The 57,671-nt window shown below is 46.0% G+C and carries 43 protein-coding genes, 3 tRNA genes and 1 rRNA gene (1 of these 47 running past the window's edge); 17 read left to right on the top strand and 30 right to left on the bottom strand.

All coding sequences use genetic code 11. The features are described 5' to 3' along the window. A protein-coding gene (locus tag HQN88_RS34885; RefSeq protein WP_173120943.1) for a helix-turn-helix domain-containing protein crosses the window boundary here: on the bottom strand, window positions 1-2,063 show its 5' portion. 157 nt of this gene lie to the left of the window's left edge; 2,063 of the gene's 2,220 nt are visible here — the first part of the coding sequence; its start codon is at window positions 2,061-2,063; its stop codon lies off the left edge, out of view. A 278-nt stretch (window positions 2,064-2,341) separates the two neighbouring features. Between HQN88_RS34885 and HQN88_RS34880 the strand changes: the two genes are divergently transcribed. The 3 genes from HQN88_RS34880 (at window position 2,342) to HQN88_RS34870 (ending at window position 5,846) form a co-directional block, all read left to right on the top strand. Continuing rightward, the gene (locus HQN88_RS34880) at window positions 2,342-3,178 is read left to right on the top strand and encodes an AraC family transcriptional regulator (RefSeq protein ID WP_173120942.1); all 837 of its coding nucleotides are present in this window, start codon (window positions 2,342-2,344) and stop codon (window positions 3,176-3,178) included. A 91-nt stretch (window positions 3,179-3,269) separates the two neighbouring features. After that, a complete protein-coding gene (locus HQN88_RS34875; protein ID WP_173120940.1) occupies window positions 3,270-4,664 on the top strand; it encodes an ADP-ribosylglycohydrolase family protein in 1,395 nt (464 codons plus the stop codon). 192 nt (window positions 4,665-4,856) lie between these two features. Further along, the gene (locus tag HQN88_RS34870; protein ID WP_173120938.1) at window positions 4,857-5,846 is read left to right on the top strand and encodes a ketoacyl-ACP synthase III; all 990 of its coding nucleotides are present in this window, start codon (window positions 4,857-4,859) and stop codon (window positions 5,844-5,846) included. A 34-nt stretch (window positions 5,847-5,880) separates the two neighbouring features. On the opposite strand, the gene HQN88_RS34865 is transcribed toward HQN88_RS34870, so the two are convergent. The 13 genes from HQN88_RS34865 to HQN88_RS34805 all read right to left on the bottom strand — a co-directional run bounded on the left by HQN88_RS34865 (window position 5,881) and on the right by HQN88_RS34805 (window position 18,274). Beyond that, window positions 5,881-6,144: a hypothetical protein gene (locus tag HQN88_RS34865; RefSeq protein WP_173120936.1), complete on the bottom strand. Its 264-nt coding sequence runs from the start codon at window positions 6,142-6,144 to the stop codon at window positions 5,881-5,883. Further along, window positions 6,141-6,497, bottom strand: a complete 357-nt coding sequence (locus HQN88_RS34860; RefSeq protein ID WP_173120933.1) for an alpha-helical endospore appendage domain-containing protein — start codon at window positions 6,495-6,497, stop codon at window positions 6,141-6,143. Before HQN88_RS34860 ends, HQN88_RS34865 begins: the two co-directional genes overlap by 4 nt. An 11-nt stretch (window positions 6,498-6,508) precedes the next feature. Next, complete coding sequence (locus HQN88_RS34855; protein WP_173120931.1) at window positions 6,509-6,796, bottom strand: nucleoside-diphosphate sugar epimerase; 288 nt, start codon at window positions 6,794-6,796, stop codon at window positions 6,509-6,511. 59 nt (window positions 6,797-6,855) lie between these two features. Continuing rightward, complete coding sequence (locus tag HQN88_RS34850; protein ID WP_337995173.1) at window positions 6,856-7,590, bottom strand: glycosyltransferase family 2 protein; 735 nt, start codon at window positions 7,588-7,590, stop codon at window positions 6,856-6,858. Continuing rightward, window positions 7,550-8,071 (bottom strand): glycosyltransferase, encoded by a 522-nt coding sequence (locus tag HQN88_RS34845; protein ID WP_173120927.1) that lies wholly within the window; start codon window positions 8,069-8,071, stop codon window positions 7,550-7,552. The genes HQN88_RS34850 and HQN88_RS34845 overlap by 41 nt, the downstream gene beginning before the upstream one ends. Window positions 8,072-8,094: 23 nt before the next feature. Continuing rightward, complete coding sequence (locus HQN88_RS34840; RefSeq protein WP_173120925.1) at window positions 8,095-8,475, bottom strand: hypothetical protein; 381 nt, start codon at window positions 8,473-8,475, stop codon at window positions 8,095-8,097. 82 nt (window positions 8,476-8,557) lie between these two features. Next, window positions 8,558-9,703 (bottom strand): CgeB family protein, encoded by a 1,146-nt coding sequence (locus HQN88_RS34835; RefSeq protein WP_274318835.1) that lies wholly within the window; start codon window positions 9,701-9,703, stop codon window positions 8,558-8,560. 15 nt (window positions 9,704-9,718) lie between these two features. Then, window positions 9,719-10,810, bottom strand: a complete 1,092-nt coding sequence (locus tag HQN88_RS34830) for a CgeB family protein (RefSeq protein ID WP_173120924.1) — start codon at window positions 10,808-10,810, stop codon at window positions 9,719-9,721. Beyond that, window positions 10,804-11,691 (bottom strand): dTDP-4-dehydrorhamnose reductase, encoded by an 888-nt coding sequence (gene rfbD / locus HQN88_RS34825; protein WP_173120922.1) that lies wholly within the window; start codon window positions 11,689-11,691, stop codon window positions 10,804-10,806. The genes HQN88_RS34830 and rfbD overlap by 7 nt, the downstream gene beginning before the upstream one ends. Beyond that, window positions 11,688-12,689 carry a dTDP-glucose 4,6-dehydratase gene (gene rfbB / locus HQN88_RS34820; RefSeq protein WP_173120920.1) on the bottom strand — a complete coding sequence of 334 codons (1,002 nt, stop codon included), beginning with the start codon at window positions 12,687-12,689 and terminating at the stop codon, window positions 11,688-11,690. Before rfbB ends, rfbD begins: the two co-directional genes overlap by 4 nt. Further along, on the bottom strand, window positions 12,689-13,408 hold the full coding sequence (locus HQN88_RS34815; protein ID WP_173120918.1) for a sugar phosphate nucleotidyltransferase: 720 nt from the start codon (window positions 13,406-13,408) through the stop codon (window positions 12,689-12,691). Before HQN88_RS34815 ends, rfbB begins: the two co-directional genes overlap by 1 nt. Window positions 13,409-13,632: 224 nt before the next feature. Beyond that, the gene (locus HQN88_RS34810) at window positions 13,633-16,992 is read right to left on the bottom strand and encodes a WIAG-tail domain (protein WP_173120916.1); all 3,360 of its coding nucleotides are present in this window, start codon (window positions 16,990-16,992) and stop codon (window positions 13,633-13,635) included. Between the two features lie 91 nt (window positions 16,993-17,083). Further along, complete coding sequence (locus tag HQN88_RS34805) at window positions 17,084-18,274, bottom strand: glycosyltransferase family 4 protein (protein ID WP_173120914.1); 1,191 nt, start codon at window positions 18,272-18,274, stop codon at window positions 17,084-17,086. Between the two features lie 215 nt (window positions 18,275-18,489). On the opposite strand from HQN88_RS34805, the gene HQN88_RS34800 reads away from it, so the two are divergent. Then, entirely contained in the window at window positions 18,490-19,590 is a 1,101-nt protein-coding gene (locus HQN88_RS34800; protein ID WP_173120912.1) for a YheC/YheD family endospore coat-associated protein, read from the top strand. A gap of 1,110 nt (window positions 19,591-20,700) precedes the next feature. Here the strand turns inward: HQN88_RS34800 and nagZ are convergent. Together nagZ and HQN88_RS34790 are read right to left on the bottom strand one after the other, a co-directional pair. Further along, entirely contained in the window at window positions 20,701-22,002 is a 1,302-nt protein-coding gene (gene nagZ / locus HQN88_RS34795; protein WP_173120910.1) for a beta-N-acetylhexosaminidase, read from the bottom strand. Between the two features lie 76 nt (window positions 22,003-22,078). Next, the gene (locus HQN88_RS34790) at window positions 22,079-22,375 is read right to left on the bottom strand and encodes a transposase (protein ID WP_173120908.1); all 297 of its coding nucleotides are present in this window, start codon (window positions 22,373-22,375) and stop codon (window positions 22,079-22,081) included. A gap of 203 nt (window positions 22,376-22,578) precedes the next feature. Here HQN88_RS34790 and asd point away from each other — a divergent pair, with 203 nt between their 5' ends. Beyond that, entirely contained in the window at window positions 22,579-23,367 is a 789-nt protein-coding gene (gene asd, locus HQN88_RS34785) for an archaetidylserine decarboxylase (RefSeq protein WP_173120906.1), read from the top strand. 74 nt (window positions 23,368-23,441) lie between these two features. Continuing rightward, the gene (locus tag HQN88_RS34780) at window positions 23,442-24,656 is read left to right on the top strand and encodes an MFS transporter (protein ID WP_246320628.1); all 1,215 of its coding nucleotides are present in this window, start codon (window positions 23,442-23,444) and stop codon (window positions 24,654-24,656) included. A gap of 57 nt (window positions 24,657-24,713) precedes the next feature. Here HQN88_RS34780 and HQN88_RS34775 read toward each other — a convergent pair whose 3' ends face one another. Together HQN88_RS34775 and pdxR are read right to left on the bottom strand one after the other, a co-directional pair. After that, complete coding sequence (locus HQN88_RS34775) at window positions 24,714-26,153, bottom strand: NAD-dependent malic enzyme (protein ID WP_173120902.1); 1,440 nt, start codon at window positions 26,151-26,153, stop codon at window positions 24,714-24,716. 306 nt (window positions 26,154-26,459) lie between these two features. Continuing rightward, window positions 26,460-28,112, bottom strand: coding sequence for a MocR-like pyridoxine biosynthesis transcription factor PdxR (gene pdxR, locus HQN88_RS34770; RefSeq protein ID WP_274318834.1), 1,653 nt, complete (start codon window positions 28,110-28,112; stop codon window positions 26,460-26,462). A gap of 20 nt (window positions 28,113-28,132) precedes the next feature. Between pdxR and HQN88_RS34765 the strand changes: the two genes are divergently transcribed. Together HQN88_RS34765 and HQN88_RS34760 are read left to right on the top strand one after the other, a co-directional pair. After that, window positions 28,133-28,714, top strand: coding sequence for a GNAT family N-acetyltransferase (locus tag HQN88_RS34765; RefSeq protein ID WP_173120900.1), 582 nt, complete (start codon window positions 28,133-28,135; stop codon window positions 28,712-28,714). Between the two features lie 158 nt (window positions 28,715-28,872). Next, window positions 28,873-30,183 (top strand): aminotransferase class I/II-fold pyridoxal phosphate-dependent enzyme, encoded by a 1,311-nt coding sequence (locus tag HQN88_RS34760; protein ID WP_173120898.1) that lies wholly within the window; start codon window positions 28,873-28,875, stop codon window positions 30,181-30,183. A 426-nt stretch (window positions 30,184-30,609) separates the two neighbouring features. Here HQN88_RS34760 and HQN88_RS34755 read toward each other — a convergent pair whose 3' ends face one another. Next, window positions 30,610-30,819 (bottom strand): hypothetical protein, encoded by a 210-nt coding sequence (locus HQN88_RS34755; RefSeq protein ID WP_173120896.1) that lies wholly within the window; start codon window positions 30,817-30,819, stop codon window positions 30,610-30,612. A 154-nt stretch (window positions 30,820-30,973) separates the two neighbouring features. Here HQN88_RS34755 and HQN88_RS34750 point away from each other — a divergent pair, with 154 nt between their 5' ends. The 3 genes from HQN88_RS34750 to HQN88_RS34740 are packed head-to-tail and all read left to right on the top strand — an operon-like array spanning window position 30,974 to window position 34,772. After that, a complete protein-coding gene (locus HQN88_RS34750; RefSeq protein ID WP_173120894.1) occupies window positions 30,974-32,125 on the top strand; it encodes a GerAB/ArcD/ProY family transporter in 1,152 nt (383 codons plus the stop codon). Next, a complete protein-coding gene (locus tag HQN88_RS34745) occupies window positions 32,079-33,590 on the top strand; it encodes a spore germination protein (RefSeq protein ID WP_173120892.1) in 1,512 nt (503 codons plus the stop codon). The genes HQN88_RS34750 and HQN88_RS34745 overlap by 47 nt, the downstream gene beginning before the upstream one ends. A gap of 3 nt (window positions 33,591-33,593) precedes the next feature. Then, window positions 33,594-34,772, top strand: coding sequence for a Ger(x)C family spore germination protein (locus HQN88_RS34740; RefSeq protein WP_173120890.1), 1,179 nt, complete (start codon window positions 33,594-33,596; stop codon window positions 34,770-34,772). Between the two features lie 239 nt (window positions 34,773-35,011). Here HQN88_RS34740 and HQN88_RS34735 read toward each other — a convergent pair whose 3' ends face one another. The 7 genes from HQN88_RS34735 to HQN88_RS34705 form a co-directional block, all read right to left on the bottom strand. Next, on the bottom strand, window positions 35,012-36,271 hold the full coding sequence (locus tag HQN88_RS34735) for an MFS transporter (RefSeq protein WP_173120888.1): 1,260 nt from the start codon (window positions 36,269-36,271) through the stop codon (window positions 35,012-35,014). 30 nt (window positions 36,272-36,301) lie between these two features. Continuing rightward, on the bottom strand, window positions 36,302-37,612 hold the full coding sequence (locus tag HQN88_RS34730; protein WP_246320626.1) for a D-arabinono-1,4-lactone oxidase: 1,311 nt from the start codon (window positions 37,610-37,612) through the stop codon (window positions 36,302-36,304). Further along, a complete protein-coding gene (locus HQN88_RS34725) occupies window positions 37,609-38,799 on the bottom strand; it encodes an amino acid deaminase/aldolase (RefSeq protein ID WP_216855923.1) in 1,191 nt (396 codons plus the stop codon). The genes HQN88_RS34730 and HQN88_RS34725 overlap by 4 nt, the downstream gene beginning before the upstream one ends. 29 nt (window positions 38,800-38,828) lie before the next feature. Further along, the gene (locus HQN88_RS34720; RefSeq protein ID WP_173120886.1) at window positions 38,829-40,220 is read right to left on the bottom strand and encodes an aldehyde dehydrogenase; all 1,392 of its coding nucleotides are present in this window, start codon (window positions 40,218-40,220) and stop codon (window positions 38,829-38,831) included. A 209-nt stretch (window positions 40,221-40,429) separates the two neighbouring features. Further along, the gene (locus tag HQN88_RS34715; protein ID WP_173120884.1) at window positions 40,430-43,312 is read right to left on the bottom strand and encodes a golvesin C-terminal-like domain-containing protein; all 2,883 of its coding nucleotides are present in this window, start codon (window positions 43,310-43,312) and stop codon (window positions 40,430-40,432) included. A gap of 25 nt (window positions 43,313-43,337) precedes the next feature. After that, window positions 43,338-46,238 carry a sugar-binding protein gene (locus tag HQN88_RS34710; RefSeq protein WP_173120882.1) on the bottom strand — a complete coding sequence of 967 codons (2,901 nt, stop codon included), beginning with the start codon at window positions 46,236-46,238 and terminating at the stop codon, window positions 43,338-43,340. 26 nt (window positions 46,239-46,264) lie between these two features. Beyond that, the gene (locus HQN88_RS34705; RefSeq protein WP_173120880.1) at window positions 46,265-47,119 is read right to left on the bottom strand and encodes a hypothetical protein; all 855 of its coding nucleotides are present in this window, start codon (window positions 47,117-47,119) and stop codon (window positions 46,265-46,267) included. Window positions 47,120-47,394: 275 nt separating this feature from the next. On the opposite strand from HQN88_RS34705, the gene HQN88_RS34700 reads away from it, so the two are divergent. The 6 genes from HQN88_RS34700 to HQN88_RS34675 all read left to right on the top strand — a co-directional run bounded on the left by HQN88_RS34700 (window position 47,395) and on the right by HQN88_RS34675 (window position 57,121). Beyond that, window positions 47,395-48,192, top strand: coding sequence for an AraC family transcriptional regulator (locus HQN88_RS34700; protein WP_173120878.1), 798 nt, complete (start codon window positions 47,395-47,397; stop codon window positions 48,190-48,192). A gap of 139 nt (window positions 48,193-48,331) precedes the next feature. Next, window positions 48,332-50,275: an alpha-glucuronidase gene (locus HQN88_RS34695; RefSeq protein WP_173120876.1), complete on the top strand. Its 1,944-nt coding sequence runs from the start codon at window positions 48,332-48,334 to the stop codon at window positions 50,273-50,275. Between the two features lie 12 nt (window positions 50,276-50,287). Next, a complete protein-coding gene (locus tag HQN88_RS34690) occupies window positions 50,288-51,217 on the top strand; it encodes an ABC transporter permease (RefSeq protein WP_173120874.1) in 930 nt (309 codons plus the stop codon). 11 nt (window positions 51,218-51,228) lie between these two features. Further along, window positions 51,229-52,098, top strand: a complete 870-nt coding sequence (locus HQN88_RS34685) for a carbohydrate ABC transporter permease (RefSeq protein ID WP_173120872.1) — start codon at window positions 51,229-51,231, stop codon at window positions 52,096-52,098. 73 nt (window positions 52,099-52,171) lie between these two features. Next, window positions 52,172-53,893 (top strand): type 2 periplasmic-binding domain-containing protein, encoded by a 1,722-nt coding sequence (locus tag HQN88_RS34680; RefSeq protein ID WP_216855922.1) that lies wholly within the window; start codon window positions 52,172-52,174, stop codon window positions 53,891-53,893. Window positions 53,894-53,968: 75 nt separating this feature from the next. Beyond that, window positions 53,969-57,121 carry a glycoside hydrolase family 2 TIM barrel-domain containing protein gene (locus HQN88_RS34675; RefSeq protein ID WP_173120870.1) on the top strand — a complete coding sequence of 1,051 codons (3,153 nt, stop codon included), beginning with the start codon at window positions 53,969-53,971 and terminating at the stop codon, window positions 57,119-57,121. Between the two features lie 133 nt (window positions 57,122-57,254). Here the strand turns inward: HQN88_RS34675 and HQN88_RS34670 are convergent. From HQN88_RS34670 to HQN88_RS34655, 4 genes are all read right to left on the bottom strand, one after another. After that, a tRNA-Leu gene (locus tag HQN88_RS34670) sits at window positions 57,255-57,336 on the bottom strand. 13 nt (window positions 57,337-57,349) lie between these two features. Further along, window positions 57,350-57,421, bottom strand: a tRNA-Gln gene (locus HQN88_RS34665). Window positions 57,422-57,436: 15 nt separating this feature from the next. After that, window positions 57,437-57,509: transfer RNA gene (locus HQN88_RS34660), tRNA-His, on the bottom strand. Between the two features lie 68 nt (window positions 57,510-57,577). Further along, window positions 57,578-57,671: ribosomal RNA gene (locus HQN88_RS34655) — 23S ribosomal RNA — on the bottom strand; the annotation flags it as partial.

Here is a 57,671-nt window from a genome sequence, read left to right as displayed (position 1 = left end):
ATAATCCTAATTTCATTGATATAGTCCACGATATTCATACCGGTTTTTTCTTTAAAGTACGAGGATAAGTAACCGCCGCTTAAATTCAACTTTTGAGCCAAAATATCCAAATACAAGTCTTCCGCATAATGCTCGTTGACATAATTCATCACGAAGCTGGTAATCGGATCTTTCTGCTCAGCCCTAAGCTTCCTCTCTCGAACCGCTTTGGCAGCAAGCGCCACCCCTTTTTGCAACAACATCTCCACCTCATGGACAGTAATGCTCTGTTGAATCTTTTCGCTAATCTGTTGCAACGAAGCGTGTATTGCGTCGTCCTCTCCCCCGTCCAATATGAAAGAGATTTCATTTTTGACTTTACTCAATAGTATTTCGCCAAAGCTAGTTAGCGACTCCGCACTAAGCTCATTTCCATCCCATTTTGCATATAACCGTGCCATGAACGCTTCCAATTGCTCGACATTGCCTTCTCGCAGATTCACACTGAATTCTTTTTCCTGATTCGTCGTAAATGCAGAAAGTTGCCGTGACACATGCTCAGGCGTAACAATTTGCACGGCATCAATCAACTTTCGCTTGCCAAGCACAGCTTGAGCCTCTTGATAGGCATCTGCAATATACTTCGAATGACTGTATACGGAGGTGACTGCTATGGTTATGTTTCCGTATTCACGATCTTGTCCAAACGTGTCTTTCATCCGTCCAAGTAAATCTTCCAAATCACCTATATTCTCAACGAATACAAGACTCAGAATCTGATTATGTTCAATTTGGAACGTTAATGAATTGGGAAATACCTGGTTTATCTCGTTTTCAATAAACGCTTTGATATAATATAGCCATTTCTGAAAGGACACATGCTCCCAAGCATAATTCTCCTTACTTACCACATGCGAAAGAACAAACACGAAATTTTTATCGGTAAAATCAAGTAGGGTTGAAGTCTTATCCGTTTGTCGAATCGCTTTTAGCTGGTTGAAAAGAGCAAGCTGCTGATCCGTCTTTTGTTTATCATAAAGTTGATGGCTAATGATATCGAACTCTCTTATATTCGATCGGAAAGGTCTGCCTTCTTGCATGGATCTGATCACCTTTTGCAAGGGACTGTTAATGCGTGCAGCGATAAGAAGTGCTGCAATCACACTAAGGGCGATCGAGAGTACTAAGATGGCGATCAGTGACAGATTCAGACGAGTTTGAGAAGTAATATTCTCTACCGGAACACGGTGAATGTAGGTAAATCCACTCACTTTTCCCCTTGCATGAAAATAATATTTGCCATTTACGACCAATTCTTTACTGTCGTTCTTCTGCAAGTCACTTAAACTAATAAATGAATCCTGGTCCCCTCGATTAAATATGGTTTGCCCTTGATCATTATAGATCATAAAGTCATCACTCGGAGCTACGCGAAATGCATTAAACATTTTATCCGCATCGAGAAAAACAATAATCATGAAGCCGCTGTTCCCCTTGGCTTTATATATGATCGGGATCAACTGGCCATTGTCTTCCCTGTGTCCAAAATTTTCATTATAGAAGCTGGCAGAAGGTAAGATCCGACTGCTGTAGCTTTCCTCAAATTGCTGACGCCAGAAATCCAGCGGGTATTCCTTGCTCATTTGGAATACATTGAACATCGTTTGTGCATCCGTACTTGTGCCTTTCTCCAGAATAAATTCATCACGCTTTGTATACAAAACGATATTATCGATGAACAGATAGGAATTGGACACCCAGGAATTGATTTCTTTTTGCAGAATCGGATAATTAATATATTGGGGTGTATATTGAAAACGTTGAACTTCATCGGTATAAAGATATAAGTGCATTTGTTTATTAATCATTTCGATATGCTTCTCGTAACTCTCCATCGTACTATTGAGCATAAGGGTGTTGTATTGAACAATTTCCTTCCGAACGTTTAGCTTTGACACCGATATGGAATAAAGCGTGAGGGAGACTAGCAACAGAATGATACACAAAAACCCTGCAACAAGCCGCAGGAATAAAGAGTTGGATCTGTTTCGGAAATAAACAAATATAGGTAGACGTTTACTCATACGATGCCCCTTTGATTATCGATCCTATTGTTTAATCTGCACGCTATATCCTAATAGTTCCAATTAAATCAAACGACGTTACTTTTGTAAAGCATCAAGCAACCATTCTCTGGAATCAAACATTTTAGAAATATCCAGTACCCTGTTAAAAGGTTTCTTGCTAATCAATGTGGTAAAATGAAATATCAATATTTATGCTGAAAGAGCATGAACCTTAGAAAACCATTTGGCAAACATATATGTTTTGCGCAGCGAATTCAGAAAGGAGAGGACCCATTGTGGACCGTACGAATTTGCCAATTGAGATGATGATGCACGTACCCGATTATCGACTCGAGCCATTCCACCGGCATAGTATGCTGGAAATTGGCTGCTGCTTGAAGGGGGAAGGCATTTTTCATTTTGGTCATAAGAGCTATCCTATCAAGCCAGGCGATTTATTCGTCGTGAATCCGGTCGAACCGCACCGCGCCCAATCCGATCCGGACCAACCGGCGCAATTTCTGTTCGCATTCTTCGAACCTTCGATCTGGCTGCACACCGATAATGAACTGCTGTTGCCATTTCTATATCGCCCAGAAGGTTTCGAGAATCGTATTCCAGCTTCAGCGGAGTCCACATCTGGCATGAAAGAAGCGTTGCTGACGATGTGGAACGAATACTCCCGCAGAGAACCCGGGTTCTCCTATATGCTCAAGGGCCACCTGATGAACATTTGCGCCTCACTCCTTCGGTACTACAATCCGTCCCCAGACCGGCTAGAAGCGAGCAATGTTCTTAGCGCATACCGTACACTCAGGCCAGTTATTCAGTTCTTAGAGCAACAATACCATGACGCACTCACAGTAAACGATGTGTCTTCTTTGCTGCATCTGAGTCCCTCTCGCACGCAAGCCCTCTTTCGGGAAGCGGTTGGCATGGGCTTCTCCCAATATCTACGTTCTGTCCGTGTACATGCCGCGAAGAATCTCCTCATTCGCACGTCACTGCCCGTGACGGAAATTTGCCAGCAAAGCGGCTTCCAGAGTCAGGCCGCCTTCTATCGTGCCTTTGAAGATCAAGTCGGTATGAAGCCTTCGGACTACCGCAACCAATTAAGTGGTATTTTCAGTTGAAATCGAGAAGGTTTCAGTGTGTTCTGAGAAGCGGTCCTCTCTTGCTATTCGTTATAATGAGAGCAAAACAACAATGGAGGCCGATTCCACCATGCTACTATCCCTTCCTTTCCTGAAAGACCAGCTCTCCGTCATTCTACGCAATAAATTTGCCCAAGGCCATGACACGTCCGGTTATCTGCATCGTCTTGAAAGTTTACCTACGAGCTATGACGCTTATTTCACATTTGCACAATCACTCGCAGCAATGCCGCTGCGGCACGATTGGCCCTACTATGAACCCGATACAATTGAAGAGATTTGGAAAGAATGCGATCCGGCGAGACCTCTAGGCATGCTGAGTGCGGTGAATTTGGAGGAGAGCTCACGCCGCGTGGAGACGGCATTTCTTTCCTCCGTGTGCGGCTCCATGCTCGGAAAGCCGCTGGAAGTAAATCCGAATTTGTACGAGATGCGCGAAGCCTTCTCAAAAGTCGGAGAATGGCCACTTCGCGCTTACATATCTGACGAGATGCTTCGTGCTCTCGGCAGACGCCACTGGTCCTGGTTCGAAACAGCACGTGATCGCATACAATTCGTGGCGGCAGACGATGACATCAACTACACGCTGATGGGCATGCTCGCACTCGAGCAATTCGGGACCGCTTTCACGCAGCTAGACGTGCGCAATCTATGGCTTAATCACCTCCCTATCAGCACGACATGGGGACCAGAGCGCGTCATGCTGCTCCGATCTGGGCTTAGTTACTTGGAGCTTGACAAATCACCAATCCCGCTCGAAGAGATTCAGCGTTGGGGTGACGTGCTGACGCCAGACAGCGAGCTATGCGGCGCCGCTATCCGCGCGGACGCCTACGGCTATGCCTGTCCGGGCAATCCAGCGCTCGCGGCTGAACTTGCTTGGCGCGACGCGAGCTTCACGCACCGCCGCACGGGCGTTTACGCAACTATGTTCTTGGCCGCTGCCATCGCTGCAGCTCAGGTCTTGGATGACCGGATCGCGGTCATTGACACCGCTCTGCAGTTCATCCCGCAGCGAAGTCGCTTCTACGAATCAGCTTCGACATGTCGAGACATCGTCATAAAAGCTGGCGATTGGCTTGAAGCGTATGACGCCATTCACACGCGATACGGTGAGTTCCAGCATTGCGGCATCCATCAGGAAATCGGCACACTCATCAACACATTCCTGTTCGCCGAGAATGTTGGTGATGGGATCTGCAAGCAAGTCGCGCAAGGCAACGATACAGACAGCTTCGGCGCAAGCGTCGGCTCCTTGCTCGGTGCCTGGTTCGGCCCCGACGGCTTTGACCGCGACCGTTGGACCTCGCCGTTCCAGGATACAATCCGCACAGGTCTCGCTTACTTCTACGAGCAGTCGCTGTCCCAGTTGGCGGCTCGCCTCGGACGTTTGCCGCGGATCGTTAGCGAAAAATCACATAAAATCGTGCCGAGCGAGCTTTACAATCAGGAGAACAAAGCGTAATCCTTCCATAAACACAATAAAGGCGCTGTGAACTATTTTGCAAAATTGCACAGTAGTTCACAGCGCTTTTATCTATCTAAACAACATCATCCCATTGACAAGTCCTCAGCTATAACTTAAACTAAAATTAGTACCAAGTACTAATATCTAGTACTAATTTAAACAAAACCACATCCTAAAGGAGTGTCTCTCATGCCATCCTCAATTTCTTTGCAAGCGCGGATTTCAGCCATCGGCACGTATGTGCCTGATCGCATATTAACCAACGAAGAGCTTTCCCATATGGTGGATACGAATGATGAATGGATCGTGCAGCGCACAGGAATTCGAGAACGCCGGATTGCCGGAGCGCATGAGTTCACCAGCCATTTATGTATAGCAGCCGTGCAAAATTTGCTCGATCGATACCCCAGTTCCCTTGACGAGGTAGACCTCGTCATCGTATCCACACATACACCAGATTTATCGTCAACGCCTGTTGCCTGCCAAGTTCAGGCCCACTTCGGCATCCAGGCCGCGGGAGCCTATGATCTCAATGCGACATGCGCGGGCTTCGCCTATGCGCTTCATACCGCTAGTGCCCTTGTGTCTGCTGGTGTCCATCACAAAATTCTTGTGATCGGCAGTGACGCCTTATCCAAGATCACAGATTATACGGACCGATCCACCTGTATCCTATTTGGGGATGGCGCTGGCGCCGTAGTCGTTGAGCGCGAAGAAGCCGCCCCCGCTTTCCTCGCTCATCATATGGGATCAGATGGTACAGGTGCTAAGCATGTGTACCGGACGGGACTGGCTGCAGAGCTGAATGGCGATGCGCTGCTAGGGGATGGAAAGCTCGTCCAGAACGGACGTGAAGTTTACCGATTCGCGGTTTCGACCGTGCCGCAGGGCATCGAGATGTTGCTCCATAAGAGCGGATTGCCACTCGCGGCGATCGATTGGTTCATCCCTCATAGCGCGAACCTGCGTATGATTGACTCCATCTGTGAGAAGAGCGGGATCCCGCTCGAAAAGGCGCTGTACAGCCTTGAATACTTCGGCAACACTTCCGCCGCTTCCATCCCGCTTGCTCTGGATTTGGGGATAAAAGATGGCAAAGTTAAGGCCGGCGACAACTTGCTGCTCTATGGATTTGGCGGAGGTTTGACGCACGCTGGTTTAATCGTACGTTGGGGTTAAGTATGTTTGCTTTCGATTGTTCGTACGTGTGAGACTACACATTTCTATTCAACCAAGGCTTAGCCGGTTTGCCACTGACACGCTTTCGTGTAGGCTGCTTCTGGTTCGATAATTTCAACATCAACGCATGCTGATAGTCGCTTATCGACTTTAGATTTTCCGTAACATGACCAGCAAGCTGTTCAGAACCCTCTATGTGATCTGCTACAGATTCAATGATTCTGCATAACGCTCGCTGGCTTCTGGCCAGCGAGATCAACATATGCAGCTCCACGCGTTCCCGATTCCATTCCTTCACAGTTTCCCATCCTCGCCAAACGGATGTAGGCCGCCAAATTCCATAGCATCATCGGACCCTAAGCCTAACGCGGAACCTGAAGAATGTTTTCCAATCAACGCCTTCATCTGGCGATTTAGCGCATTCTCCATTTTTGTTAAACCATCTATAAGTTCAATGACACTTTCATGAATTTGGCCAGTTACTTTCATTTTATGGTCATGTCCCTCCAGATTTGCCCCATTGATATGCTGACAAATCCAGTTTTGCGACTTTGACGCTTCAACGACTCTTGCTTCCAGCATCAGACTTATTTCGTGTTGCAGCTTGGCTGTCGCATCTAACATTTGCATATAAAGATCCGTTCTATCCAAGGTCATTCCCTCTATTCTTCATCAGGTACATGGATTTCTTTCATCAACATTTCTGTTTGCATCGCCATAGCTTCTTCCAAATCAGCAAGGCTGTTTAAATAGGCCGTTACATTTTGGGTTAGTTGTAAAGCCCGCTTCTGCAGCATACCCAATCCACCAAACTCAGGATGAGAATCCGGCAGATCTCCTGCAATAGCCGCCATTTGTGCAGACACATGCCGATGCGTTTCCAATATTCGTCCCATTTGGCTATGTGAAGCTGCAATTTGAGAAATAATTTGCGTCACTCGCTCCTCCACACTTACTCCTCCTACAACCTTTTTCACTCTACGTTATGCTGTTGATCGTAAAACGGTGCCTAAATAAACTGAAGGGGATCGACGCCCCATTTATGAATAAATTTCCTGCGATTGCGTCGCAGCAGCAAGAGCTTAGATCGACGGGTATTTTTTCGAAAACTAACACTTCCACGATGATAAACGAAGCAATCGCCTGCTATGAGCAGCTGATAGCCCGCTAATCGTACTCGGTAGGAATAGTCATCATCTTCATAATATCCAGGTGCAAATCGTTCATCTAGATCACCGATCTGCTCAATCAGCTTCCGTTTAAATAACAAACAGAAGCCAACCAAGCGCTTGGTTTCACGCCATTTCCCAGGATTTACATGATGATAGATGCGTGCCATGTTCGCAATACCAGTAAAAGGGACACGGATTTTTTGCTTGCCTTTGACATAGTTAGAGACCGGACCTACCATACCAATATCTTCTCGACTGTATAAGCAGTTCAGGAGTTTAGGCAGCCAATTGTGCGTTACGATGGTATCGTTATTTAGAAGCATTAACGAGTCACCTTCAGCCAAACGCAACCCGTAATTACAAGCAGCTGGAAACCCCAGATTAACTGGCAGCGCCACGAACTTGATATTTTCATTACGGCAGTAAGTCAATGTACCATCCCCAGAGCCATTATCCACAACGATAATTTCATATGGTACGGATGTATGCTGACGGATTGATGCGACACAAGCTTTCAGCAAAGCTAAACCATTAAACGTAGGAATAATGATGCTCGTTAATTGCAAGTTCATGCCTCCTCGTTAATGTGCCATTTTCAATTCCTATTGCTACATTTTGAAGAGACGGAAGTAACTCATCCGCAGGAACAACCTTGTCCCCTTCTATGAAAAGCAAGTACTCTGACCGCGATATCCTCGCAGCCAGCGCTCTTGCGGCATCCGGTTCGATTGTTTGAGGATCATGAATAATAATGGCACGGGAATGCCTTTTAACCATATCTAACGTACGGTCCACAGAACCATGTACAATGACGATAATCTCCCGAAGTGGCATACGTCTCAATGGCTCCAACACATGCTCAATCGTTCCTTCTGCATTGGAAGCTATGATGATCGCACCGACAGGATGGACACTTGTCCTATTTACCCGAGCAAAAGATCTCTTACGCTTAGGAATGAATCGGCGTTTGGGTTTCTTTAGAAGATTTCGTTTACTTCTCTTCTTCAAAGAAACCTGCCCTCTCATCCGCTTCTTTCTGATAAGTTTAAGCAACTGGCTCACCTCATGACTTCACTTTAAGCAATCGTTGGATTCGAAAGCTCCCACGCATATCCTTCTGCGAAGGCAGCACCGTAGCTCGCATTGTAAGCTTCATTGAAGGCTCGATCATAGGCCAATTGGGCTCGCCTAGCTCTTGGACTTTGGATAATACGCCGCGCGACTTTGCGTCGACGAGCAATGATTCGGCTCCCCTTGCGCCTAGGAAATCGAATTAGACGACGAACTAATCTGCGTTTTCCCTTTCGTCTTGCAAGTGGCCTCAACCGACGAATGGTACGTCCCTTTTTTCTTACCAGGTTACGTTTTTTAAGACCTACCTTTCTTGGCGATCCCACTCGCTTCTTTTGAATCATTCTGCTCACGGTCAGCTTGCGAACCTTTCTTTTCGTGATCAATTTCTACACCTCATCTTTCTAAAATAGTTCTCTTGAAGTCAATTTCAACACGAATTATGAAATTAACGTCATTGTTCAGCCTTTATCTAGGCCCAAAAATGATAGAAAGCATCGTGATAAGTCGATTGGTATAGGTATGGTCTCGCATCGTGCGATAGAGCCCACGCATGGCTATTTGCTTACGTTCCTCATCGTGAACTAAATAATGATTCATCTTGTGAAGCATTTCTTCTGGTGATGCATACGTCACGATGTCATAGTCAGGTGTATAGAAATTGACTAAATCATCCCGAATGTCCGTCAATTGAAATGCGCCGCAGCCAGAAATCTCAAAAGTCCGCGGATTAGGCGATGCGCCGCTAATTCGGCGAGAGTTGTGGTTATACGATAGGTCATCGAAAGCTCTATGCATATTAATGACAATTTTCGCCCCATTATAGAACGTGGCGGTTTGATCTGGCGTCATCCACGTATTCAATTGAATTTGAGGTGCAAGCAGGCGATATCTCTTCAGACGTTCCCACCAAATTCCGGAGATGATGATACGTTTGCTCGCTAAAAACGGTGCAATCTGATTGAACACGCCAACGCGGTTCCAGTAAGCCGAGCCAATAAAGCAAATATCGCGGTGGACACCTTTTGGCACTGGTCTTGGTCGAAACATTTCCGGTTGAAAGGCTAGAGGTAAATAATGAACCTGCTGACAACCCATCTCCCGATAAAACTGTACACAATTCACTTCTAAGGTAAATAAATAATCATAGTGCCTTGCATAGGAAGCGAAAATATCCGTGTAATAGGGATCATCAGTTAGCCATATGGCAGTCCGAATGCCCATATGGCGAACCCGATCAACAGCATCCAAGGAGAGATTCATCCCCTCTAGAACAATCATCACATCAGGTCGGTACCTCGCCGCAAGTGTTTCGACATTGGCTTTTGGATTCCCGATACGGATTAGATCCTTGTCACAGTTTCCTATAATCAACTCGCGTACTATCGGCCGAAGGCCGTTAATAACAGCGAGATCCAATGGCTCGTAAGGGTACCCTTTGCCCGAGGTAACAAACAACACACGTACGTCCCAGAAAGGACTTGGCGCACGGTCACGTGCCGCTTTTTGGATGATCGCTTCACATTGTCCCATCCTGACGCCATTATCACGACCTAATTGATTACCATCAGCAAGTCCGCGCTCCCGAGCATGCGCATTATTGATAAAACTCACAACCGTCACTCCCTTCTAGGCAAATACAATGTCCAACAACTTAACTAAACGATTTGCAAACGAATGTTCCATTCGTGTTCTTCTCATCCCATTCATCGCAATACGCAATCGTTCTTCTTCATGAACTAAATAATGACTTAATTTATGAAGAAGCTCTCCCGTATGATGGAAGGTTTCGATTTCATGTCCTGGTCGATAGTGCTGCTCCAAATCATGGCGATAATCCGTTATTTGCAAGGTTCCACATCCCGCGATCTCATAGGTTCTCGGATTAATGGAATGTCCCGGTAAATTTCTGCTGTTTTTATTGTAGGTTGCATCATACGTAAGTCGGTGAATATTCAGGACGATTTTGGCACCATTATAATACTTTACAGACTCTTCAACCGGAACTCCTTGTAACTTAATCCCTTGTTGCAGCAAGGCGAAGCGATCTAGACGGTCCCATAATCCCCCAGCAATAACCACTTTTTTTCCTATCAAGAAGGGAGTTAATTCATTGAAGAGAGCAATTCGGTTAGGAAAGCCCGTACCAATAAAGCAGATATCGCTTCGGTAGTCAGGGCTAATATGCTCAGGTTTAAACACAGTTGGGTTAGCCGCCAAAGGCAAGTAGTGAACTTGCCTGCAGCCTATCCCCTGATAGAACGGTACACAAGACATTTCATGCGTGAATACATAATCATAGTGAGGAGCTAATGCGTATGTCTGATCAGTAAAATAGGGATCGTCCGCAAACCAAATGGCGGTTCGAATCCCCATCTGTCTTACTTGATCCACATGATTAACATGATCAATAGGGAAAACATGAAGCCCATTCATGACAAGCACCAGATTTGGTTTAAGCTCATTGGCTAATCGGAGCATATCCGCAGCAGTGGCTGTGTATACAACTCGGACTGTTTGTTGCAGACCATGAATAATTCCTTTGTCAATGGCATCGAAGATACCCTGAACAATAAATAAAACACTGGCTTCTCTCAACGGAATAGGTGCTGGATAGCAGGTGTCGAGGGCAAACTGGCATCTCCCCATACGAAAGCCACTTTCCCTTCCAGCCTGAAATCCATGACTGCGCCCCTCCGCTACGCGGTTACGAATTACCATATATCTTTCACCCTCTTAGCCCTTACAGCTGTATCGTAAAAATCTACCTGTAGAAAGAAATCCAGAGCTAATCGCCAGTTTCGCATTGGCTCAAACCCATTGTTTTGCATGGCTTTGTGTGCAAATGCCGTATACATAGGTCTTGCAGCTGGTGCTGGTGGGAAAGCATGCGTAGGCACGGGCTTCAGGGGAATATGCGCCAGGCCAGCCGCTTGAAGGATATGCAAGGCAAATTCATACCTGGAACATACGCCTTGATTGGAGGCATGATAGAGACCATATCGGTCCGTTTCAATGAGCTCACGAATGAAAATGGCCAAATCCAAGCAATAGGTGGGCGAGCCAAATTGATCATCTACAATGGATAGCGTCTGATTCTCGCGCGCCTTCTCCAATACTTTGGTTACAAAATTTGTTCCTTTCTGACCATATAACCAAGAAGTTCGTACAATAAAATGCTTCATGCAAGTCATAGCAACGAATTTCTCCCCAAGAAGTTTAGATTGACCGTAGCTATTGAGCGGATTGGGTATATCCGTCTCTTGATAGGGATTTCGCTTCGTGCCATCGAATACGTAATCTGTACTGACATAGACGAGCTTGGCCCCAACGATCGCGCAAGCCTGTGCAAGATATAGCGCACCCAAAGCGTTCACTTGATAGGCAGACTCCTTCTCGAATTCAGCTCTATCTACATTCGTATAGGCAGCAGCATGAACAACAACATCCGGTCGGTCGTTCAGCAGCTTATCCAAGACCTCTTGTTCTTGTCTAACATCCAATTCCGATTTTCCCCAAGAGATAACTTCATGCATAGGGCTCAGCACTCGCTTAAGGTCATATCCTAACTGCCCGCCGGCACCAGTAATAACAATTTTCAAGTGGGATCAGCTTCTTTATCAACACGGTACGAACCGTCTGCAATACGGGCGCACCACTCGGTTTCACTTACATACCACTCCAGCGTCTGTTGCAGACCCTTCTCAAACGAGTAAGCCGGCGACCACCCTAACTCGCGCCGTATCTTCGAGCTGTCGATCGCGTACCTCCGATCATGTCCAAGCCGATCCGCCACATATTGAATGATTGATTCAGGTTTGCCAAGCAGCTTCAAAATGCTCTGGACAACCTCCAAATTCGTTCGCTCATTCTGGCCGCCAATGTTGTAGACCTCTCCCGGCACACCAGCTTCAATTACGCGCTCAATGGCAGAGCAATGATCATCTACATACAACCAGTCTCGTACATTCAATCCATCACCATATAGGGGTATCGTTTCATTGCGCAGCGCACGAGTAATTAGAAGTGGGATTAGCTTCTCTGGAAATTGGCGGGGACCATAATTGTTGGAGCAACGTGTAATCACAGCCGGGAATCCATACGTCTCATAGTAAGCTCTTACTAGCAAATCGGAGCTTGCTTTACTAGCTGAATATGGAGAATTCGGCGCAATTGGTGTTTCTTCACTGAAGGCTCCTTCAGCTCCAAGTGAACCATACACTTCATCTGTGGATATATGAATAAACTTCTTAACCTGAGCTTGACGTGCGGCCTCAAGCAAGACTTGAGTGCCAACCACATTCGTTCTTACAAAACTGCCCGGGTCATGAATACTTCGATCTACATGGGATTCTGCGGCAAAGTGAACAACCACGTCGATGCCTTGCATCAGTTTCATCATGAGCGCCTCATTACCAATATCACATTGCACAAATTGATAACCAACTTGACCATCAAACATCCTAGCATTGTCCCTATTCCCTGCATACGTAAGTAAATCAACATTGATTATTTGATCATCTGGATGATGCTTCTTCCAGTAATGAATGAAATTACTTCCAATAAAACCCATACCCCCTGTCACAAGCAATGACTGCATTAGCTGTACCCCTTTCTTACTAACAGCGTGGCTTGAAAGAGCGATTCATGCGTACCCGCGTCAATCCACCAACCTGTCAAGAACATATGAGCCAGCATGCCTGCGGCTGCGTACACATTATTAACATCCGTGATTTCCATCTCGCCTCTTGCTGAAGGTGATTGTGATTTAATAATTTCAAATACAGAAGAGTCATATAAATAGATCCCCGTCACAGCAAATGGAGAGGTCGGATACTCCGGCTTCTCTACAATACGTTCAATCTGTTTGTGCTTCATTGTTGCTACGCCATATCTACGAGGATCTTCCACCTCTTTTAAAATGACCATAGCCCCTTCGTCCTGCTGATAAAAGGTTTCAATCATGGGCTGAAGTGGATCTAGGAATAAATTATCTCCTAATATCACCACGAATTTCTCACCCTCCCCCACGAAATCCTCCGCCAATGCCAAGGCTTGCGCAATACCTCCTGCATTCTCTTGGATCTTGTATGTTAGATTCACTCCGAACGGGTCACCACTGCCCAAGTAGTCTACATATAAGCTCGCAGATTGTTTCCCCGTAATGACAAGAATATCCTGAATGCCCGCTTGACTTAGTTTATCAATGGCATATTGAATCATTGGCAGATCACCAACTGGAAGTAAATGTTTGTTGATAATATGCGTTAAAGGGCGTAAACGACTTCCAGTTCCTCCTGCAAGCACGACACCTTTCACAAGCCATCCCCCTTCACGAACGTTCGTATGCTATCCTATGGTGCTTAGTCACATCCATTTCTACTATCATATGCTTTCGTGATAGACGGAAATTGGACGATTACCCCTAAATTGAAAATTGGTCATCTATCTATCGAATAGTAAAAAACAAAAAAACAGTAGTCTCGCTAAGGTGCGAAACTCCGTTTTTTTGTTTTCTGATGCAAAAGTTCACGTCGTGGCGACTAAAGAGTCTTACCGATGGCCATCCAATTCACAACGCCCTGTTGATCTGGTGAAAACTTGGCTCGTATAATGGACAGCACTGCGCTGCCTGTAGACTTTTGACTAACAATGACATAACAGGCCGGGTGATTCGTAATCGCGGTTAACACATAATTCGTATTCGCATATTCCTCTTCAAAATGAAGTACCAGCTCAATGGTTTCATCCTGAATCTTCATAACAAATGGTTCAAGACCGAACTGCTGTAACACATTTCGTTGCCCGGAGGAAGTGCGCACAACACTATCCGCCAATTTCGTCACTGTAATGGAGGCATCTGCGACATGTTGATTCGTGATAACCCCGGCTTGCAGCTTAGTTCCATCAATACTTCCCGTTGCTAGATGAAAATCCGTTACCGCTCCCTGCGCCAGCTTATAACTGTCTACACTGCCATCAGCCAGTTTAGAGGTATCGATCGCACCGTCGATAACTTTACTGCCATCAATGCTGTTAACGGATATCTTCTCTCCTGTAACAGCGTCATCAGACAGGTGCTCCGTATTCACTGCTCCGAATACCAGCTTACTGCTGTCCACACTACTAGCAGCAAGCTTACTACCTGTGACGGCTTCATCTTGCAGGTGTTCACTTCCGATCGTTCCATCGATTAGTTTGGAACTATCAATGCTGGCATTTTGCAGCTTCCCACCATCAATAGAACTAGGTGCCAGATGACTGCTAGTCACAGAGCCTAAGGAGAGCTTCAGTCCATCAATGATAAAGTCCGATAAATGCTCTCGTTGAATCGCACCGTAGATAATTTTAGAGCTATCCACACTCCCCGACGCCAGCTTAGATGCATCCACAACATGATCAGCCAGATGGTCACCATTTACAGCGCCTAGCGCCAGCTTACTTCCATCCACGCTCTCTGGTGCCAATTTCACACCATATACGGCATGATCGGCCAGATGATAATTATTCACCGAACCCGACATCAGTTTACTGCCATCTACCGAGTTTACAGCTAACTTCTCAGAGTCAATAGCTCCTGCTACGAGATGCTGATTACTTACAGAACCATACGCCAACTTCGTACCATTCACAACGCCTAGTGAAAGATGTTCGTCTGTGATTGTACCCGGCATGATTTTCGAGCCGTCTACACTCTGATTCGCCAGCTTGGTGCTTACTACCGCCCCCTCTGCCAAATGCTCGCTATTGATTACTCGAAATGCCACTTTCGAGCTAATGACGGAGCCATCAGCCAAATGCCGGGAAACGACAGCTGCAGGTGCCAGCTTACTGCCATGTACGCTTTCATTCGCCAATTTAGAAGCCGTAATAGCACCGTCAGTTATATGCTCTGCATTCACTGCTTTGTTCGCGATTTTGGCACTATTTACACTACCATCAGCAAGCTTATCGGACGTCACAACATCATCCTCTAATTTCGCGTTCGTTATGGCTTGATTGGCAATGATTCTCGTCGTCACCGACTCCGCCTGAAGATGCTGTGTGCCTACTGCGCCATTTGCGAGCTTCTCTTCCGTGACTGCACCGTCAGCTAAGATTTCAGTCGAGATTGCACTTTCCTGTAGTTTATTGCCTGTTAGACTGCGATCTGCGAATACTTCCAGCGTGATGGATCCTTGTGCCAGATGCTCAGAAGTAATGGCCCCTGGTTTAATATGAGCACCATCGACAATTCCATCTTGTAAATGGCGTGATTCAATCGACAAGGAAGCGATCTTCGCCGTTGTTACAGTTTCCTCTGCAAGCTTACTCGTGGTAATGCTTTCTTCCTGAATATGTCTAGTTGTAATCGCTTCGTCTGTAATATGGTTGCGATGAATCGCATGCAGATCGATTTGTTTCTCACCAATCGCGCCTTTTGCGATGTGACTCGTTGAAATAATCTCTTCCTGCAAATGGGCAGCATTGATGGTACGGTAAGCAATTTTGTTCGAGGTGATACTCTCATCCTTTAATTTGGAATTACTTACACTTCCCTCTGCCAATTTATCTGTAATAACCGATCCTGCAGCAATTTTGGAAGTAGAAACTACATTCTCCTCCAGATGCTCAGTCTTAATGATGTGAGAACCAATATGTTTAGCGATGATGGCACCTTGCGCAAGTTTATCCGTCGTGACCGATCCGTCTTGCAATTTGCTGCTAGAAATGACGCCATCGTTCAGGTGGCTAGACTCGATCGCTTGCGGCGTAATATGCTTGCTTGTTACAATCTTCTCGCCTAATTTCGCTACGGTAATCGCTCCATCTTGAATGAGCTTCGTTTCTATGGCGCCTTCTCCGATATGCTTAGTCCGTATAGCTTGATCAGCGATGTGGTAACTCGTTACCTCAGCACCTTCAATGTGAACACCCCTTACCGCGGATTGTGTGATATGCATCGAATCTACGGCATGCGGAGCCAGCTTAGCACTTGTTATAGATTGATCTGCAAGCTTGTCACTTATAATAGAGTGATTTCTGAGATGTTCCGTCTGAATACTTTCGCCCTGGATATGAGCAGAACTGATACTGCCGCTCGCCAATTTATCTTGTGTGACAGCACCTTCTCTAATTTTTGCAGAGGTGATGGAAGCATCCATGAGTTTAGCCGTATCAATTATATAATTGGCCAAATGCTTTGTTTGAATAGCACCGCTGAGGATTTTATCTGACGTGATCGCTTGTTGATCAATATAGTCACTTGTAATAATCAGCTCGGATAAATGTTGTGGCAAAATGGCTCCGTCTGCCAATTTCGCGGCATCCACTGATTTATCTGCGATTTTAGCAGTTGTGATGGAGTTATCAAACAGCTTTCCACCCGACAATGTATTATCTTGAATTTTATCTCCTGCTATACTGTTTGGAGCAACATGTTCATCATGGATAGCCTGGTTGGCAATTTTAGGACGAGTTACGCTCCCCTGCGCTAATTTGGAAGGTTCGATCGTACCATCCTTGATCGATCTGGCACCAATGCTGAACGGTTTTATCTTCGTATCATCTATCGACCGGCTTGCAATTTTGTCCCATGTTACCGCTTCATCTACAATGTCGTCCGTATAGACAACCGGGTCAACGAATTTCCCCGTTCTTCGCTCCGTTAATAACAAATCAGGTGTGATTTGCTCTACAACTTTGGAGACATGCAGGACTTTATTGGGCTCTGTCTTCTCAAACTTCTCTGACTTCTCTGACTTCTCTGTCACCAATGGATTCGTTTTCGCAATTAGTTTGGGTTGTTCTACCACTTTGTCTTGCTTTATTGGTGCTTCATCGAGCCACTTTAATTCATTCAAGTTAGCGTTCACTTTGTGCACGTTCGCTTTCTGGGTAGTGCTGCTCTTACGCTTATTCATATGACTCCTCTCCATTCGCCAAGATTTATCTTTGGTAACATATTCATTCTCACCTTGATAAGTACATTAGCCCCAAAAAATGTGCGCTCACCTAGACAAGAGCCGTTTCCTCCAGCATTTGACTGTACAACGCTGACCTCACCTCAGCAGCTCGCTGCCACGTGAATAGATTATCAACCCGCTTGATGCCGTTTTCCCCTAGCTTACGTTGAAGGGTCTCATCTTTCAGCAACCGTAAGACACGGTCAGGGAGCTCATCGTCAATGGCGCCAGGCTCAATTAAATAGCCGGTCTTGCCATCTTCCACAACCTCTTGAATCCCGCCCACTCTAGTTGCTACAACGGGAACACCACTAGCCATGGCCTCCACATTAACAAGACCAAAAGCTTCCTTCCCAATCGAGGGGACAACGAAAACATCAGCGATTCGGACCCATTTGGGCATTTCTTGATGCTTCACATACGGAATAAATTGGACATGTTTAGGCATCGTCCTTGCTGCTTTAACTAATTGTCTTACATACTTGGTTTCTTTCTTTGATCCATAAAAAGCACTCCCAACGATAACAAGCTTGGCGCTTGGTTCACTCTTTATGACACTTTTCATCGCTTTCAGCAGATAATGAACACCTTTCTTAGGAATCAATCTACCTACAAATAAAATAATTTTGCGATGCTCACAATCTAGATCTTTGCGCATTTCATTACGAGATTTGATGCCTTCATCCGACCATTTGGAAGTAAATTGAGCAACATCAACACCTAAATAATGTGTAACTATTTTATGCGCAGCACTCGGCACTTTTTTTTGCAGAAACCGCTTTAGAAAATCGCTATTAACGATAATGACATCAGCAGCACGCAAACACACGGTTAAAGATGAGTTAGAAATATAAGGTCTTGTGATAAAGGACGTAGAGTGGAGGACGAGACTTGCGATCGAATGAGGGTATCGTTTGCGAAGAAAGGGAAGGAATCGAGGTCGATTATCCACTTGAATAATACCAGGACTTAACGCGGATATCTGTTTAGATACTTGTTTCACATAGGTAGCTTGCGTCTGATAAGGTACTCGGTGATACGTTACACCCTGCCGAATTTCCTGCCAGGGTTGATAAGATGCTTTTCGTCCAAGTACGACTACAGGCATGCTCTTCACCAATTGCTCTGCCGTCTTCTGAACCACTTGCTCAACCGAGCTACTAGACCCTGAAGGTATAGGAAAGGATCCTGGGGTGACGATGACGAGACGGTTCGATTTGGGCTTCCGTTTAGTCTTCAACTTCTAAACCTCCTGGATAAATGAGGCTGAGCTTCCCCATTTTGCTACTTCCTTCTATACATATGCGGATAAAGTGGTAAAGCATAGGCGTCTGTCCTTGTTTTAGAAGAAAGTATCAGCATTTGTACAAACAAGTCTTGTTCTATTTCCATAAACTAAGAGTGATTCCATTTTCGGCAAATATTCAAGTCCCAATTAGCGAGGGAGTGAAGTCAATGAGTAATCCCTATGTGGGTATTTTAGTTAACGATTCCTTGTTTGCAGGTATTCCTCTAGGGAACACACAATACGAAGCCATTCGATTTTACGAGGATGCTTGCAAACTCTATGGCCTAACGCCTTGTTATTTCCGAATTCATGATGTTCATATGAAAACAATGAAAGTACATGCTTATGTAAAGGATGGCCAACATTTCAAAAGAAAATGGTCTGATCTCCCTAAAGTCATTCATAATCGCGCCATTTATTTGGACTCATCTTCGTCTAAAATTTTGGAAGCATGGACTCAGCGAGGTGTTACGCTATTCAATCGTTGGAACCGCTATAGCAAGATGCGCATACATGACATTTTAATGAAAAATGAGAGCATTCGCCCCCATCTCCCCTGTACATTTCCCGCTACAATTGAAAATGTTAAGGCCATGATGGATTCCTTTGACTCGTTAATTATCAAGCCAACTAACTCTAGCATCGGACGCGGTGTGATGAAGTTGGAACGACAAGGTAATTTATGGAAACTTATTTATCCGGTTAACATGAAACTTACGAATCGGACTTGGCGAACACTCAAGTTCCGTCAACACTTGCCCCTACTTCTCCGTCGGCGGATCGTAAGGAGCAGCTATATGGTTCAACAATGCCTGCCTCTTGCCACGGTAGATGGTTCTCCCTTTGACCTACGTATTTCCGTTCAGCGTGGAAGTGATGGATCATGGGGCGTTACTGGCATCATTGCCAAGGTAGCCTCCCGTAAGCATTTCTTAACGAATGTCGCGCAAGGCGGGCGAGTCAAATCCTTATCCGATATTTTGAATAGCCACTATCCACAGCTTGATCCGGAGACCGTATGTCTCCAGATGACGAATTTCGCGCTCTTGGTCGCCCAGCATCTCAGCACAGAATTACCGAACTTGGCTGATTTAGGACTCGACATTGCTATGACGAATGATGGGTTCCCATTGTTTATCGAATGCAATGGGAAGGACCAACGTTACAGTTTCCGCGAGGCAAATATGCAAGAATGTTGGAAAGCCACCTATTTCAACCCTATGGCCTATGCCAAATTCATTTTGGATGGCGGCACACCTCCTTGCTAGAAGCGGGAAAGTATTAGAGCGAGAATGCCAGCTAAGCATCAGAGCGAAGCAAAAAAACCGTCATTCCGAGTTTACTCGGGGGACGGTTTTTTTGCGGTGGGGCCGGGCTAGCGTAGGCGCAAGCCGGCAGGTGCGAGCCGGCAGGTGCGAGCCGGCAGGTGCGAGCCATACCGCGCACACCACGGTGGCGATTAACTGGAAATTATACATCTATTTTAGCTAAAAACCCCTCCCAGTGGTAAATAACTGGAAAACCTACAGCTAATTCCCGCCATTTCCTCCTTATGAGGAGAAAACCGAGAAATTAGCTACATATTTTCCATTTAAATCAAAAAATCAATAGAAATCTTTCAATATAGCTGTATATTTTCCAGTTATTTTATTTCAAACAACAGTATGCAGACCCATCTCTGACTCGCCAAGTTCCTAATTCGTATACTTGTTCTCGCGAGATCTCTAAGATGTACGTGATTCCGACCCAAGTAGCTAGTTTGTTAAGGCAGAATGAGGTACATTGTAACGCTGTTTTGATGAGGTGAGGGCAATTAAGTAGCTAGTTTGATAGGGCAGAATGCGGTGCATTATAATGCTGTGTTGATGGGGGCGAGGGTGTGAAATAGCTAGTATGCCATAGGCAGAATGAGGTACATTGTAACGCTGTGTTGATGAGGTGAGGGCATGAAGTAGCTAGTTTGTTAGGGCAGAATGCGGTGCATTGTAATGCTGTGTGTTAATGAGGTAAGGGCGTAAAGTAGCTAGTTTATTAGGGCAGAATGAGGTATATTGTAGCGCTGTGTGATGAGATAAGGGCGTAAAATAGCTAGTTTGTTAAGGCAGAATGAGGTGTATTGTAGCGCTGTGTTGATGAGATAAGGGAGTAAAATAGCTAGTTTGTTAAGGCAGAATGAGGTGGATTGTAACGCTAAGTTGATGGGGGCGAGGGCGTAAACTAGCTAGTTTGCCATAGGTAGAATGAGATACATGTAACGCTGTGTTGATGAGGGCGAGGGCTATAATGTAGTTAGTTTAGTTTGTTGTTCGCCCTCCGCACCCTACCGTGCGGCGGTCAACTGAGATAATGGCATCTCAGTACCACCACAACGCCACTCCCTACTTTGCGCTGAGCGGAGCCAGCACCCGCTGAACTTCAGCATTCAGCAGCTTCGGATCCGGTGCACTCACCGGAAGATCCTGAAGCTTATACTTCATCTTCAGCTTATAGACTTGTTCCACACTCTGATCAATCGTGTCCAAGGGAATCCGCCCCGCTTGAACAGCGGTACGCAAAGCATTAATAACCGCTATCGCTTTCTGCGGATCGTGCCCGACCATCACTACATTGGAACCCGCAAGAACAGACTTCACGGCGGCTTCGCCCATTTCATAATTTTCCGCAATGGCGCCCATCGTCATATCATCTGTCATGATGAGTCCCTTGAAGCCAAGCTCCTTGCGAAGAATATCCGTCATGATCGTCTTCGACATCGAAGCCGGGTATTTCGCATCTATTTTTGGCAGCAAAATATGAGCAACCATAATCGCATCCGCCTGATGCTTAATCGCATTTGCAAACGGGATCAACTCAAGCTTTCGCAAGCGAGCGAGGTCATTTTGAACAACGGGTAAGCCAATATGTGAATCAACAGCCGTATCCCCATGTCCCGGAAAATGCTTCACAACCGGAACAACCTTCATCTCTTGTATGCCATTCATCATGGGAATTCCGAAGCTACTCACGAGCGCTGCATTCGCGCCAAAAGATCGATCACCAATAACCGGGTTCTTAGGGTTGCTGTTGATGTCCAAATCAGGCGCAAAATCCATATTAAGCCCATAGGCATTCAACTCTTTCCCCAGCAACTGACCAATACTATGAGCTAACTCGGTTTTACCCGATTTTCCAATGGACTGACTCGTAGGTGTTTTCGTAATTTCATCGGGCAAACGCGTAACCCTGCCGCCTTCTTCATCAACACCAAGCCATAGTGGAAGCTTGTTTACCGTATTCGACTTTTTCAGATCATTGACAAGGCTCACTAATTGATTCGTATCTTTCACATTCGGCTTATACAGAATAATTCCGCCTATATGATAGGTTGCAATCAGTTTCCGAGACTCTTCATTAATACTGTAATCATCGATTCCCGCGATTATCAGTTGTCCTAGCTTCTCATCCAGTGTCATCTTTGGAAAATCCACCGATGCTACAGGGGTTGGTGAAGGCGTAGGAGCGATCGATGGGATAGGTGTAGCGCTTGGTACTACTGTTGGCGAGACCGTTGCAGGCGGTATACTCGGTACGGGAGATCCACTTGGCTGAGCTTCATGACGTGCCGCACAACCCGTTAGAAGGAGCATTAATCCTCCAACTGTACCCACTCTCCGCATAATTTGGGATAAATCTCGTTTCATGTTGTCACCTGCCTTTACTTTCACAGTCAATATATAAAGTAGACGCACATTGCAGTGAAATCGTTGAATTGCCGCTTCAATCGCTGCGAAGTCCTTTCAAAAAACAATGAAACAGCACATAAATCCCATATGCCCCTAAATACCCACCTGTGAATAGAAATAGCTTGTTTGTAAAAACAACATGGATGTTCGTCATGAAAACCGTATCATCCCGAACAATCTGATACACATTCATCGAACTAATTGCACCAAATATATACGCACATAGAACCGCTGCCCCTGCAAATACATGTTTAAAGGATTGAAGTAACCATGCACTAGCAAGCATGACTAGCGGAATCAGAATAACAAAAATTACGATTATTATCGACATTGTCGCGTTCACCTCTTCAACAGCATTGACGAATTTGCTGTCGAAAATACAGAAACTTGCTCGGCTAGTCCCAAGGAATTGAACAATAGGCAATTGATTCTTTTACCTTTCTGTGGCAAGATTAGCGAAGAACCGATAATAGGATACTATGTGCTGAGGCCAGAGTCCTTCCTAACCAACGAATGAACAGGAGTTTATGATCTATGTCTAAGCCTTTTTTCCGATTACTGACCGAGTTGTCTTCACGCAAATGGGTCTCACAACTAACAGGTGCCCTTGCTCGTTCCAAAATAAGCCGACTCTTTATCCCTCGTTTTGCCCAAACTTATGGTATCCGCATTGAAGATGCTGAAAAGCATATCAAGGAGTATAAATCCCTGAATGATTTCTTCACTCGCAGATTGAAGCCTGGCTTGCGCCCGATTCACGAAGACACAACACGAGTTGTAAGTCCGGTCGATGCCATGATTACAGGTATTGGTGATATCAAAGAAGGCTTGATCGTCAATGTCAAAGGTCAAGACTATACGATCGACGAGTTGCTTAACCGCTCACCGCGCACAGTAAATTACAATAACGGCTTTTATTTCGTTCTATATCTGAGTCCAACTGATTATCACCGAATTCACTCTCCAATTTCGGGGGATATCTTGGAGAAAGAGCATGTCCTTGGGAAGGTGTATCCCGTTAATGAATTCGGACTGCGTCATATGAAACGTGTACTTAGCCGCAACGAGCGATTGATTACATTCATTCAACATGCAACTGGAGAAGTAGCCGTTGTCAAAGTCGGCGCACTCAATGTGAGCTCCATCCAATATGTAACACCACTTCCAAAAACACTTGAACGCGGTCAAGAGCTCGCCTATTTCGAGTTTGGCTCTACGGTCGTTCTGTTATTTGAAGATGGAATGTTCGAAGCACGTCCTGATCTAAAGCTTGGCTCTAAAGTGAAAATGGGCGAAGATCTCGGACGTTTCTTAGACACCTAGTCGGGAATCAGAACCTGAGAGGAGAAACCATGGCATCCATTTCAACATCATCTCCTAAACATAGCTCAACAAGCATGCAAGGAACGGGAGATATCAAACCTACTGTTTATCGGATTTTATTCGCGATTGGGCTTGTTCATTTGCTCAACGATTCCATTCAATCCGTGATTCCAGCTATTTTCCCCATTCTGAAAGATGAAATGGGACTCAGCTACGCGCAAGTCGGCTGGGTGCAATTCGCAATCAACTTTACAGCATCCATTATGCAGCCTGTCGTTGGACTCTACACGGATCGTAAGCCATCTCCATACATGCTGCCAATTGGGATGACATCGACCTTGATCGGCATGCTGCTGCTAGCATTTGCTCATTCGTATTGGGTAGTTCTTTTGTCTGTCTGTTTTGTCGGACTTGGCTCGGCCGCCTTCCATCCAGAAGGCTCACGTGTTTCGCATATGGCTGCCGGTAACCGCAAAGGTCTGGCCCAATCGATCTTCCAAGTCGGCGGTAATGCTGGTCAGTCATTGGCTCCCATTATGACCAAATGGATCTTCATTCCGCTAGGATTGTTCGGATCGATCTGGTTTACGGGTGTCGCGGCTATCGCGATCGCTGTGCAATTGTACATAGCTCGTTGGTACAAAGTTGTCCTTCAAGACGCACCTGTAAAAGCTAAAACCGTCGTAAAACGTGTTGTTAGTCCGCAGCGGCGCAAGCAAGTCATGTTTGCAATCAGTGTACTGATATTCCTAGTGTTTGTCCGTTCATGGTATGGCGCGGCAATGAGCGGCTATTTTGCCTTTTTCCTGCAAGATAAATATGGCATTTCCATTGACCGTGCGCAGAATTTCATTTTCTTATTCCTGGCGGCTGGGGCCGTTGGTACTTTCTTCGGCGGACCGATTGCGGATCGCTTCGGTAAACGTAATGTCATTTTCTTTTCCATGTTAGGATCAGCACCTTTCGCCTTATTGTTACCGCATGTGTCCGTCGGTTGGGCGTACGTGTTGCTCGTTATTATCGGTGTTATTCTCTTAGCTAGCTTCTCTGTTACCGTCGTATATGCTCAAATGCTTTTCCCTGGCAAAGTTGGGACTGTATCAGGTCTTATCACGGGTCTAGCCTTCGGTCTAGGAGGTATCGGAAGCGTCGTACTCGGTAACCTTTGTGATACGATCGGAACATCCCGAGTCATGGAACTATGCGCATTTCTCCCTCTACTAGGCATACTTACTTTCTTGCTTCCTACCGATCGTAAGTTGAAGGAATGGACAGAAGAACAAGCCTAAAATATAAAAAGCAGTTCGGCACGCTGGATCAGCGTTGTACCGAACTGCTTTTTTCGATTAATCGTGATGTGCTTCGTTGACTTCGCGTTGGCTGCGACGACGCGCAACACCTGATTCAAAAGCCGCTTCCATAACAGCTTCTCTAACTTTCTCCACCACCGCGTGATTGAACACGCTGGGAATAATGTAATACTCGTTCAGCTCGTCCTCATTTACGACAGCAGCAATCGCTTTGGCTGCAGCAAGCTTCATCTCTTGCGTGATCTTGGATGCTCGGCAATCTAACACGCCGCGGAAAATACCAGGGAAACAAAGTACATTGTTAATTTGATTCGGATAATCTGAGCGTCCTGTCGCCATTACGCGAACATAAGGCTCCGCTTCTTCTGGCGTGATTTCCGGTGTGGGATTTGCCATTGCGAAAACAATCGGGTCAGTCGCCATACGCTTCACATCATCTTGCTTCAGCACGCCCGGACCTGAAAGACCGATGAAAATATCTGCACCTGAGATGACATCAGATAAAGTACCACGTTCTAGCCCAGGATTCGTATTTTCTGCGTACCACTCCCAAGCCTTGTTCGTGAACTCATCGCCTCGCACAATAGCCCCTTGACGATCCACTCCAATGACATTGGTGACACCTGCTGAGATTAGCATTTTGGTACAAGCAATACCTGCAGCCCCGATACCCGTTATAACTACTTTACATGACTCCAGTTGCTTTCCTACCAACTTAACTGCATTTAGCAGTCCAGCTAGAATGACAACTGCAGTACCGTGCTGATCATCATGAAACACGGGAATATCAAGCTCATTAATTAAACGTTCTTCAATTTCAAAACAACGCGGTGAAGAAATATCCTCCAAATTAATTCCGCCAAACCCTGGCGCAATCGCCTTCACGGTACGAATAATTTCTTCGGTATCTTGGGTATCCAAACAAATCGGGAACGCATCTACGCCTGCCATTTGTTTAAATAGCATCGCTTTCCCTTCCATTACGGGCATTGCCGCTTCAGGTCCAATATTCCCTAGTCCCAGTACGGCTGAACCATCGGACACAACAGCAACGGTATTCCTTTTAATCGTCAATGAATGTGCCTTGCTCGGGTCTTCATGAATCGCCATACAAACCCTGGCAACTCCTGGTGTATATACGCGGGATAAATCGTCCCGGTTCTTAATTGGTACTTTGGGGGTGACTTCGATTTTTCCACCCAAGTGAAGCAGGAAGGTCTGATCAGACACGTTAATGATGCGGACACCTGGAATAACCTTTAGTGCTTTCGTTATCGTTTCCGTATGCTCGGGATCACTTACTTTGACTGTAATATCACGTGTAGTCGTCGTTTTGCTAGCTCTCGTGACGTCAATCGCCACAATATCGCCGCCTGCATCACCAATGGCTGTTGCAATTCGTCCAAAGGTTACGAGTTCTTTATGTATTTCCAGTCGCACGATGACACTTGTGCCCCCACCATTTAATCCAGCCATGAAAGGATCACTCCTACGATTTGTAATTTAATTGAACACATGTTAGATGATAACATACAACTTATTGCAAACAAAGTTATTGCCCAAAAGACTTATCTTGCACAGTGATAGAGACTTTTTATGATAGGCGAGAAGGGATTTGGTAAAGTACGACATAGATAGGACATAAAAAGTTAAGAAAAGCCTACAGAGATGGAGCCTAAAGAACAAAGAAAAACCCACATCTATAGAGCGAATGAATCAGGAGAATCCTACAGAGATGGGCATAAAGAGCAAACAAAAACCCACACCTATAGAGCGAATGAATCAGGAGAATCCTTCAGAGATGGAGTTGAGCAAGGTGATGCCTTGCTTAATCTCAGCCTCTGTTAGATGGGCGAATCCGAAGCAGACTCCCGCTCTGTCTGGCGGGAGCGCGTAGTTGCCGGCGTCCGTCCAGGTCACGCCGGCTGCCCGACATGCGGCTGCATATGCGGAATAGGTGCGCAGGTCCCCGCGCCACCACCCGAACAGATGCAGCCCGCTATCGCTGTCCACCCACTCGAAGAGGGTGGACAACTGCTCCTGCAGCAGCGCCTGCAGGAGCAAGAACTTGCTCGCGTATACCCGCCGCATGCGGCGCAGGTGTCGCTCGTAGCCGCCGCTCGCCATGAACGCTGCGAGCGAGCGCTGTTCGAGCAGCCCCGTTGGGTGCGGCTCGTATAGCCGCTTCGCGGCTACAAATGCGTCGTGCAACGCCTCCGGCAGCACGACATAGCCGATGCGCAGGTCCTGCAGCATCGTTTTGGAAAAGGTGCCGATGTAGACCACTCGGCCCTCTTGGTCCAGCACCTTGAGCGGCTCAATGGGCCGCCCGCGGTGCCTGAACTCGCTGTCATAGTCGTCTTCGACGATGACAGCGCCTTGCTCTGCCGCCCAGCGCAGCAGGAGCTGGCGGCGCTCCAGGCCCAGCACCGCCCCCGTAGGGAATTGGCGGCTGGGCGTCACGAACAGCAGCCGCGCGTTCCACGGCTGCGGAATGAGCCCGTGCTCGTCCACTGGCGCGTGGACGGGCACACCGCCAGCCGCCAGCACAGCGCGGCTGGCGCCTTGATACCCGGGGCGCTCCAGCACCACGGGATCGCCTGGGTTTACGAGCAGTTGGGTCAGCAGGGCTATCGCCTGCATCGACCCATTGACGATCACGATGCGTTCCGGAAGCGCATCGATGCCTCGCATCCGCCGTAGGTGCACTGCGATCGCTTCGCGAAGCGCGTAGTGTCCCTCGGCGATGTGGGCATCCGCTTGCGGCGACTCCGTCATCTGCCGCACCTGCTCGTACATGCCGCGGTTCCATTGTTCCCGCGGGAACTGTTCCATCTGCGGACGTGCCACCACGAACGCAATCTCTCTTCCATTTGGCAAACCTACTAGTTCTCGCTCTTTCCTCTGCTCTTTAACGTCTTCAGCATTTCCATCTAGCTCCCCCTGCACACTTGCCAGATCAGCCTTACCCTCTTTCCCACGCCCCCCAGCATCCACACCTTCGCTCACTCGGACACCCCAAGCTGACAATTCTATATGCTTCCCCACCTTAGCCTCATACATCACATGACCGGCCGCATAGACGACGAAAGTGCCTCTTCCAACATCTGCCTGCAAATATCCTTCTGCGATCAGCATATCGTACACTTGATTTACCGTTCCCCTAGAAATACCCAGTTGATCAGCTAAGTCCCGGCTTGAGGGCAATTTGGTATTCTGCTTCAATTTATTTCCCACGATTTCATCACGAAGAGCATGATACAAAGCACCGTATTTACTAGAATATCGTGTATAGTACGCTTGAAACGGCACATAAAATGCCATACAACCACTTCTTTTCTTTTTAAAATGGTACATATAAATTGAGTCATATTGGTACTTATTATGAATCCAATCATACAGTATGCTTACTACAATCACATTAAAATCATTCACGAGTAAGGAGAAATCAAACTATGAATCTGCAACCCCCAACCCTAGAAGGAACACGTGTCACCTTGCTTCCTATGCATGAGTCACATATTTCTGGCCTGATTAAGGCTGCCAATGACCCTGCCATTTACTCATTTATGACACCCTTGCTTAATCCAGCTGAAGTTCACAAATTTGTCTACCAAGCGCTTAACGAGCAGGAAGCTGGACAAGGAATCCCATTCAGCGTTTATGATAGAGCTACTGATACGATCGTTGGCAGTACACGACTCTTTGATATTTCCATTCCTCATCGGAATTTAGAGATTGGGCATACTTGGTACAATTCGAGTGTTTGGAGAACTCGTGTGAATACAGAAAGTAAATATTTATTGCTTCGATATTGTTTTGAATCTTTGAATCTTCTGCGTGTTCAGCTCAAAACAGACCTTCGCAACGAACGCTCCCAAGCAGCCATTGCCCGTTTAGGAGCCCAGAAAGAAGGTATACTTCGCCAACATCGTGTGCTTCATGACGGGTATGTACGAGATACAGTTATGTTCAGCATCCTCGACAAAGAGTGGCCGCAAGTTAAGCAACGACTAGAGAGCTTTTTAATTAATTAAACCTAGGAGCAAGTGACTGGAATGCGTTCATCCATGGCACTTGCTTCTTTTGATATCAATTCGCAGAAAATTTGTTTAGCGCAGTGACGTGCAGGTGTGAAAGTGATATAATAACTGGGAAAAAATGAATCGCTCATTGGAAGGAATGACCCAATCTTATGAATCCTTTGGCAAGTCAGTTAAACGAGACCCTGCAACGTGAAAATTCTCACGTACATGACATGCTTTCCGCATTAGGTAAATCGATTTACTTCCCGAAAGAAGGCATTCTCAGCCAATCGGCTGAAGCGAAGGCCAAAGCCAAGAAATTCAATGCTACCATCGGTATTGCGATCGAAAATGGTCAACCAATGCATCTGAAGGTCATTCAAGATACACTCTCCACTTATAATCCTAAAGATATATATGAATACGCTCCACCGGCTGGTAAGCCTGAGCTTCGTACTGCTTGGCGCAAAAAAATGCTCGAAGAAAATCCGGGCATTGGCAGCAAGCTTATCGGGAACCCGATTGTAACGAATGCTTTGACGCATGGTTTAAGTATCGCTGCTGATCTTTTTGCAGATGTCGGTGATGCCGTTATCATTCCAGATAAAAACTGGGAAAATTACGAGCTTACTTTCGAGATTCGCCGCGGCGCTCAAATCGTCAACTACCCGCTCTATAACGAACACGAGAGATTTAATTCCGAAGGCTTGCGTGAAGCACTTCTTGCTCAGAAGTCCAAAGGCAAAGCGATCGTCGTGCTGAACTTCCCGAACAATCCAACTGGCTACACGCCTGATGTGGAAGATGGCAATGCCATTACGGCCGCGATCAAAGAAGCTGCTGAAGCTGGAATTAACGTCGTTGTGCTAACTGACGATGCTTATTTCGGTCTTTTCTTTGAAAATTCATTGCATGAATCCTTGTTCGGTCAATTGGCTGACCTACATCCGCGTGTGCTTGCAGTCAAAATCGACGGAGCAACTAAAGAAGAATACGTTTGGGGCTTCCGTGTAGGCTTCATTACGTATGCAGGTCAAAGCGATGCCCTTCTTAGTGCACTCGAACAAAAAACAATGGGGATTATCCGTGCAACCATTTCCAGTGGACCGCATCCGTCCCAAACGTTCGTGCTTCACGCCTTGAACTCACCAGAATTCAATGCTCAGAAGCAAGAGAAATACGAAATCATGAAAGGTCGCGCGAACCGCACGAAATCCATTTTGGACAGCGGCAAGTTCGACGATGCTTGGGGCTACTACCCTTTCAACTCCGGCTATTTCATGTGCTTGAAACTCAAAACTGTTGATGCAGAAGCATTGCGCGTACATTTGTTGAATCAGCATGGCGTAGGAACAATCGCGCTTGGTGAAACCGATCTTCGTGTAGCCTTCTCTTGCATCGAAGAGGGCAATTTGGAAGAGTTGTTCAATATCATCTATCAAAGCGTTAAAGAAATAGAGACCGTTGCCGCTAGCAAATAAGCTGGCAACGTAAAAAAGAGGTGTCCCAGTAGCCATGTAGGTGGCGGGGACCCTCTTTTTTTGCGATTTATTGGAGCTAGCAGAAGTCAGTATGGTGAATACAACAGTGAAAGGTGCAAAAAGGCATCCTATTTCTTCGAATGATTATCTTCTTTTGAAATGCGTGCGAAAGTGCAACTATTTCCGGCGGCAAAGCTCGTTTTGACATCTATCGGTCCTAAAGGGTGCCTTTTTGCACTTATTCATCTACATTTACCTATTTTCACCAAAAATAAGTGCCTCTTTGCATTTTTGAGCATCTATGAACTTTGTGAATCTTTGACCATGTATACATATTGAAAATTACGTCTTCCCACTCCGAGTGGAAGTTATATACGACAAATCATATTCAGATTATCCCCTAGACTCTTGAAGTAGATGTCACTGTCATCCCATGCCCGTCGAACATTGCGGAGGTGGAGCTACTACAAAGATTGAACTGCTGCGTACATATCGCCCCTGTCCTACCTTCACCTCAATATCATCGAACTCCTCAACAAGTCCGCCTCCAACCATTTTACCATCCATCAAAACCATGATGTAAGTTCCAAACAACATCGCATTCGTAAAATCAGCATCCCGATGTATGATACTCATAGGCCCCCCCAAGTAAATAACTTCCTTATTAATTCTATTTATACGCCACTATACCTTTTCCAGCGTAATCGTTTCTGAATAGTCATCCTTATTTTGGATATTATAATTACCATTCTATCTGTTAAGCACATCCTACGAGTAGGAGGGAGACACTTTGACTGAACATGGAAAAATATCAGCTGGTCAAGCGGCTGCACTCCTCTACTTGAGCATCATTTCAACTGCGCTGCTATACTTGCCCAATATTACGGCCAAATCAGCAGGCAATGATTTATGGCTATCACCAATCATTGGTTCGATAGCGGGATTTCTTTTGGTATTTATCACCTGTAAATTAGCAAAAAAGTATCCAAATCAAACTTTTATGCAATACCTACCAGCAATTATTGGATCTTTACCTGCTAAAATCTTAGGATTCTTGTACATTATCTCGTTGTTAAACATGAGTGGCGCGGTTCTGAGATCTTATACCGAATTAATGCTCAACGCCTTTCTTCGGATGACACCTAAGGGCGTCATCATTTACTCCATGCTTATCATTTGCGCTTATGCCGTACGAAGTGGGTTAGAAATAATAGGGAGAGCAGCTCAGCTATTCATGCCTGTTGTTATTATCTCACTTATTTTCATCGTAGCTTTGCTTTGGAAGGATTATAACGTAATGGACATGCTGCCCATCCTTGAGAACGGTTTGTTGCCGGCTATTAAGGGTTCCATTCATTCCATGACATGGATTTCTGAATTCTTCTTCATGAGTTTCTTGATCCCTTATATATATGATGTCGATTCCATCAGCAAGTGGTCAACTCGTTCCGTCATCTGGGTTGTAGCTACGATGTCCGGCATGAATTTATTTGTATTATGGCTCCTAGGGTCGAGCTTGGAAACGTTTCTTTACCCCATTTTAGCTGCGGCAAGATATGTTAGTGTGGCGGATTTCCTCGAAAACATTGAATCTCTTATTGTCATCATTTGGGTCATCGGTTTGTTTATCAAAATTTCTTTGTTTTATTATGTTACCGTTATGGCCATTACGAATTGGCTCCGATTACAGAATTACCGGGCAATCGTGCTTCCAACAGGCTTGTTAATTGCGCTCTTCTCGTTATGGGGGATTCCGAATCTACCATCCTTAGTATCTAGGAGCAGCGGTGGCGGAGACTTCAATGATCTTTTTTTCCGACTAGTTTGCCCCGGCATTCTTTTAATCCTTGCCGCTATTCGATCGATTCCCACTAAAAAAGGAGGCATGGGTACCAATGACCGATTATTCGAACATAAGGATCCTGCCCACCCTAACGGATAGTCTACATTGCCTTCATACCATTTACGATCGCTGCTATGATATTGTTTTCCATGAATTCCGAATTGGTGAAGAACTTGATGCCTGTATTGTATATTTACATGGACTTGCGGATTCGCAGTTAGTGGATCAACAACTACTTGTCCCCTTATCCGTTTCAAATATTTGGATTTCTACCGCTGAAGCGATTCAAGAGGAACTCAAACTTTCCGACATTCAATATTTTTCTACCTATGCAGAAATCATTTCCGCTGTCTCCATGGGGGCTGCCATTCTCGTTATAGACGGTGAAGATCGCGCTTTAGGTATCTCCTGTCAAAAATGGGAGACTCGAAATATCGAAGAACCCAGTTCGGAGACTGTAGTTCGTGGACCTAGAGAAGGTTTCGTCGAATCAATTTCGGTTAATACGTCCATGCTCAGACGAAAGCTTCGAAATCCGGATTTAAAGCTTGAAGCCACCTCGATTGGCAAGTATTCGCAGACTGAAATAGTAATAGCTTATATCGAAGGCATTATTCGACCAAGTCTCGTAAGTGAGATGATGACTCGTCTTAAGTCAATCCAGATTGACGGTATATTGGAAAGTTCTTATATTGAAGAATTAATTGAGGATAACCCACTTTCTCCTTTTCCTCAACTGCTTTCGACTGAACGTCCGGACATTGTCTGCGCCTCCTTACTGGAAGGGCGTATTGCTGTTCTTGTTGCTGGAACGCCTTTTGTTTTAATAGCTCCTGGTACGCTAGCGGTGTTCTTGCAATCACCAGAAGACTATTATCAACGCTTTTATGTGGCATCAGCAATACGGATGCTTCGTTACATTTTTATTGGCATTGCCTTGTTAGCTCCATCCATTTATATTGCCGTCGTTTCCTACCACCAGGAAATGATTCCCACAAAGCTACTGCTTTCTATGGCAAAGTCCAGAGAGGATATTCCGTTTCCAGCACTTGTTGAAGCCCTTTTGATGGAAGTCACCTTTGAGGCCCTTCGCGAAGCAGGCATCCGTCTGCCGAAGCAGGTCGGGGCAGCGGTAAGTATTGTTGGTGCTCTTGTAATTGGTCAAGCAGCTATAGCCTCAGGTCTCGTATCAGCTCCGATGGTCATGGTTGTGGCAATAACCGGTATTGCCTCATTTATGGTTCCTCACTATGGCGCGGGTACAGCTATCCGTCTCATGCGCTTTCCTATCATGATTACCGCTGGGATCTTAGGATTATTAGGCGTCATTCTGAGTATCCTTGCTATTATCATTCATTTGCTCGGACTTCGTTCATTCGGTGTCCCCTATTTGACACCCATATCTCCTGTACAGCCCTACGCTTTGCTTGATTTGATCATACGCGCACCCAGATGGTTATTTAACCGAAGGCCTCGCATTGCGTCTCCCCTTAACAGACACCGTCAATCGCCAGCCATGAAACCCGGTGTTCAAGGGCAATCAGCACATAAGGACGATGAATAAGCTATGAAAACATATCTGAGATTAGGTCTCCTCTGTTTAACTTTGGTATGTTTGACTGGCTGCTGGGATCGAATGGAAGTCAATGATCTTGGTATCATTACAGCTATTGGCGTAGATAAAAATCAAGATAACGAGGGTGTCGTTGTATCCGTTCAAGTCTTCGTACCGAGCTCGAATAACACAAGCATAGGCGGTATGGAAGGGAATAAAGCCAAAAGCCCTGTGAGCATCGTAGTTTCCGCGGCAGGTGTGAATATGTCGGATGCCAATCAAAGATTACAAGAAAAACTATCCCGCAAATTATTTTGGGGGCATGCCAGTACGATTGTTTTTGGAGAAGAATTAGCGCGATACAGCTTAGAAGATCCACTTGCATTTCTCCGCCGCCATCCCGGCCCAAGGGGAAGATCTCTTATCTTTGTCTGTCAAGGAAATGCTGTAGATATGCTAAGTGCAAATCCAGTCCTCGAGAGAGATACGTCAGAGGAGCTGCGTGAAATGTCCAATCTGCACACGGGATTATACGTAACGTTGTTAAAACTGCATAATTTACTTGAATCTGATTCCAAGTCCTATGCCCTTCCTTATACCAAAATGTACACTTCCCAGAAACAAAAGAACAAAGCCATCTATGTTTACGGCTCAGCTTTGCTTAAAAAAAATCAAATGGTCGGACTTCTGGATGACTCTTCGACGAGAGGTTTCATGTGGTTGACCAATACTATTAAATCAGCTCTAATCACTGTCGATTTTAATCAAAATCAGGGAAAAGTGTCTGTTGATGTGTTTCATAGTCACTCAAGCATTGAACCTTTCATTGAAGGGGAGAACTTGTCTGTGAAAGTGAAAACGCTTATAGAGTGCAACGTTGTTGAAAACACAACAAAGTTAAATATGCTGGAAGAAAAAAGCGCTAACATCGTGGAGAGCAAAATCGCCAAAATATTGGAAGAACGCATTTTATCCGTCGTCACACAATCTCAAAACGAATTTCACGTGGATGCACTCGGTTTCGCGACAGCATTTCACAGGAAATATCCTCAACAGTGGAAAATATTAGGTCCGAAATGGGACACATTGTTCCCACAAATTATTGTTAGTGTTGAAACGGATATTAACTTAGAACGGACTGGATTTATTGAGGATCCGATTAGTAAAAAAATGGGGAGCAAGGAGGAGTAGTTATAAAAATAGTGACGATCTTTTGTACGACTCTCCTTGCTCTATTTATTCTTCTCATTGAGTGGCCTCTTCACAAAAAATCTCCGATGCGAGAACGAGTTGCACTCGTCAGCCTTACCATTATTGGTTGGCTACTTTTGATTACTGTGTGTCTATTTCCGAATATGCCAGGAACTACGCAACTTATTGAGATTGTGTTTAAACCTTTTGCTACGCTGCTAAAATGAAACCCTTTTGCTTTACATCTGTTCGTTTCTATCACGTTGGATCTTCAACGGTGCCGTCTGCAGCCACCTAACTGCTGGCAAAATAAGAATTGCCACAAGAGCTAAAACGCCGATTGCTACCATCCTATGCCCTAACAAGAGTTGAACAATCAAGGAAAGTACAATTCCCCCTAAATTGCCAAATAGCAGTAATAAGCCTGTGACAGCACCAACTGACTGCGGATCAGATTTAGCCTCTGCCAGTGAGAGCATCACAGGCAAATCGGCTAGTAGAAGGAAACCGCACAACGCCAGCAAGCTGATGAACATCCATTGTGGCATGCCGACTGCAAGACCGATCAGAAGTAGCACGCTCGCCGCGAGTGAAAAGCGTACAACCACTCGCGCACGCTGACCGCGCAGCGCCCAGCGTGGCACAAGTGCAGCTCCGACAATACCTGCCGCCGTCATAACACCGATACCAATGCCGACTTGCTGGGCATTGAAGCCGATCGCGCTGGCCAGCACTTCGAGCCATGTCGCCAGCGTAATGAAAATACCAAAGCCTGCGAACAATAGCAGGCTGAACAATCTTACCCAACGCTGCGACCATAGGGTCGCAATCGCGCTTAACCCGAACCCACTGCTCGTTTCAGCAGCCTCATCAACCTCAAACACTGGCGCTTGTCTTAACGCCACATACATCGCCACGGCAGCAAAAACACTCATGGCGCCTTGTGTCCACAGAACAGCTGACATCCCCTGCCATGCCAGTAGAAAAGGAACGGTGACGGTCGAGACAAGGATACCCACGAACAAACTGGCCGTGCCAGCGGCAATGGCATTGGCTCGTTGCTCTGGACGTACATAGAGCACGGCTAATTTGTTCACGGCATTGAGTACAAGCGGCTGGCCAATGGAGATCACGATCTGTCCAATGAGCGCATATTCATAACCAGGCAGTATTCGAACAAGCGCTCCCATCGCAGTCAATGCACCACCAATGAGCAGCGATCCACGAAACCAACGATCAGCAGCCATACCAAATGGGATGGACAGCAGTACATAGACAAGAGGAAATACGAGCGATAACCAGCCAACAGCATCGACAGAAACATGCCACTCGCTGGAAGCCGCTGTCGTAATGGGCGTAAATGTAACCCATAGCAGCTGAGTCACTGCCGCTAATAAGGCATAAGCAAAGACGACCGACCAGCGAGAGCGAGTTGCATTTGCATTTTCGTTTGCATTTGCTCTTTCGCTTGCACTTGCTCCTGTAATTGGCTCCATCATCCAGACACCTCCCCCTTTTTCTTGTCAACCTTACCCCGTCACGCCAAAAATCTTTTCCAGATACCCATTCAGCATAATCCCATCCGGGTCCAACTTTTCTCTCATAAGGCAGAATTCCTGCCACATCGGATACCTATCGTTTAGCTTATCTGCGTTTAGTGAATGTATTTTGCCCCAATGCGGCCTGCCGCCGTGTTTCAGGAAAATTTCCTCCATCGCCCCAAAATAGTCCTCATGCGGCATCCCTTTATACATATGAATGGCGATGTACGAAGAATCCCGTCCGAACGCTGGACTCAACCAGATATCGTCCCCTTTCGCAAAACGGCACTCGATCGGAAAATGAACATTGTATTTGTCCTTCTCCATCTTCTCGCGCATTTCTTCAATGACGGTGGGCATGGCTTCTGCTGGGAGATTGTATTCCATCTCATTAAAACGAACGAGTCTTTGCGTCGCGAACAGGCGATGACTATAGTCCACTTTGCTTCCCACGGGCACTTGCGATGCAGATAATCGACTTATCATCCGACTAAGCTTCGGGACCTTTCGGCATAATTCAGACAGCAGACCGAATACCGTATTTTCCAGTAGGACATCCCCCATATAATCACGAACCTTGCGGCTCGTCACCGCATGATCTGTCGGATTCATGAATTTCAACTGACACGGATCCGCATAGGGAAACCAATAAAATTCAAAATGCCGATGCCCGCTCGCGATATCGGGCAGCTCTTCCAAGCATTGCTTCAGCGGCATGCGCTTGCTTTCATACTTCATTTTGTAAGCGGGTTGAAGCCTGAGCGTCACTTGTACAATAATCCCCAACGCGCCAAGGGATACCTGCATCCCTTTAAATAAATCAGGGTGAGTCACAGGTGTACATGTAAGTACCTCCCCTGCGCCAGTCACCATCGTCAGTCCCACGACTTGCGTAGCGATGTTGCCGAACTGCTGACCAGTGCCATGTGTCCCCGTGCTGATTGCCCCCGCGATGGATTGAACATCGATGTCGCCGAGATTTTCCTGTGCCAACCCTTGAGCGAACAACAGCTCCCCAAGCAACTTGAGCTTCGTGCCTGCCCATACTGTTGCGGTCCGCTGCTCAGCGTCTACCTCAATTAAGCCTTGCATGCGGTCCAGGGTGATAAGCACATCATCCGATGCCGCTATTGGCGTAAAAGAATGCCCCGTACCGACAACACGCAGCCTACGTCCTTCTCGTCTGCAAAGTCGAACTGCATCGACCACCGCTTCAATGGAGTCTGGATAAAGCACTGTCTGCGGTGTTGCCTGAACGATACCCGACCAATTGGCCCATGTCCCTGATTTGCCCATCATAGAAAACACGCCCCCATACCGCGATATGTTGGATATGTAGATACAATACTGCCCTGCGAAACAGCATATAGCGTAAGGAAACGCTCACATAGCTCTCCTGCCTTCGCGTGTCGGAAAAAGACCGGATCCCCCAGCTCCAACTGGACTTCACCCCGCAAGCGCATTGGGGTTTGTACTTCGCCTGCACCCTCCAAGGGAAATAGCTCCAAACCTTCCGGCAAATACGGTTTAGGCCGTTTGTCTAAACCGGTCGGCCCTGAGGCCGTATAACCGCCGCCCATACAGGTCACGATATTCGGCTGTGGACGTCGCACCACCTCAACCGCATACCCAGCGGCAGGCTTATAACGAAACGACTTGTAGTTGTCGAACAAGCCAGGGGAGTAAAACCCGGATCCTGCAGTGATCTCTGTCACCGATGCCTCTGCCCGCGAACTGTCCATGCTGCCCGTTCCGCCCGCATTGACGAAACGAAGCGTAGCTCCCATTGCTTCAAGCTCACGCACCACTTTCTCTCTCCACTGCGCGGCTTTACGAATGGAAGATTTTTTCAACCTGCGGATTAGTACGTTTTTCACAGCTTGCCCTGGCACATTATCGCCAACACCGGCAATCTGCGCCTCGTATCCCATAATACCGTCAAGCCTCAGCCAACTCTCTCCAACGATCCGTTCAGCCACAGGCTGAACCTGCTCCCATCGGGTCAACGGAGATCGCCACACACCAAAGTGCAGACCTGGAAAATCAGTCGACATATCGATGTCGATACACACGGGCACAATAACCTTTTTTGCCGTCGCGAGCCGCCCTATGTGTTCAACATGCTCGATACAATCGACCATGAACGTTATCGTTTTGCCTTCACCTATTAGTGAAATCACATCGTTCAGCGCCTCAGCGTGCCACTGCGGATAGCCTAACAACAGATCATCGAACCCTTGTCTCGCTAGAAAAGCAGCCTCCTTCGCCGTATAGCACATAATCCCCTGATACACATCATCCGCTGCCAAAATACGGCGAAGCACATCCGGACAGCGAATTGACTTACTCGCGACCCGAATCTTCTTCCCCCCGGCTTCCTGCGCAATGGCCTTAATATTCGCATCCAGTAAATCCAAATCTACGAATGCGAATGGCTTCGGTACATCCTTGAAAATCTGTTTATAGTACTCGTAGGATCCTATCATGAGACTTACCTCTTCCTAGTGAGCCGTAATTAAGGCTTAGTCAGCCTACGAATGATTTTCAACCCGATTTTGCTAGACGGATATCGAAAAGGAATATCGAATCTCGTCGTCTGCTTTAATATACTTTTCATATGTGAAAATATGTGGAAACTCATCTCGCCATGATAGCTGCCCATCCCGCTCTCGCCAACTCCACCGACAGGCAAATGCGTTGATCCAAAATGCATCAGTGTATCATTGACACAACCGCCGCCGAAAGAAATGTGTTCGAGCGTGGCATCCTGCACCTTTTTATCCTCAGAAAAAACATACAGTGCCAGCGGCTTCGGCCTAGCTTGGATTAAGCCTACTACTTCATCTAGATTGTCATAGGTTAGAACAGGAAGAATAGGTCCGAATATCTCCTCCTGCATGACCGGCATATCCCATGTGATCGCTTCAAGCACAGTCGGCTCAATCTGTCGTGTCAGGTCATTAGAACCGCCACCGATAGCGACCTTTCCATCCTTCAAAAAGTGACGCAACCGCTCGTAATGACGCTGAGAAATGATTTTGCCGTACTCGGGGCTTAGGAGCGGCTTGTCGCCATAAAAGGATTGGATAGCCTCTTGCAAATAGGCCAGCAGATTATCTTTCACGCTCCGATGCACAAGCAGATAGTCTGGGGCAACACACGTCTGTCCCGCATTCGAGAACTTCCCGAAAGCGATACGCTGTGCGGCCAGCTTTAATTGCGCATCATGATGCACGATGCAGGGGCTCTTTCCACCGAGCTCTAACGTGACTCGCGTTAGGTGCTTCGCTGCCGCCTTCATGACCACTTTCCCGACGGCTACGCTGCCCGTAAAAAAGATTTTGTCAAACGGCTGCTCCAGCAACAGAGTACTTTCTTCCACGCCTCCTTCTACAACCGTAATATATTGCGGTTCGAAGGCAGCACGTAATATGGAGGTCATCACAGCAGATACTGCTGGTGCTAGCTCGGACGGCTTTAACACAACCGTATTGCCAGCTGCAATCGCTCCCACTAACGGATCAAATGCCAGCATAAACGGATAATTCCACGGTGCAATGATAAGTGCCGCGCCCAGTGGTTCTGGGATCATGTAGCTGCGACTCCCCGAATGTGTCATCGGAGTTTTCACTTTTTTCGGCTTCATCCAACGTTTCAGATGCTTGATGACATGTGCAATCTCTTGATAGACAATGCTTATTTCAAACGCGTACGCTTCCTTCTCACTTTTATTCAAATCGGTGCGAAGTGCTTGGATAATCTCGGACTCGCGATCAACAATCGCTTGTTTCAGCTTTGTGAGCTGTGTAAGACGAAAATTGAGCCCACGTGTAGCCCCGGTGTGATAATACTTTTTTTGCTCCTCCATCAACTGACTTATCGCCATTAGCTCTCTCCTCTCGGACATTTATATTTCGTCTGTCTATAATTATATCGCATTTGAAAACGCTTACATTATTCTGTTCTATACTAATACTTAATCTCATTATTTTAACACCCCTATCCCTACAGTGACAATATCACGATACCAGCTATTTTGCTTTCAATCTCATTTCCAATACCAAAAAGCCCTGATTGCTCAGGGCTTCTCCGTTAGCTGGCCATTTACCGCTTTGCTTACTGAAGCGTCGCTTCTTCTGCCAAAGCAGCCGTATCGTTCGTGTTATCCCACATGTAACCTTTGATGTAGTAGCCACTCACAGAAGCAGGTGTAGTTAACGTTGCTGTAAATGTTTTGTTATCGTATTTGTTCACAACAGCTTCTTGAATCGTGTAAGACACAAGTCCCGTTGGTGAATATAAGGCGAGAATTAATGTCGCGCTAATCTGCTTCTCCGAGGAGTTTATCACTCTAGACGAAGCAGTAATGGCACTGTTCGCTGAGATAGACGTTATTGTCTGACCCGATGCATTCGTAAATGTTGGCACATCTACCGTCAATCTCGGTCCAACAATAACATCAGCTGAGTTACTCACTAACGTATTGCCGCCAAATGTAAAGTTTGCGCGGAATTGCGTTGCGCCGTTCGCATTTCCGGTGATTATACCGCTGCTTAAACCGGCGATCGATGGATTATCCACGGTATACGTAAGCGCAGCGCCATCTGCGACGAGATCCACCAACTTCCCCAGATTATCGACACCCGTAACTGTGTACGTGGTCGTTTCCCCTAAACGCATCTGCAACTTTTTCGTTGTCAATTGGACACTCACAATATCATCTAAGCCGAATGTGCTCTCATAGACGAATTTCACGGCATCCGCTGCAACTTCTCCGTTGCCCGTATCATTCAACTGCACATAGCCGGTTGTGCCTTGACTGAAACGATGAATACCAAGCGGTACCCAAGAGCCGCCTTTTACGCGCTGATCGACCGAGTACGCTTTGGAGCCGCCGGCTCCGCTGACCGTATAGCTTGCATTACCAGCGCGCGATGTCGTTCCGTCCGGCAGGAAGTAATACACCGTATAATATCCAGTAGTCGGGATCGTGGGTGTCCATTTGACCGTACTCGATCCTGAACCTGCTGCGATACGATGGTAATCGTTATTATAAGCGTTACCACCCGTTGCTGCCGTCCAACTTCCTGTTCGAACAGCTTGCGTGTTATCAACCGTTACTGCCACCATCGTTGTTGCGGATACGGTAGCGCTTGCGACAGAAGCATTCCAGTTTCTGTCTTTCGCTTTGATATAGAAGCTGTAGGCCGTTCCCGGCGTCAGACCTGTCACTGTAGCCGTATTAGCAGCGATGACCGAAGTCAGAACCTGATTATTCGCTGCATTATAAATGTCGGCATCCAATGGAACACTACTTTCAACCGATGTCCAGGACAACGATACCGTCGTATCGCTTTTACCTGTAACCGTTACAGCAGTTGGAGCGCTCGGCGCCACCGTATCTGTGATTGTACTTGTTGGATGTTCGAAAGCCCCAATATCTGGTAACCCTGTATAAATCGGATTGTTCCAGAAATCTCGCACCCCGTGATTAGCGACCACTCTTCCGGCACCGATGAGCGGGGAACTGGCATTCAATTTATATCCATCCACAGTCGTCATGCCGTCTCCGCCTGCCCCTGGATTGACGAACCCAGGGTTTCCTACGATATTGCTTAGGCCTTGAGCAGGCGCAGTCTGACCATAGAACGCATTATTGATAAACCTTGGCAATGCAGCATAGGTTTCTGTGGACCCTGTAACATAGAAAATATTGTTGATGAACGTAGCGTTTGCACTGTTTTTCATTTGGAAGCCAATACCAAGGCTGTTATAGAAGACGTTATTGTAAAAAATACTAGGGTCCGCACTGTTAATCGTAAAGCTATGCCAGCCATTTCGCTTATCATTCTGGCTGATGTTATAACGGAGGATGTTCCTCCCATTTTTCAACTGGTTCATATCCATGAAGAATCCGCCTTCATTTTCATGGCTATAATTGTATTGAAAAATTTGATCACCCTGCGCTTGAATGTCCGTATCGAAAGCGGTTGAATCGGAGTCATTTTTGATTTCTGCATTCACCCGTCCAACTTCGTTAAACTGTACGAGCGATTGATTCGTTCGCCATACCCAAATGCCTGCAATCCATTTGATACCAGGTGCATAGGCCCCCACATCCAAGGTGACATTATTCTCAATCAGCGGATTGTTAGTAACCCCGATAATAATGCCATCCGCACCGTTATTCATAATCGAGTTGCCTCGTATGGTAACATTCCTGTTAAAGTACGTCGTATCACTGGAGTGCCCCGCCATATTAATCCCGATCGTAACCAGATCATGAATGTAGTTATTCTCAATCGTCAGACCGTCATAATAAGCCTTCGGCTGAGTTGGTTCCCACTCCCAACCATCGATTTGAATACCCGCGTTCGAATTTTTGTTCACTCCTTTATCCTTGCCGTCTGTCGTCGTCGTTGTCGTCTCACCGGTCAGATTCATCCCCGTCACATCATGGATATCCATGTTGCGGATCGTAATCCCTCGCATTGGACCGTTATGGAAAGCTTTAATCCATATTCCGTTCCGGCGATAGAAACCAGTCAAGTAATCGTCGGGATCGGCAGCTTTATAGTTCGTTATCTCCAGATCCTGCAACGTAAAGTACTGAATATTCTCCAATTCAATCGCAGCATAGGCGGCATTGGCATTGATGATCGGTTTGATATCTCCGCCGAATTTACCCACAATAATCGGATTACCCGAAGCACCTGAGTTTCTAAGTTTTAGCGAGCCTGTGTACGACGTGCCTGATTTGAATAATATTTGATCACCAGGCAAATAGTTGGTCTTCGCGTTAACTTTGGATAAAGTTCTCCAAGCCGTTGTCGTACTTGTGCCGTTATTACTATCGTTTCCATTTACAGCATCGACGTAATACGCCGTATTGTCAGCATAAGCATGTTCCCCTGGTGCGACTGCAATCCATGCTGTCATCAACACGGCAGCCGACATCATAATCGTAAATGCCCGCCCTACGATCCCTTTAAGCTTCATGGTTTCCCTCCTTATGAACTGCCGATTAGTTAATAACAACGGTCGTCACTCGCGGAATGCGTACGCCGTCTCCGCCAACTTTAACCGTGTAGGTGCCAGGGAAAGCTTCAAGTGCGCTTAGGTTGTGGCTAAACGTGAAGTTTCCGGAGGCATTGCTTTGCGTTTGTTCAAAGTACACCGTGGCGCCTGCCGCATTTTTGACCAACAATGTCATTAAACGCGTATTCACTTGGGTCGTTTGCCCCGTAACTGCAAGGAGATTCGTGCTGTTGTTATAGCTGGCGGATAAACTCATTTCTGCTGTTGGCGCAGAGGCCTGTTCAAATGTGACTGTACCGAACTGTCCTCTTGCCCGCTTGGCAGATTCGCCATTGGTCGTCCAGCCCCATTGTCCACGGCTCGCATAGCTGCCATCACTGAGCGCCGCATTCAGAAGAAGCGCTTTCCCTTCCCATGGATTTGTAATCCCAAGCGCATAAAGCGGTATGGCTGCTTCCATGGTGTACCCTCTGCCATCCGCATCTCTCAAGAGTTCCATAAAAACTAGCGGTTTCGAATTAGCGCCTTGCGTATTCATATACCACTGGTAGCCATTCTCAATACCGCTGCCTAAAACAAGTTGTCGGTCGCTTGGCAGCATCGTTCCGACTGCCTCCGGATGCTGTGTGAAATCCATATCCTCATCACCCAGGAAGAGTTCTAGCGCATCACCGTTCCAGATGCCTGTTCCTGTTCGCGTATTGTTCATCGGGGTCGGATCTTTGATTTTCGCACCGAGGTAAAGCTTTTTATCATCATATTTGAGATAAATATCTGCCCCATGTTGATCGCCGTTGTTATCCGTCAATCCTTGGATTCGTATCAACTCGCTGCCCGCCCATTCGCCGCTCGGGTTGCCGCTTGCATCAGTCGACACGACACCATCCAGCGTTATTTCGGATGCTGTCTTTTTGATCGTAATGTCATAATCCGCCGGGACCACAGGGATTTCTGCGCCATAGCCGAAGGCAAGCTTCGTCATGTTCGGGAAACCGTTGGCGATATTGCCAGCCAACCTTACCCTGACGTACTTCACCCCATTCGGCAAATAGTTAGCATGCAAGGTGTCGGGAATACTATTATTGGCTGAGGACCCAAAGGCAGGATGCTTATAAATGCCAGACAGATTATACAGCGTGAAATCTGTTCCGTTCATTGAAGTCCAGAGCTCAAAGGCAGGAGTGCTCGGCAGATTGGCGTAATAGTAGCCCTCGAGATAGGCTGATTTGAAATCTTTGCCGGTTGGCGCTGCAAAAGTCATAGCTGTTGTCGCTACAGCCGGGTTCGTTCGTTTCACATAAGATGTCGTATTAAACGTGCGAATCAGCGTAGAAGTTGTCAACGGAACCACTTGCAAATTGCTTGTGTCGCCGCCGCTCACGTACTTCGAGAAATCCACCATCGTATCTTCCACATAGCCGTCAATGCGAGCTAACGTTGAAAGTGAACCTTCGAAAGCAACTTGATCGACCTTGAAATCTGACGCTGTCCCGCTATTAAATGCTGCTGTCGGCATTTTTACACGAAGGAACTTGGTGCCAGCCGTAATAGGTGACGCAGCGACATACGTTGCTTTCACATATTGAACGTCGGACATGAGCTCAGGATGAAGCTTGCGTACTAGCGTCACTTTATTCCCATCCACAAGCGTTCCTGTCTGGCTGTCATATGTCGCTTCATAGACGGATAAATCATCTAATGGCGTAAAATTCATCGTCCATTTGTTATACGTCACATCAATGCCGAACGATTTGAAATCTTGTGCACCTGAATAATAAGTGAAATTGCCGCCAATTCCTGTTACACTTCCACTGCTTAAGGTAACACCGCTCTGGCTGTACACGAGGTTAAGTTGATTGAGCGCATCGGTAGTACGCCCTGTAACATCAAAGGCAAGGACATTGCCTGGATAACGAATATAGACAGATGGGCTCAGTACAGGTGTACCCGTGAGCGTTCCTGCTGTTGCAACCGGTGTTACTTCAAAGAACAGATAGCGGTTCACATCGGCTGCCACAGCCGTATAGGAAAGTGAGGTAGCGCCACTGATCGCAGATTTACCCGTGCCGTCTGCGTTCGTCCCCCGATACCATTTGAACGTTGACGTGCCTTGCGCATTCGATTCTGTATCCGCATACGTATAACTGCCCGTTAATACTTGGCCGCTTAGCGTTGTGCCGTTCACCGTCACGCCGGAAGCGGTTGGCGCCTGATTAGTCGGATCTGCCACAAATTTGCTCACCGTAATATTGTCCAACTGCATCGTGCCCGATTGAAAGCGATAGGAGGCGAACGAATAATCCGTCACTTCACTCGCTTGTTTATACAGCGCAACATTCGTTGCGGAAGACATAGGCAAGCCGTCGATGGACACGCTGTATTGTTTCGTTGTCATATTCACGTCAACGTGAATGTTATACCAATCATTGGCTACGATGCCTGACAGTACGGTCGATTTTAAATTACTGCCATACCTGCGAGCAATCGTGCTTCCATTAAACAGCAACTCCAGCACTTTATCGCCTGCGGAATCCTTGAGTAATAGGAAGTAGCCCTCATAGCTTGAGGAGGTCTGCTTCGTCATGACCTGCATATCGACCGAGAAATCCGTCGTAATTGGCGCTGCAAAAGCATAAGTAGCCGTATTGGCTACGGAATTATTCGTTTCTGTCGTCGTCAAATAGCCGTTGCCAGCCGTATCTTGTGCGACAGAAACGAGATTCGCACCGGTCGTCGCCGTCCACCCTGCCGGTGCTTGCCCAATGGTTGTCGTCTCAAAATCTTGCGACAACACGTTGACAATTGCTGCCTCTGCTTTAGGTATAACGAAAGGAAAAATGCTGAATAGAAGCGTAACAATAAGAAGCATGGTTATTCTTTTCCTCATTCTGCACCTCATCTTTAGGATAAATTTCAAGACTCTCCCCGTAGCACCTTGGCTGCCACGGACTTCAGCATGGGATCATTCACAACTAACTGTGCCTGATTGGCTTGATCCTGTACAAATTGTTCAAACGAAAGATTACTTAAGTGGGCAGCTATGCGATCTTTCACTTCAGTGAGCGGAATTATCGCATCGCCCTCGTTCGTGCTAGAGGGCTTGGATGGGGATAATTTAGTATCCGTTGACGGTTGAGTATTAGGGAAAATATTCACTCTGTTCACATCCGCTCGCCTGAAATCATTCCTATGCTCCTCATAGAAGGCTGAAATGTCTTGATCGCTAATCGCTGTTTCACTGGCTTTTTTCTTTTTTAAGTCCTCCAGTAATTGGGTCTGTCGCATCTCATAAAATACTTTCTCTGTGACTTGCTTTGGGCCGTAAACGGGTCTACCGCCCTCTACCTCCTTCTTTCTGCGCTCATTTTCGATCCGCAGCTCTTCCAGAAAAGTGGAATAGCTCGTATCCTTCAGCAGCCCGTATTGTACGCCTAACGCTTGCTGAACCTTACGTTTTACCAGTTGTTTTAGCACAGACTGCGTTATTTTTTCCATTGGAATTTCGCCATTGTATGAATGGTTCCAAAATTCCGTACTGTCTTCCGCTCCATACTTATCTTGAAAATACGCATAAGTCTTGGAGCGCTCAGCACCCAGCAAAGCAGAAAACTCTCTTGCTTCAACGGCTACACCGTTTACGGAAGCAACATGGACAGCATCCGATTGAGAATTTACACTGCGCATCATAAACCCTGACAACGTCCCTGCCAGAATGAGAATGAAACACCCTAAGCCGAATGCCAACATGCCGTTCCTCGCTTTTTTCATCTACAAATGTCACCCCCTTTTCGATGAAAACGATTACAATACTTTCTCATCCTAACAGTCTCCATTCTGCTACTGCTATAGGGTTACATGACATGAATATCGAATTTGTCACTTATTTGATACAGTATCTTCGTTCTATTTGCTCAAAATAACAAAAAAACTAATAATTTACTATTAATTCCAATTTAATCAAACTCCTACATTTTTTATTGACAGTGGTTGAACTATAGTTATAGGGTATAAATTAAAGACACGGTTTTGGGAGGAGAACAACTTTGTCCATAGAAATTAACGACTTCTTAGTACCTGATATCGGTTACTTAATATATAGAAAGTGCACACCAACATGGGAAATAGCCAAAAATGAAATCTCATTTTGTGACATCACCTATGTCATAGAAGGTAGAGGCATCTATACAATTAATGGCGTACAATACGAGGTGAAACGCGGGGATCTTCTGTGCATTCCACGCGGAAGTATTCGTATGGCTCACTGCATCGTAGATGAGCTTATGAATGTGTACTCTGCTAACTTCAACATCTATGACATGAGCGGACAACAAGCCGACCTGCCCCTTCCTTTACTGACGCACGTTGGGATTAAGAGTGACCTCGTCGGACTCTTTCGCGAGCTATCCAATGCCTGGGTTCGTAAAGAAACCGGCTATCGTACAAAAACCAGAGGCCAGTTGCTCGTCATTATGCACCGATTGTATGAGTTGATTCTCTTTAAAAAAGACACTACAAGATCAGACTATCGGGTGAAAAAGGCAATCAATTATATATCCGAAAACTACGCAAGCAATGTTACTGTCAAAGAGCTTGCTAATCTTGCAGGACTCAATACGGTATACTTTGGGGCACTATTTAAAAATGAAACGGGCATGCTGGTCAATCAATATTTAACGCAAACAAGAATTAATCATGCAGAGGACATGCTGCAAAATGGCGAATGCAACGTAACCGAAGCTGCCGAGCGTTGCGGGTATAGCGATCTGTCGCACTTTCGGAAGCAATTTAAGTTAATCAAAGGTTATTCGCCATCACAATGTCTCCGACATCAACCAGACTAGCAATCGCTAGTCTATTTTTTTTGCAAATAATATCTTTAATTAGGCATGGCTAACTATAGTCAGACTATTGTTGAAAGGAATCTTTAAATGCTAAATTCTTAATTAAGAAAACGCTTTAATTAACTAATAGAGGTGCTTCATGAATCACACAATACGAAAATATGCCGAATACAATGCTTGGTTACAGCCAAAATCCAATCTAGAGCCTAAACCTTTGCAAATCCATGCAGGCTTCGATTTAGATTTTATCCATCAAGAATGTCGTCTAGGTTTAAATCGCCTATGGGGGGAAATTCAAGAAAGTGCTGCGTATACACTGCAATTGAAAATTGACGATGGAGCGCATGAAGCGTTTTCGCTCACCCCACTGGTTAATGGATTTGAAATCGCAGGCGGCAGTAAGATGGGTCTCTTATATGGTGTGTATCGCTTCCTCAACCGTCTTGCCACTGGAGAGCGTATGGAACAGATTCATGAGCGCTCCGCTCCCCATGTGGACTATCGCATCATCAATCATTGGGACAACATGGATGGACACATTGAACGCGGATATGCTGGTAATTCTTTCTTCTTCCGTAATAATAAGTTTGATTACGATGCAGAAAGGATGAAGGATTATGCCCGACTCATGGCTTCTATCGGCATTAACGGAATTTGCATTAACAATGTGAACGTAAACAAAGTAAGTGCTGGTCTGATTGCTGAACCGCTGCTTGCTGACTTGGCAGAACTAGCTGTTCTGTTTAGACCTTTTGGCATTCGATTGTTGGTATCGGTACATTTTGATGCACCGATGATTGTCGGTGGACTTACAACCTCTGATCCGCTGGATGCGGGAGTAAAAGAATTTTGGAAAGCGCAATCTGCCGTTGTATACAATAAAATTCCGGATTTCTTAGGTTATGTTGTGAAAGCGGACTCAGAATTCAGAGGTGGCCCGGAGGCCTTCGGACGAACTCAGGCAGACGGTGCCAATACGATTGCCGCAGCGGTTGCTCCATATGGCGGGTTGGTCTTTTGGCGATGCTTTGTGTATAACTGCCAACAGGACTGGAGAGATACACAAACCGATCGTCCAATGGCGGCTTTTAAACACTTTCAGCCACTGGATGGTACATTTGATCAGAACGTTATTCTTCAAATTAAAAATGGCCCTGTCGATTTTCAGACGAGAGAGCCCGTATCTCCTCTTTTTTCAAGCCTTAAATACACGCGTGAGGCTCTTGAGTTTCAGATTGCTCAGGAATACACAGGCCAGCAAATCGACCTGTTCAGCCTAGCTGTTCAGTGGGAAGAAATTTTGACAACTGAAGTTGACGAAGGGAAGCAATTGAAAAGCATGTTTGGTCAAGAAATCGTTGCTGTGACAGCGGTTACAAACACAGGCAATAACAGGAACTGGACAGGCAACACCCTTGCACAGTGCAATCTGTACGCTTTTGGGAGAATGGCGTGGAATTCGGATGTTACTGCGAAAGAGCTGATTCGTGAGTGGATTCGGATTACGTTTGAAACAGATGAGCATGGATACCAAACAATAGAGGAGATGCTGCTTACATCCAGAGGGATTTACGAGAGCTATACAGCGCCTCTTGGTATTGGATTTATGGTAAATCCAAGTTCTCACTACGGGCCTAATGTTGACGGTTATGAGTTTTCAAAATGGGGGACGTATCACAGAGCAAGCTTTGATGCTATTGGAGTCGATCGTACTTCCAAAGGAACGGGATTTACAACTCAGTATCCAGAGTCAATACAAAACATGTATGACCATATAGCAACTTGTCCAGAGGAATTATTGCTCTTCTTCCATCGCGTTCGGTATGACTACAAAATGAAGGACGGACGAACATTGCTGCAATACATGTATGACAGTCACTTTGAGGGTGCTCAGCAAGCGGAAGCCTTATTACAATCCTGGGAGTCGCTGGAGAACCGACTTCCACAGGAAGTCTTTAACTCGGTGAAAGAGCGGCTTAAACACCAACTTCGCAATGCTCATGAGTGGCGAGATCAAGTGAATACGTACTTCTATCGCAAAACAGGCATTGACGATGTCAAGGGAAGAAAAATTTATAAGTAAGGCGGTCCAAATATGGTAATTACAAATAAGAGTCCATCATTCCGGTACATGAAACGTTACTGGATACTCTATGTGATGTTGGTTCTCCCAATGGCCTTCTTTCTCATTTTCCGGTACATACCTATGGGCTACATTCAAATTGCTTTCAAAAACTATAGCATTGTAAAAAGCCCATCTGAGATGGAGTGGGCAGGAAATAATGGGTTCGAATATTTTATTCAGGCATTTTCTAATCGCGATTTTCTTTATTCACTTAGAAATACCATCGGTCTAAACTTTCTTGACTTACTGTTTGGCTTCCCTGCACCTATTATTCTAGCCATTCTCTTAAATGAGCTCGCTTTCAAACGTTTTAAGCGATTCACCCAAACGATTGTCTATATGCCGCACTTTTTATCATGGATTATCATTTCAGGTATGGCACTCCAGCTTCTTGCGCCAACTACAGGGCTTGTCAACATCCTGCTAAATAAGATGGGCTTTGCCTCCATTCCTTTTCTGAATGAGCCTGGTTATTGGGTGGTCACTTACATTTTCCTGGGCATATGGCAAAGCTGTGGTTGGAATACCATCATCTATCTAGCAGCCATTACAGGGATCAACCCAGAACTGTATGAGGCCTCATCGGTGGATGGAGCTAGTCGTTTACGCAATATTTGGCATATTACGCTGCCAGGACTTCGTCCTACGATCATTATTATGCTTATTTTAAGCCTTGGACGTATTTTGGGCAGTGAATTTGACAGACCTTACGCACTCAGCAATAAACTTGTCACAGAAGTTTCTAACGTTATTTCCATATTCGTATACAACAACGGTATTCGTGGATTGCAATTTTCTCTCACCACTGCCGTCGGTATATTCCAGTCCGTTGTGTGCGTCATCTTCTTGTTTGCAGCAAATGCTCTGGCGAAAAAATTTGGCGATCGTGGCATCTGGTAGGAGGCTGTAACATGATTAAATCAAAAGGTACTAGAATTGGAGACTGGATTATCGCTTTCATTTGTTTCTTGTGTATTTTAATCTGTCTCCTGCCATTGTTGAATATATTGGCACGATCTCTAAGTTCCGCCAGTTCCTTGGTGAAAAATGAAGTATTAATTCTGCCTGTAGGACTGAATTTCGATGCTTACTCAACGGTACTTGGCGATTCCAAATACACATGGGCATTGTTGTGGACAGCCATACTAACTGTGATTACCACGCTTTGGTCGATGCTAATGACGATTCTGTGTGCATACCCGCTTACCTATGACAACCTAAAAGGTAAAAAGATTATCACGGCACTCATAATCTTTACCATGTACTTTAGTGCAGGCACAATCCCGACCTACTTGCTTTTGAAAGAGCTGCACTTACTTAATAATCCGTTGGTACTGATTCTGCCAAACTGCATTAGTGTATTTAATGTCATCATCATGCGCAGCTTTTTCTTCGGGATTCCAGAGAGTCTTAGGGAATCCGCTGAAATCGATGGTGCAGGCCCTCTTAGGGTACTTATCAACATCTATCTACCGCTTTCCACTCCTGTGCTTGCAACGCTGGCTCTTTTCTATGCAGTAGGCCGCTGGAACGGATTCTCTGATGCATTAATGTTTATGTCCGATAGAACTTACTTCCCCATACAACTGCTGCTTTATAACATACTTAATAGTGTCAGTAGCATTGAGGTGGCTACGCAGGAAGGTTTTTCAAGCCCAGGCCTGTCTGAAACGATTAAATCAGCAACAGTTATGTTTGCAACTGTACCGATTTTGCTTATTTATCCGTGGCTGCAGAGATACTTTATCTCCGGCGTCACAATTGGAGCGGTAAAAGGTTAATTTTAACGCATGATAGGAATTGGCTACGTCAATTTTTATAAAGGAAACCAAATAAGAAATAGGAGGAATAACCGTGAAATTTCTCAAAGCATTGTCCGTTCTAGCGGTTAGTACCATTTTTGCTGGAGCACTTTCAGGATGTACCACTAACGACAAGCCAACTCCATCAGATTCAGCAGCTCCATCAGCCCCAACAGCTTCAGCGCCTGCATCTAATGTGCCTAACAACAACGCAGCACTAGAAAAGCTAGGTCTCGATTCTAATCTCAAATTCAAGGATACTCGTAAAATCAAAGTAGAGATTTATGACCGTGGTAATCCAGGGGGAACCAAACCAGAGAACAACTTCTATACAAAATATATTAAGGACGGCATGCTTCGTGATCACAATGTAGATGTTACTTTTGTTCCTGTTCCTCGTTGGACAGAGGGCGAAGCAATTAACAATCTGTTGGCAGGGAATCAAGCACCGGATATCAGTCTGACCTACTCTTATCCAACCATCCAAACGTACGCCAATATGGGCGGTGTTCTTGACCTAGGTCCCCTGCTCAAGGATAACAAAGACCTTCTGCCGGACATGTGGAAATATTTAACTGAAGCAAACATCTATTGGGACAAAGATCCTAGCAAAGGAACCTTGTGGGCCATAGAATCCCGTTTGAACACCCTTAACCGCACGAATACCTTTGTGCGCGAGGATTGGTTAAAGAAGCTCAATCTTCAAGCGCCAAAAACGTTAGCAGAATTTGAAAGCATGCTAAAAGCCTTTAAAGACAACGCTTCCACGCTTCTAGGGAAAGATGCCGACAAGATAATTCCTTTTTCCACGAGCTTTGACGTCGGTTGGCGTACAGATCATTTGACGGCCGCATACACGCCCAATAATATAACAGACAAGGACATCTACACGCACGACTTTGACGATCGGCGTTTCCTCTACCCGAATTACAAAGAAGGCATAAAAACGTTGAACAAGTGGTATAACCAAGGTCTTGTTTGGAAGGATTTCGCACTTTATCCTGCCGGAGATAAAACGGAAGATAATCTCATGAAAGCGGGCTATGTTGGCGCATTTATGCACAACTGGGATTACCCATACCGTAACGGCGCCGACAGCATTCAGGCAGGCCTTCAGAAGCTTGTTAGCCCAGATGCAGCTTATATTGCTGTTGAACCATTCGCCAATGATGCTGGTGTTTATAAGAAATTTTTATCAGGCCCTGTTGACCGTAAAATCTTTTTCCCAGGTACAAACAAAGAACCCATTGCTTCTCTGCTCTATTTAAATTGGATTTCCAAGCTTGATAATCGCGTATTCCTTCAATTTGGAGAAGAAGGGGTGACTCGTCAAACGTTGCCTGACGGTTCTGTGAAGACAATTGCAGCAACAGGCGAAAAAATTATGAACTCTCCAGCAAACATCGACTACACGATCACAAGCAATGGTCTTGACCTTGGCGATCCTGCTAAGACAGTCAAATCAATTGCCAACGGATATGCGGGTATTGATGCCAAATATATTGAGAAAGCGAATCAAATTACAACTCATGATGGTCGTGTAGGCAAAAATGCCAATGTGGGTGCTATCAAGGCTGAAAACGGACAAGGGCAAGCTCTTAAAGAAAAACGTGATACGCTCTTGAACAAAGCTGTTGTGGCACCTGTTGACAAATTTGACGCTGTATATGATGGAGGCATGAAGGATTACCTCAATTCAGGCGGTCAAGCGATTATCGACGAGCGAACAGCTGCATGGGAGAAATCTTTCGGAAAAGAAACAACGCTGAAATAACATTATTAAAGATTGATAACGCACAGAGGCTTGCACATGCAAGCCTCTAGGCTTTTATGGAGGCATGGGATTCGTATGAAGCTATTGAATGATGGTTGGCTGTTTGCAATAGGGGAACCGGGCGAGTTTGTACCCGTCAGCGTTCCCCACGACTGGTTAATTGCAGATACCAACAATTTGTACAAAGATGACATTGGCTGGTACAAGCGTGATCTGGACGCAAGTAACATAAATGACGGACAGCGTCTTTTCATCCGCTTTGATGGCGTATATATGGACAGTACCCTGTTTGTAAACGACAAAGAGGTAGGTCAGTGGAAGTATGGATACACCGCATTTGAGTTTGATATATCAGGTTTTATATGCAGAGACAGCATGAACACCATTATGCTAAAGGTCGTTCATCAAGCGCCAAACTCCCGATGGTATACAGGGGCGGGCATATATCGGGATGTGTTTCTGATTGTAAAAAACGCATGTCACTTCGCATCTGACGGAATCTATATTACGACGCGCAAAGTGGATGGTCAATGGAGTTACGAAGTAGATGTGGAAGTAGAAACCGAAGGAATACCTTATCAGGTTCGCCACACGCTTTTAGAAAACGATGACGAAATCGTCGAGTGGGACGTTGAAAATCCAAAGCTCTACACCTTGCGAAGTGAGCTCTCGGTTAACGGTGAGATCACAGATACAGCGGATACTCGCTTTGGCTTTAGGACGATCGCGTTTACGACAGATCGGGGATTTCTCCTCAACGGCAGGCATGTCAAGTTAAATGGCGTCTGCCTCCATCACGATCTCGGCGGATTGGGTGCGGCAGTATATCCGGACGCCATTCGCAGGCAGCTTACGATATTCCGTAAAATGGGAGTCAACGCTATCCGTACGGCTCATAACCCGCCCGCTAGCATTTTTAACGATATTGCAGATGAAATGGGTTTTCTTGTCATGAGCGAAATATTCGACGTTTGGAAGCGTCCCAAAACGAAACATGACTATGCGCGTTTCTTTGATGAATGGGCGGAAAAGGATGTAGCCTCTTGGATTCGCCGTGATCGCAATCACCCTTCTATTATTATGTGGAGTGTTGGCAACGAAGTTTATGATACGCATGCAGATGCAGAGACCGGAATAGCCACGATGACGTACCTCATGGAATTAGTAAAAAAGCATGATCCCCGCGTTCATGCGCCTGTCACCTTATGCTCCAACTACATGCCTTGGGAAAATACGCAAAAATGCGCCGACGTTATCAAACTAATCGGCTATAACTACGCTGAGTCCTTATACGAAAAGCATCATATTGCTCATCCGGATTGGATCATCTATGGGAGTGAGACTTGTTCTACGGTGCAAAGCCGAGGCATTTACCATTTTCCACTCTCCAAATCGATTTTAGCGGACGATGATCTGCAATGTTCGGCTCTTGGCAACAGCGCCACAAGCTGGGGAGCCAAAAGCGTGGAATGGTGTATCCAAGCAGACGCCGACACTCCTTTCTCACTAGGACAGTTTATTTGGGCAGGCCAGGACTACCTAGGCGAGCCAACACCTTACCACACCAAGAATACTTATCTTGGACATGTAGATACAGCAGGCTTTCCCAAAGATTCGTATTACTTGTTTAAAGCTGCATGGACCGACTATCGAAAAGAGCCTTTCGTCCATCTGTATCCGTACTGGGATTTCTCAGAAGGTCAGGTCATCGACATAAGAGTCTGCTCCAACGCTCCTCAAATTGAATTGTTTGTCAATGAGGAGAGTCAAGGTGTAGTTTCGCTGAATCACAATAAAATCGTTGCAGATTGGCAAATCAAATATCGAACTGGAACGCTTCACGCCGTGGCTTACGATGGCAATGGCAAGCAGATTGCAACGCAAAGCAGAACATCTTTTGGTGATGCTGTGAAGCTGCAGCTAGAGAACGAAATTATAGGTAGGCTTGTATTCACAACGATTACAGCGTTGGATTTACAAGGGAATCCCGTTGAAAATGCCAACTGTCGTGTCCAGGTATCCGTTGAGTACGGAACACTGCTTGCACTGGATAACGGCGATGCTACGGACTATGACCAGTACCAGTCAGACTCCAGGCGGCTCTTTAGCGGGAAGCTGCTGGCCATTGTAAAGCGGATTGACAATAACGTGCCTATCATTCATGCAGAAATAGTGCAGAGTGAAGTACCTATTCGCAAAATCCAATTGACAGTGGACGGTTTCCATGTAATGGCAAAGACTTTTCCAGAACATGCAACCTATAGCGACTTATATTGGCGGGTCACAGATTCCGCTGGTATTGATAGCCAGTTGGCCACGATTGTGGTAGCTGATGATGGACAAACCGCAACCATCAAGCCTAGGGGAGACGGTGAAGTTTATGTGCGTTGTTCCCCTAAGAACGGCGGAAATCATTTTGCTTTTATCTCAATGGTTACATTGCACATTCAAGGCTTAGGAAAGCCTTTTATTAATCCTTATGAGTTCGTATCCGGCGGACTGTACAATACGAGCAACGTAGAGTTGACCAATGGCAATGAGCGCGGGGTAGCTACGTTAAGAGATGGCGAGAGTCATGTCGGGTTTAAAGACTTAGACTTTGGAGATTACGGGTCAGATGAGATTACTTTGCCTTTATTCCCTTTGAGTAAAGACCCTTTCACCTTTGAGATTTGGGAAGGAATGCCTTTGGAGGGCGGCGAGCTTCTCAGCACCATCCACTACGACAAAGGTTCCATTTGGAATACTTACCAGGAGGTGATCTGTAAGCTCCCGCGTAGGTTGATCGGTGTGACCACCTTATGCCTTGTGTTTAGACAAAAGGTACATATCCAAGGCTTTACCTTTTCCCGGTATCAAAAGGCGTTCCAAAAATTGAAAGCCACTGAAGTCACAACGGTGTATGGCGACTGCTTTACCATTCGAGAGGACACGATCGAACAGATAGGGAATAACGTATCACTCGTATACGAAAATATGGACTTCGGTGAATTAGGCGCAAGACAAATTGAAATTTGCTGGCGCTCCCATATCGCACAAAATTCGATACAACTCTTGTTTACCGATGGCCAACGTGAAATCAGACAAATGATCGAAGTGGCAAACTATGAGGAGTACACCAGTGCCGTGTTCAATCTAAACGAATCGATCACAGGCAAAAATACCGTCTCGCTCATTTTTCTTCCCGGCTGCAACATCGACATGGGATGGGTTCGATTTATTAAGTAAGTATGGAAACGCAAAGAGGAGGATGTCCGGTAGCCATAGTTGTGGCTTATGGGGCATCCTCCTCTTCTAACTTCCCATATAAAAACAAAAGAAACCCTTATATATCAAGGGTTTCTTGCTTCTAAAACTGGGATGCGGTCGGGGGGATTTGAACCCCCACGCCTTGTGAGCGCCACCCCCTCAAGATGGTGTGTCTGCCGTTCCACCACGACCGCTTATGAAAAAATACTGGGGATCTAGGATTTGAACCTAGGCATGACGGAGTCAAAGTCCGTTGCCTTACCGCTTGGCTAATCCCCATTAATAAGGGAAAAGGGCGACCGATGGGACTTGAACCCACGAATGCCGGATCCACAAACCGGTGCGTTAACCCCTTCGCCACGATCGCCACAGTAGGAATATTATTCCCTTAAAACTAGATACGAAACTTCAACGTAAGTCTTACTCTTAGGAATTTTGGTTAAGCCCTCGACCGATTAGTATTCGTCAGCTGCATACGTTGCCGCACTTCCACCTCGAACCTATCAACCTCGTCGTCTACAAGGGGTCT

It is taken from the genome of Paenibacillus qinlingensis, from assembly GCF_013204845.1.
Taxonomy (GTDB): domain Bacteria; phylum Bacillota; class Bacilli; order Paenibacillales; family NBRC-103111; genus Paenibacillus_E; species Paenibacillus_E qinlingensis.
This window is presented reverse-complemented; position numbering and strand designations above follow the sequence as displayed.

What these genes read in the sequence shown, in the direction of transcription:
- HQN88_RS34875 (WP_173120940.1), top strand. Translation starts at nt 3,270, where the DNA reads ATGCTACTATCCCTTCCTTTCCTGAAAGACCAGCTCTCCGTCATTCTA.
- HQN88_RS34870 (WP_173120938.1), top strand. Translation starts at nt 4,857, where the DNA reads ATGCCATCCTCAATTTCTTTGCAAGCGCGGATTTCAGCCATCGGCACG.
- HQN88_RS34850 (WP_337995173.1), bottom strand. Translation starts at nt 7,590, where the DNA reads ATGAACTTGCAATTAACGAGCATCATTATTCCTACGTTTAATGGTTTA.
- HQN88_RS34830 (WP_173120924.1), bottom strand. Translation starts at nt 10,810, where the DNA reads ATGGTAATTCGTAACCGCGTAGCGGAGGGGCGCAGTCATGGATTTCAG.
- rfbB (WP_173120920.1), bottom strand. Translation starts at nt 12,689, where the DNA reads ATGCAGTCATTGCTTGTGACAGGGGGTATGGGTTTTATTGGAAGTAAT.
- HQN88_RS34810 (WP_173120916.1), bottom strand. Translation starts at nt 16,992, where the DNA reads ATGAATAAGCGTAAGAGCAGCACTACCCAGAAAGCGAACGTGCACAAA.
- HQN88_RS34800 (WP_173120912.1), top strand. Translation starts at nt 18,490, where the DNA reads ATGAGTAATCCCTATGTGGGTATTTTAGTTAACGATTCCTTGTTTGCA.
- nagZ (WP_173120910.1), bottom strand. Translation starts at nt 22,002, where the DNA reads ATGAAACGAGATTTATCCCAAATTATGCGGAGAGTGGGTACAGTTGGA.
- HQN88_RS34790 (WP_173120908.1), bottom strand. Translation starts at nt 22,375, where the DNA reads ATGTCGATAATAATCGTAATTTTTGTTATTCTGATTCCGCTAGTCATG.
- asd (WP_173120906.1), top strand. Translation starts at nt 22,579, where the DNA reads ATGTCTAAGCCTTTTTTCCGATTACTGACCGAGTTGTCTTCACGCAAA.
- HQN88_RS34780 (WP_246320628.1), top strand. Translation starts at nt 23,442, where the DNA reads ATGCAAGGAACGGGAGATATCAAACCTACTGTTTATCGGATTTTATTC.
- HQN88_RS34775 (WP_173120902.1), bottom strand. Translation starts at nt 26,153, where the DNA reads ATGGCTGGATTAAATGGTGGGGGCACAAGTGTCATCGTGCGACTGGAA.
- HQN88_RS34765 (WP_173120900.1), top strand. Translation starts at nt 28,133, where the DNA reads ATGAATCTGCAACCCCCAACCCTAGAAGGAACACGTGTCACCTTGCTT.
- HQN88_RS34760 (WP_173120898.1), top strand. Translation starts at nt 28,873, where the DNA reads ATGAATCCTTTGGCAAGTCAGTTAAACGAGACCCTGCAACGTGAAAAT.
- HQN88_RS34755 (WP_173120896.1), bottom strand. Translation starts at nt 30,819, where the DNA reads ATGAGTATCATACATCGGGATGCTGATTTTACGAATGCGATGTTGTTT.
- HQN88_RS34745 (WP_173120892.1), top strand. Translation starts at nt 32,079, where the DNA reads ATGACCGATTATTCGAACATAAGGATCCTGCCCACCCTAACGGATAGT.
- HQN88_RS34740 (WP_173120890.1), top strand. Translation starts at nt 33,594, where the DNA reads ATGAAAACATATCTGAGATTAGGTCTCCTCTGTTTAACTTTGGTATGT.
- HQN88_RS34735 (WP_173120888.1), bottom strand. Translation starts at nt 36,271, where the DNA reads ATGATGGAGCCAATTACAGGAGCAAGTGCAAGCGAAAGAGCAAATGCA.
- HQN88_RS34730 (WP_246320626.1), bottom strand. Translation starts at nt 37,612, where the DNA reads ATGATGGGCAAATCAGGGACATGGGCCAATTGGTCGGGTATCGTTCAG.
- HQN88_RS34725 (WP_216855923.1), bottom strand. Translation starts at nt 38,799, where the DNA reads ATGATAGGATCCTACGAGTACTATAAACAGATTTTCAAGGATGTACCG.
- HQN88_RS34720 (WP_173120886.1), bottom strand. Translation starts at nt 40,220, where the DNA reads ATGTCCGAGAGGAGAGAGCTAATGGCGATAAGTCAGTTGATGGAGGAG.
- HQN88_RS34715 (WP_173120884.1), bottom strand. Translation starts at nt 43,312, where the DNA reads ATGAAGCTTAAAGGGATCGTAGGGCGGGCATTTACGATTATGATGTCG.
- HQN88_RS34710 (WP_173120882.1), bottom strand. Translation starts at nt 46,238, where the DNA reads ATGAGGAAAAGAATAACCATGCTTCTTATTGTTACGCTTCTATTCAGC.
- HQN88_RS34705 (WP_173120880.1), bottom strand. Translation starts at nt 47,119, where the DNA reads ATGAAAAAAGCGAGGAACGGCATGTTGGCATTCGGCTTAGGGTGTTTC.
- HQN88_RS34695 (WP_173120876.1), top strand. Translation starts at nt 48,332, where the DNA reads ATGAATCACACAATACGAAAATATGCCGAATACAATGCTTGGTTACAG.
- HQN88_RS34690 (WP_173120874.1), top strand. Translation starts at nt 50,288, where the DNA reads ATGGTAATTACAAATAAGAGTCCATCATTCCGGTACATGAAACGTTAC.
- HQN88_RS34685 (WP_173120872.1), top strand. Translation starts at nt 51,229, where the DNA reads ATGATTAAATCAAAAGGTACTAGAATTGGAGACTGGATTATCGCTTTC.
- HQN88_RS34675 (WP_173120870.1), top strand. Translation starts at nt 53,969, where the DNA reads ATGAAGCTATTGAATGATGGTTGGCTGTTTGCAATAGGGGAACCGGGC.